This window comes from Nonomuraea sp. KM90 (assembly GCF_052246675.1).
GTDB lineage: Bacteria > Actinomycetota > Actinomycetes > Streptosporangiales > Streptosporangiaceae > Nonomuraea.
This window is the reverse complement of sequence record NZ_JBQQCB010000049.1, coordinates 1-54,685: the sequence shown is the minus strand read 5'-3', so window position 1 is coordinate 54,685 and position 54,685 is coordinate 1. Positions and strand designations below refer to the sequence as shown.

59 protein-coding genes and 3 pseudogenes are annotated in these 54,685 nt (G+C 69.6%); 14 read left to right on the top strand and 48 right to left on the bottom strand.

Features of this window, described 5'->3' with window-relative positions; translation table 11 throughout:
* Positions 1-388 precede the first annotated feature (388 nt).
* From nuoH to ACTWPW_RS35475, 4 genes are all read right to left on the bottom strand, one after another.
* The gene (gene nuoH, locus ACTWPW_RS35490; RefSeq protein ID WP_443171197.1) at positions 389-1,330 is read right to left on the bottom strand and encodes an NADH-quinone oxidoreductase subunit NuoH; all 942 of its coding nucleotides are present in this window, start codon (positions 1,328-1,330) and stop codon (positions 389-391) included.
* Positions 1,323-1,862, bottom strand: coding sequence for an NADH-quinone oxidoreductase subunit C (locus ACTWPW_RS35485; RefSeq protein WP_375114609.1), 540 nt, complete (start codon positions 1,860-1,862; stop codon positions 1,323-1,325). Before ACTWPW_RS35485 ends, nuoH begins: the two co-directional genes overlap by 8 nt.
* Complete coding sequence (locus tag ACTWPW_RS35480; RefSeq protein WP_443171196.1) at positions 1,859-2,401, bottom strand: NADH-quinone oxidoreductase subunit B; 543 nt, start codon at positions 2,399-2,401, stop codon at positions 1,859-1,861. The genes ACTWPW_RS35485 and ACTWPW_RS35480 overlap by 4 nt, the downstream gene beginning before the upstream one ends.
* Before the next feature lie 261 nt (positions 2,402-2,662).
* On the bottom strand, positions 2,663-3,034 hold the full coding sequence (locus tag ACTWPW_RS35475) for an NADH-quinone oxidoreductase subunit A (RefSeq protein ID WP_375114608.1): 372 nt from the start codon (positions 3,032-3,034) through the stop codon (positions 2,663-2,665).
* 121 nt (positions 3,035-3,155) lie between these two features.
* Between ACTWPW_RS35475 and ACTWPW_RS35470 the strand changes: the two genes are divergently transcribed.
* The 6 genes from ACTWPW_RS35470 to ACTWPW_RS35445 all read left to right on the top strand — a co-directional run bounded on the left by ACTWPW_RS35470 (position 3,156) and on the right by ACTWPW_RS35445 (position 9,706).
* Complete coding sequence (locus tag ACTWPW_RS35470) at positions 3,156-4,637, top strand: polysaccharide deacetylase family protein (RefSeq protein WP_443171195.1); 1,482 nt, start codon at positions 3,156-3,158, stop codon at positions 4,635-4,637.
* A 33-nt stretch (positions 4,638-4,670) separates the two neighbouring features.
* Positions 4,671-4,760, top strand: coding sequence for a putative leader peptide (locus ACTWPW_RS35465; RefSeq protein ID WP_311132193.1), 90 nt, complete (start codon positions 4,671-4,673; stop codon positions 4,758-4,760).
* Positions 4,761-4,884: 124 nt separating this feature from the next.
* The gene (locus ACTWPW_RS35460) at positions 4,885-6,729 is read left to right on the top strand and encodes a 2-oxoacid:acceptor oxidoreductase subunit alpha (RefSeq protein ID WP_375114606.1); all 1,845 of its coding nucleotides are present in this window, start codon (positions 4,885-4,887) and stop codon (positions 6,727-6,729) included.
* Positions 6,722-7,768 carry a 2-oxoacid:ferredoxin oxidoreductase subunit beta gene (locus tag ACTWPW_RS35455; RefSeq protein ID WP_443171194.1) on the top strand — a complete coding sequence of 349 codons (1,047 nt, stop codon included), beginning with the start codon at positions 6,722-6,724 and terminating at the stop codon, positions 7,766-7,768. Before ACTWPW_RS35460 ends, ACTWPW_RS35455 begins: the two co-directional genes overlap by 8 nt.
* A gap of 129 nt (positions 7,769-7,897) precedes the next feature.
* The gene (locus ACTWPW_RS35450; RefSeq protein WP_375114604.1) at positions 7,898-8,797 is read left to right on the top strand and encodes an NAD-dependent epimerase/dehydratase family protein; all 900 of its coding nucleotides are present in this window, start codon (positions 7,898-7,900) and stop codon (positions 8,795-8,797) included.
* A gap of 9 nt (positions 8,798-8,806) precedes the next feature.
* On the top strand, positions 8,807-9,706 hold the full coding sequence (locus ACTWPW_RS35445) for a glycosyltransferase family 2 protein (protein ID WP_443171193.1): 900 nt from the start codon (positions 8,807-8,809) through the stop codon (positions 9,704-9,706).
* A 3-nt stretch (positions 9,707-9,709) separates the two neighbouring features.
* Here ACTWPW_RS35445 and ACTWPW_RS35440 read toward each other — a convergent pair whose 3' ends face one another.
* Genes ACTWPW_RS35440 through ACTWPW_RS35430 form a run of 3 tightly spaced genes read right to left on the bottom strand, consistent with a single transcriptional unit; the run spans position 9,710 to position 13,942 of the window.
* Entirely contained in the window at positions 9,710-11,071 is a 1,362-nt protein-coding gene (locus ACTWPW_RS35440) for a hypothetical protein (RefSeq protein WP_443171192.1), read from the bottom strand.
* 9 nt (positions 11,072-11,080) lie between these two features.
* On the bottom strand, positions 11,081-13,162 hold the full coding sequence (locus tag ACTWPW_RS35435; RefSeq protein WP_443171191.1) for a glycosyltransferase: 2,082 nt from the start codon (positions 13,160-13,162) through the stop codon (positions 11,081-11,083).
* Positions 13,163-13,165: 3 nt separating this feature from the next.
* Positions 13,166-13,942, bottom strand: coding sequence for a WecB/TagA/CpsF family glycosyltransferase (locus tag ACTWPW_RS35430; RefSeq protein ID WP_443171190.1), 777 nt, complete (start codon positions 13,940-13,942; stop codon positions 13,166-13,168).
* Between the two features lie 169 nt (positions 13,943-14,111).
* Here ACTWPW_RS35430 and ACTWPW_RS35425 point away from each other — a divergent pair, with 169 nt between their 5' ends.
* Positions 14,112-14,663, top strand: coding sequence for a dTDP-4-dehydrorhamnose 3,5-epimerase family protein (locus tag ACTWPW_RS35425; RefSeq protein ID WP_443171189.1), 552 nt, complete (start codon positions 14,112-14,114; stop codon positions 14,661-14,663).
* Here the strand turns inward: ACTWPW_RS35425 and ACTWPW_RS35420 are convergent.
* Both ACTWPW_RS35420 and ACTWPW_RS35415 read right to left on the bottom strand, forming a co-directional pair.
* The gene (locus ACTWPW_RS35420; protein ID WP_375114598.1) at positions 14,599-15,981 is read right to left on the bottom strand and encodes an O-antigen ligase family protein; all 1,383 of its coding nucleotides are present in this window, start codon (positions 15,979-15,981) and stop codon (positions 14,599-14,601) included. The genes ACTWPW_RS35425 and ACTWPW_RS35420 overlap by 65 nt on opposite strands.
* A gap of 3 nt (positions 15,982-15,984) precedes the next feature.
* Positions 15,985-16,722, bottom strand: coding sequence for a hypothetical protein (locus tag ACTWPW_RS35415; RefSeq protein ID WP_443171188.1), 738 nt, complete (start codon positions 16,720-16,722; stop codon positions 15,985-15,987).
* Between the two features lie 146 nt (positions 16,723-16,868).
* Here ACTWPW_RS35415 and ACTWPW_RS35410 point away from each other — a divergent pair, with 146 nt between their 5' ends.
* The gene (locus ACTWPW_RS35410; protein WP_443171187.1) at positions 16,869-17,741 is read left to right on the top strand and encodes a DUF6492 family protein; all 873 of its coding nucleotides are present in this window, start codon (positions 16,869-16,871) and stop codon (positions 17,739-17,741) included.
* Here ACTWPW_RS35410 and ACTWPW_RS35405 read toward each other — a convergent pair.
* From ACTWPW_RS35405 to ACTWPW_RS35365, 9 genes are all read right to left on the bottom strand, one after another.
* Positions 17,720-18,739, bottom strand: a complete 1,020-nt coding sequence (locus ACTWPW_RS35405; RefSeq protein ID WP_443171186.1) for a hypothetical protein — start codon at positions 18,737-18,739, stop codon at positions 17,720-17,722. The genes ACTWPW_RS35410 and ACTWPW_RS35405 overlap by 22 nt on opposite strands.
* 64 nt (positions 18,740-18,803) lie before the next feature.
* Positions 18,804-19,679, bottom strand: a complete 876-nt coding sequence (locus ACTWPW_RS35400; protein WP_375114594.1) for a glycosyltransferase family 2 protein — start codon at positions 19,677-19,679, stop codon at positions 18,804-18,806.
* A complete protein-coding gene (locus ACTWPW_RS35395) occupies positions 19,666-21,120 on the bottom strand; it encodes an oligosaccharide flippase family protein (RefSeq protein ID WP_375114593.1) in 1,455 nt (484 codons plus the stop codon). The genes ACTWPW_RS35400 and ACTWPW_RS35395 overlap by 14 nt, the downstream gene beginning before the upstream one ends.
* Positions 21,121-21,130: 10 nt before the next feature.
* On the bottom strand, positions 21,131-22,090 hold the full coding sequence (locus tag ACTWPW_RS35390; RefSeq protein WP_443171185.1) for a hypothetical protein: 960 nt from the start codon (positions 22,088-22,090) through the stop codon (positions 21,131-21,133).
* Positions 22,084-23,361, bottom strand: a complete 1,278-nt coding sequence (locus tag ACTWPW_RS35385; protein ID WP_443171184.1) for a DUF4910 domain-containing protein — start codon at positions 23,359-23,361, stop codon at positions 22,084-22,086. Before ACTWPW_RS35385 ends, ACTWPW_RS35390 begins: the two co-directional genes overlap by 7 nt.
* Positions 23,358-24,377 (bottom strand): NAD-dependent epimerase/dehydratase family protein, encoded by a 1,020-nt coding sequence (locus ACTWPW_RS35380; protein WP_375114590.1) that lies wholly within the window; start codon positions 24,375-24,377, stop codon positions 23,358-23,360. Before ACTWPW_RS35380 ends, ACTWPW_RS35385 begins: the two co-directional genes overlap by 4 nt.
* A gap of 1 nt (position 24,378) precedes the next feature.
* Positions 24,379-25,050: a PIG-L deacetylase family protein gene (locus ACTWPW_RS35375; protein WP_375114589.1), complete on the bottom strand. Its 672-nt coding sequence runs from the start codon at positions 25,048-25,050 to the stop codon at positions 24,379-24,381.
* Complete coding sequence (locus ACTWPW_RS35370) at positions 25,029-25,805, bottom strand: glucose-1-phosphate cytidylyltransferase (protein ID WP_375114588.1); 777 nt, start codon at positions 25,803-25,805, stop codon at positions 25,029-25,031. Before ACTWPW_RS35370 ends, ACTWPW_RS35375 begins: the two co-directional genes overlap by 22 nt.
* On the bottom strand, positions 25,802-27,004 hold the full coding sequence (locus tag ACTWPW_RS35365) for a class I SAM-dependent methyltransferase (RefSeq protein WP_375114587.1): 1,203 nt from the start codon (positions 27,002-27,004) through the stop codon (positions 25,802-25,804). Before ACTWPW_RS35365 ends, ACTWPW_RS35370 begins: the two co-directional genes overlap by 4 nt.
* A gap of 59 nt (positions 27,005-27,063) precedes the next feature.
* Between ACTWPW_RS35365 and ACTWPW_RS35360 the strand changes: the two genes are divergently transcribed.
* Positions 27,064-27,642, top strand: a complete 579-nt coding sequence (locus tag ACTWPW_RS35360) for a dTDP-4-dehydrorhamnose 3,5-epimerase family protein (RefSeq protein WP_375114586.1) — start codon at positions 27,064-27,066, stop codon at positions 27,640-27,642.
* Here ACTWPW_RS35360 and rfbD read toward each other — a convergent pair.
* From rfbD to ACTWPW_RS35310, 10 genes are all read right to left on the bottom strand, one after another.
* Complete coding sequence (rfbD, locus tag ACTWPW_RS35355) at positions 27,624-28,475, bottom strand: dTDP-4-dehydrorhamnose reductase (protein ID WP_443171183.1); 852 nt, start codon at positions 28,473-28,475, stop codon at positions 27,624-27,626. The two genes, ACTWPW_RS35360 and rfbD, sit on opposite strands and share 19 nt — an antisense overlap.
* Before the next feature lie 28 nt (positions 28,476-28,503).
* Positions 28,504-29,430, bottom strand: coding sequence for a dTDP-glucose 4,6-dehydratase (gene rfbB / locus ACTWPW_RS35350; RefSeq protein WP_364130543.1), 927 nt, complete (start codon positions 29,428-29,430; stop codon positions 28,504-28,506).
* A complete protein-coding gene (locus tag ACTWPW_RS35345; RefSeq protein WP_375114583.1) occupies positions 29,427-30,494 on the bottom strand; it encodes a glucose-1-phosphate thymidylyltransferase in 1,068 nt (355 codons plus the stop codon). The genes rfbB and ACTWPW_RS35345 overlap by 4 nt, the downstream gene beginning before the upstream one ends.
* A 2-nt stretch (positions 30,495-30,496) precedes the next feature.
* A complete protein-coding gene (locus ACTWPW_RS35340) occupies positions 30,497-31,951 on the bottom strand; it encodes a sugar transferase (protein ID WP_375114582.1) in 1,455 nt (484 codons plus the stop codon).
* A 267-nt stretch (positions 31,952-32,218) separates the two neighbouring features.
* Entirely contained in the window at positions 32,219-32,569 is a 351-nt protein-coding gene (locus ACTWPW_RS35335) for a hypothetical protein (protein ID WP_148433120.1), read from the bottom strand.
* 92 nt (positions 32,570-32,661) lie between these two features.
* Positions 32,662-33,318 carry a GntR family transcriptional regulator gene (locus tag ACTWPW_RS35330; RefSeq protein WP_443171182.1) on the bottom strand — a complete coding sequence of 219 codons (657 nt, stop codon included), beginning with the start codon at positions 33,316-33,318 and terminating at the stop codon, positions 32,662-32,664.
* Positions 33,315-34,199: a DMT family transporter gene (locus tag ACTWPW_RS35325; RefSeq protein WP_443171181.1), complete on the bottom strand. Its 885-nt coding sequence runs from the start codon at positions 34,197-34,199 to the stop codon at positions 33,315-33,317. Before ACTWPW_RS35325 ends, ACTWPW_RS35330 begins: the two co-directional genes overlap by 4 nt.
* A gap of 46 nt (positions 34,200-34,245) precedes the next feature.
* Positions 34,246-34,629 (bottom strand): hypothetical protein, encoded by a 384-nt coding sequence (locus tag ACTWPW_RS35320; protein ID WP_364130557.1) that lies wholly within the window; start codon positions 34,627-34,629, stop codon positions 34,246-34,248.
* A 9-nt stretch (positions 34,630-34,638) separates the two neighbouring features.
* Entirely contained in the window at positions 34,639-35,160 is a 522-nt protein-coding gene (locus ACTWPW_RS35315) for a GNAT family N-acetyltransferase (RefSeq protein ID WP_364130560.1), read from the bottom strand.
* 20 nt (positions 35,161-35,180) lie between these two features.
* On the bottom strand, positions 35,181-35,552 hold the full coding sequence (locus ACTWPW_RS35310; protein WP_375114577.1) for an MmcQ/YjbR family DNA-binding protein: 372 nt from the start codon (positions 35,550-35,552) through the stop codon (positions 35,181-35,183).
* Positions 35,553-35,951: 399 nt separating this feature from the next.
* Between ACTWPW_RS35310 and ACTWPW_RS35305 the strand changes: the two genes are divergently transcribed.
* The gene (locus ACTWPW_RS35305) at positions 35,952-36,134 is read left to right on the top strand and encodes a hypothetical protein (RefSeq protein WP_443171180.1); all 183 of its coding nucleotides are present in this window, start codon (positions 35,952-35,954) and stop codon (positions 36,132-36,134) included.
* On the opposite strand, the gene ACTWPW_RS35300 is transcribed toward ACTWPW_RS35305, so the two are convergent.
* Positions 36,125-36,544, bottom strand: coding sequence for a VOC family protein (locus ACTWPW_RS35300; RefSeq protein ID WP_375114575.1), 420 nt, complete (start codon positions 36,542-36,544; stop codon positions 36,125-36,127). The genes ACTWPW_RS35305 and ACTWPW_RS35300 overlap by 10 nt on opposite strands.
* A 130-nt stretch (positions 36,545-36,674) precedes the next feature.
* Between ACTWPW_RS35300 and ACTWPW_RS35295 the strand changes: the two genes are divergently transcribed.
* On the top strand, positions 36,675-37,133 hold the full coding sequence (locus tag ACTWPW_RS35295) for a hypothetical protein (protein ID WP_443171179.1): 459 nt from the start codon (positions 36,675-36,677) through the stop codon (positions 37,131-37,133).
* A gap of 16 nt (positions 37,134-37,149) precedes the next feature.
* Here the strand turns inward: ACTWPW_RS35295 and ACTWPW_RS35290 are convergent, their stop codons facing one another.
* The 4 genes from ACTWPW_RS35290 to ACTWPW_RS35275 all read right to left on the bottom strand — a co-directional run bounded on the left by ACTWPW_RS35290 (position 37,150) and on the right by ACTWPW_RS35275 (position 38,871).
* Positions 37,150-37,539, bottom strand: coding sequence for a VOC family protein (locus ACTWPW_RS35290; RefSeq protein ID WP_375114573.1), 390 nt, complete (start codon positions 37,537-37,539; stop codon positions 37,150-37,152).
* Positions 37,536-37,757, bottom strand: a complete 222-nt coding sequence (locus ACTWPW_RS35285; RefSeq protein ID WP_375114572.1) for a DivIVA domain-containing protein — start codon at positions 37,755-37,757, stop codon at positions 37,536-37,538. Before ACTWPW_RS35285 ends, ACTWPW_RS35290 begins: the two co-directional genes overlap by 4 nt.
* Positions 37,758-37,814: 57 nt before the next feature.
* Positions 37,815-38,144 carry a hypothetical protein gene (locus tag ACTWPW_RS35280; protein ID WP_375114571.1) on the bottom strand — a complete coding sequence of 110 codons (330 nt, stop codon included), beginning with the start codon at positions 38,142-38,144 and terminating at the stop codon, positions 37,815-37,817.
* An 82-nt stretch (positions 38,145-38,226) separates the two neighbouring features.
* Complete coding sequence (locus ACTWPW_RS35275; RefSeq protein WP_375114570.1) at positions 38,227-38,871, bottom strand: hypothetical protein; 645 nt, start codon at positions 38,869-38,871, stop codon at positions 38,227-38,229.
* Between the two features lie 53 nt (positions 38,872-38,924).
* Here ACTWPW_RS35275 and ACTWPW_RS35270 point away from each other — a divergent pair, with 53 nt between their 5' ends.
* Positions 38,925-39,653 (top strand): MerR family transcriptional regulator, encoded by a 729-nt coding sequence (locus tag ACTWPW_RS35270; RefSeq protein ID WP_443171178.1) that lies wholly within the window; start codon positions 38,925-38,927, stop codon positions 39,651-39,653.
* 49 nt (positions 39,654-39,702) lie between these two features.
* Here ACTWPW_RS35270 and ACTWPW_RS35265 read toward each other — a convergent pair whose 3' ends face one another.
* From ACTWPW_RS35265 to ACTWPW_RS35250, 4 genes are all read right to left on the bottom strand, one after another.
* On the bottom strand, positions 39,703-40,578 hold the full coding sequence (locus tag ACTWPW_RS35265) for a GNAT family N-acetyltransferase (RefSeq protein ID WP_443171177.1): 876 nt from the start codon (positions 40,576-40,578) through the stop codon (positions 39,703-39,705).
* A gap of 144 nt (positions 40,579-40,722) precedes the next feature.
* Entirely contained in the window at positions 40,723-41,616 is an 894-nt protein-coding gene (locus tag ACTWPW_RS35260; protein ID WP_443171176.1) for an arginase family protein, read from the bottom strand.
* Between the two features lie 244 nt (positions 41,617-41,860).
* Positions 41,861-42,379, bottom strand: coding sequence for a type II toxin-antitoxin system RelE family toxin (locus ACTWPW_RS35255; protein ID WP_375114566.1), 519 nt, complete (start codon positions 42,377-42,379; stop codon positions 41,861-41,863).
* 3 nt (positions 42,380-42,382) lie between these two features.
* A complete protein-coding gene (locus tag ACTWPW_RS35250; RefSeq protein ID WP_185084420.1) occupies positions 42,383-42,691 on the bottom strand; it encodes a type II toxin-antitoxin system prevent-host-death family antitoxin in 309 nt (102 codons plus the stop codon).
* Positions 42,692-42,958: 267 nt separating this feature from the next.
* On the opposite strand from ACTWPW_RS35250, the pseudogene ACTWPW_RS35245 reads away from it, so the two are divergent.
* Positions 42,959-43,096: pseudogene (locus ACTWPW_RS35245) on the top strand (replication initiator); the annotation flags it as partial.
* Between the two features lie 146 nt (positions 43,097-43,242).
* Here the strand turns inward: ACTWPW_RS35245 and ACTWPW_RS35240 are convergent.
* The 3 genes and pseudogenes from ACTWPW_RS35240 to msrA form a co-directional block, all read right to left on the bottom strand.
* Complete coding sequence (locus ACTWPW_RS35240) at positions 43,243-44,148, bottom strand: WD40 repeat domain-containing protein (protein WP_443171175.1); 906 nt, start codon at positions 44,146-44,148, stop codon at positions 43,243-43,245.
* A gap of 527 nt (positions 44,149-44,675) precedes the next feature.
* A complete protein-coding gene (locus ACTWPW_RS35235; protein WP_443171174.1) occupies positions 44,676-45,086 on the bottom strand; it encodes a hypothetical protein in 411 nt (136 codons plus the stop codon).
* A gap of 71 nt (positions 45,087-45,157) precedes the next feature.
* A pseudogene (gene msrA, locus ACTWPW_RS35230) lies at positions 45,158-45,816 on the bottom strand (peptide-methionine (S)-S-oxide reductase MsrA).
* A 123-nt stretch (positions 45,817-45,939) separates the two neighbouring features.
* Here msrA and rarD point away from each other — a divergent pair.
* The gene (rarD, locus tag ACTWPW_RS35225) at positions 45,940-46,872 is read left to right on the top strand and encodes an EamA family transporter RarD (protein ID WP_443171173.1); all 933 of its coding nucleotides are present in this window, start codon (positions 45,940-45,942) and stop codon (positions 46,870-46,872) included.
* Here rarD and ACTWPW_RS35220 read toward each other — a convergent pair.
* The 8 genes and pseudogenes from ACTWPW_RS35220 to ACTWPW_RS35185 form a co-directional block, all read right to left on the bottom strand.
* Positions 46,840-47,829: a polyprenyl synthetase family protein gene (locus tag ACTWPW_RS35220; RefSeq protein ID WP_375114560.1), complete on the bottom strand. Its 990-nt coding sequence runs from the start codon at positions 47,827-47,829 to the stop codon at positions 46,840-46,842. The two genes, rarD and ACTWPW_RS35220, sit on opposite strands and share 33 nt — an antisense overlap.
* Before the next feature lie 11 nt (positions 47,830-47,840).
* Positions 47,841-49,433, bottom strand: a complete 1,593-nt coding sequence (gene nuoN / locus ACTWPW_RS35215) for an NADH-quinone oxidoreductase subunit NuoN (protein ID WP_375114559.1) — start codon at positions 49,431-49,433, stop codon at positions 47,841-47,843.
* Positions 49,430-50,989, bottom strand: a complete 1,560-nt coding sequence (locus tag ACTWPW_RS35210) for an NADH-quinone oxidoreductase subunit M (RefSeq protein WP_375114558.1) — start codon at positions 50,987-50,989, stop codon at positions 49,430-49,432. Before ACTWPW_RS35210 ends, nuoN begins: the two co-directional genes overlap by 4 nt.
* Positions 50,989-52,839, bottom strand: a complete 1,851-nt coding sequence (nuoL, locus tag ACTWPW_RS35205) for an NADH-quinone oxidoreductase subunit L (protein WP_375114866.1) — start codon at positions 52,837-52,839, stop codon at positions 50,989-50,991. The genes ACTWPW_RS35210 and nuoL overlap by 1 nt, the downstream gene beginning before the upstream one ends.
* Positions 52,840-52,912: 73 nt before the next feature.
* Complete coding sequence (gene nuoK, locus ACTWPW_RS35200; protein WP_020542667.1) at positions 52,913-53,209, bottom strand: NADH-quinone oxidoreductase subunit NuoK; 297 nt, start codon at positions 53,207-53,209, stop codon at positions 52,913-52,915.
* Positions 53,206-54,009: an NADH-quinone oxidoreductase subunit J gene (locus tag ACTWPW_RS35195; protein WP_364130615.1), complete on the bottom strand. Its 804-nt coding sequence runs from the start codon at positions 54,007-54,009 to the stop codon at positions 53,206-53,208. The genes nuoK and ACTWPW_RS35195 overlap by 4 nt, the downstream gene beginning before the upstream one ends.
* Positions 54,002-54,517 carry an NADH-quinone oxidoreductase subunit NuoI gene (gene nuoI, locus ACTWPW_RS35190; RefSeq protein WP_375114557.1) on the bottom strand — a complete coding sequence of 172 codons (516 nt, stop codon included), beginning with the start codon at positions 54,515-54,517 and terminating at the stop codon, positions 54,002-54,004. The genes ACTWPW_RS35195 and nuoI overlap by 8 nt, the downstream gene beginning before the upstream one ends.
* Positions 54,504-54,685, bottom strand: a pseudogene (locus ACTWPW_RS35185) (NADH-quinone oxidoreductase subunit NuoH); the annotation flags it as partial. The pseudogene ACTWPW_RS35185 and the gene nuoI, both read right to left, overlap by 14 nt.

Below are 54,685 nucleotides of genomic sequence, written 5' to 3'. Positions count from 1 at the left end.
GGCCTTCGCGACCAGACTTTTCCACAGGGCCTGGAATCCGCCGGGTCAAGGTGAAGAACGACCGGGACCGCCTGTGTGCACACGTACTTGTCGGACCGCAGTTCAGCCGGGTGGTCGCTCACCCACGGTCAGCCCGCGTTCCTCAAGGCCAACCGGTGGAGGCCCTCCAGGGTGCCCGTATCCACGCAGGGTGAGCCCACGTCGCCCACGGCGAGCGCCTGTCGAGCAAGTGAAAGCGTGTCCGTTCAGGATGGATGAGCCGGTGATCATCCGGGGCGAGTGGTGCCTAAGGGGACGTGCGTGTGTCCGTTCAGGGCGAGGTCGCGGCCCGTGGGCGGGGTGCGCATCCAGCGCAACGACCCCAAAGGGGAACGTCGGGTGGTTTCGGTCAGATGAGGACCCTGACCACGCCGGTGAGGGCCAGTTGGGCGAGGGCCAGGGGGACGAGGACTGCCCAGGCGAGTTTCTGGAGCTGGTCCTCACGGAGCCGGGGGAAGGTGACGCGCAGCCAGATCACGACGAACGCCAGCAGGAAGACCTTCAGCAGGGTCCACAGCCAGCCGGGCAGGAACGGGCCGTGCCAGCCGCCCAGGAACAGGACGGTGGTCAGGAAGGACAGGACGACGATCCCGACGTACTCGGAGAGCATGAAGAGCGCGAAGCGCATGCCGGTGTACTCGGTCATCGGGCCCATGATGATCTCGGACTCGGCGATCGGCATGTCGAACGGGGGGCGGCGGAGTTCGGCCAGGCCGGCCAGGAAGAACACGATGCCGCCGACGGCCTGCCACGGCAGCCACCACCACTGCCAGGCCTCGACGATGCCCGGGATCGAGAGCGTGCCGGCCGCCATGGCGACCGATGCGGCGGCCAGGACGAGGGGCAGTTCGTACGACATGAGCTGGGCCGCCGAGCGCATCCCGCCGAGGACCGAGTATTTGTTGGCCGAGGCCCAGCCCGCCATGATCGAGCCGAGGACGCCGATGCCCATGACGGCGAGCACGAAGAAGAGGCCGAGCTCGAGGTCGACGGCGACGAGGCCGCGGTCGATGGGGATGGCGATCAGCACGACCAGGTACGGGACGAGCGCCACACCAGGGGCGATCATGAAGATGCGGCGGTCGGCCGCGGCCGGGATGACGTCCTCCTTCTGGGCGAACTTCACCCCGTCGGCGATGAGCTGCGCCCAGCCGTGGAAGCCGCCCGCGTACATCGGGCCGAGGCGCGACTGCATGTGGGCCATGACCTTGTGCTCCGTCTGGCCCACGATCAGGGGCAGCACCAGGAACACGACGAGGATGACGACGAAGCTCAGCACCACTTCAAGCATCGGGTGGCCCCCAGTCGGCTGGAACTCCTGGCGGAAGCGTCTTGCGGCGGCTCGGGGCACCGTGTCCGGACTCGCCGGGCTCCTTGGCCCCGGGCCACGCCTTGGCCACGCGCGCCGCCAGGATGAAGTCCTTGCGCAGCGGGTGGCCTTCGAAGCCGTCGGGCAGGAGGAGCGGGACGAGGTAGGGGTGGCCGTCGAAGATCACGCCGAACATCTCGTACGTCTCGCGCTCGTGCCAGTTCGCCCCCCGGTAGACGCCCACGGCGGTGGGCAGGTGCGGGTTCTCGCGGGGCACGCGGGTGCGGAGGAGCAGGCGGCGACCGGCGACCGGGTTGTAGACGTGGGCCACGACGAGGAAGGCGTCCGGCGGGTCGTCGACGCCGGTCAGCCAGTCGAAGAAGGCGTGGCCGAGGTCGTCGCGGGCGTAGGTGAGCAGCTCGATCCAGTCGGCGGGCGCGACGTCGACGGTGGTGTCGCCGTACGACTCGGAGATCTGGGCGCGGTCGCCGAACCGCTCGGCGATCCCGCTCACGCCTCCTCCGGCTGCGACTGCGTGTGCGAGCGGGACCAGACGTAGCGGTCGCTGAGCTTCTCTCCCGCGATCTTCTCCTGGAGCTTCGTGATGCCGTACAGGAGAGCCTCCGGTCTGGGCGGGCAGCCGGGGACGTAGACGTCGACGGGAATGATCTGGTCCACGCCGTTGGTGACGCAGTAGGAGTCCCAGTAGGGGCCGCCGGTGTTGGAGCAGGCGCCGAACGAGATCACGTATTTGGGGTCGGGCATCTGCTCGTAGAGGCGCTTCACGGCCGGGGCCATCTTGTCGGTGACCGTCCCTGAGACGATCATGAGGTCGGCCTGCCTCGGGCCGTTCGCGAACGGGATCACGCCGAAGCGGATGAAGTCGTGGCGGCTCGTCGAGGTCGCGATGAACTCGATGGCGCAGCAGGCCAGCCCGAAGTTGAACACCCACAGCGAGTAGCGGCGACCCCAGTTGAGCACGAAGCGCATGGGTTTGGGGGCCAACCGCGAGATCGGGCCCACGGTGGGCATCGGGAGATCCGTTGCTGCCATATGGCCATTCTTGCGCGGATCACAGGTCACGCAAAGGAATCTTCCTGGGGAGGACGTGGCGTCGGTGGTATCTGGGGGGATCTGGGGGTTGCGTGGTGGTTCCGCGGCTCGGGCAATCCCCACGGGTGGGTCGGGGAGGCCGTCAACGTGCGCGCGCAGCGCCGTGCCGTCCACAGCGAGCTGTGAACGAGTGCCTCAAGGCCGGGTACGCCCTGGGTCGCGGACGAGCCGGTGCTGTGATCGGGCCAGCGGGTGACGATCTCAGGTCCAGCTCAGGACCCGCTTGCGCCAGGCGTAGACGATGCCCAGCGCGATGAAGCCGAGGAAGACGAACATCTCGACCAGAGTCGTCAGCCCGTAGCCGGGCGCGTCGAAGACGGTGGCCCAGGGGAACAGGAAGACGGCGTCCACGGCGAACACGACGTACAGGTACGTGAAGACGTAGTAGCGGACCTGCGACTGCGCCCAGCCGTCGCCGATGGGGTCGACCCCGCACTCGTACGTGGTCAGCTTCTCGGCCGTGGGCCTGTTGGGGCGGAGGAGACGGTTGGCGAACATGGCTCCGGCCACGATGGCGACACCGATGGCGAGCAGCGCGGCGACGAGCACGTAGGACCCGAAGTAGCCGTCCATGAGGGGATGGTAACCCAGGAACAGCGTCAACCCCCGGTAAGTACCCAGCCCGGTCAAAGCCTCTGGACCTATCGTCAAAAATCGGGGTAAATAGTAAGATCAACCCCATACCCTGACAAGCATGCGCAAATCGCGATTCTTCTCCGGAATCGCTCTGCTGGCCCTCTCGGCCTCCGGATGCGGCCTGGCCGCCGCCTCCAACGAGAGGGACGTCATGGTCCCGGCAGAGCCGACGATGATCGACTTCGTCGACCCGGCGACCATCGTCGGTCTGTCCACCAGGACGCTGACCGAAGGCGACTCCACCAGCAGCCGGTACGTGTACATCAACTATCCGGACCTGGCCACCGCCCCCGCGCTCAACGAGGCCCTGCAGGAACAGGCCGAGCGGCAGCTCCGCGACTTCCGCGCCTACACAACGGGTGACGAGCCCGTGTACCCCCGCCCCGAACTGAACGTGGACTGGCAACTCGCCGCCGCGTCGCCGCAGGCCATCGGGGTACGGCTGCGCACCGGCCAGTTCCTGGGCGACAATTGGGGCAACTCCACGCGTACCTACTGGTTCGACCCCCACAAGGGCAAGGCCGTCGACTCCACCGGGCTGCTGTCCGGCGAGGCGGCGCTCGAACGGCTCGCGACGCTGGTCAAGGAGCAGCTCAAGAAGCGCGGCTCCCAGGTCGAGCTGGACATCGTGCGAGCGGGCGGGGACGAGTTCGACTCGATGGCGTTCAACAGCGGCGGGGACCTCGTGGTCGAGTTCGACGACTGCCAGCTCGGGCCGTGCTCGCTCGGCCGGCTGGCCGTGGCGGTGCCGGCCGGGCAGGTGGCGCCGCTGCTGTCGGGGCTGGGGCGGCAGGCGCAGGAGAGCGTACGGGAGGCGGCCAAGGGCGCGATGTCCGGCGACCGGCCCCATTTCGCCCCCACGACCAGCCCCGACGCCGTCAGCAACCGGGCCGGCAGCGTGGACTGCGCGCGGGTCAAGTGCGTGGCGCTGACGTTCGACGACGGGCCGGGGCAGTACACCGGGGAGTTGCTCAACCGCCTGGCGAAGGAGCGGGCGCGGGCCACGTTCTTCACGGTCGGCAGCAACGCGGCCGCCCAGCCCGCGCTGCTGCGCCGGATGAGCATGGAAGGCCACCTGGTCGCGAATCACAGCTGGGCACATAGGGACCTGTCAAAACAGGCCAGCAGCAAAGCCGCCGACTCGCTGGAGAAGACCGGGAACGCGGTGGCGGCGGCCATCGGGCAGACGCCGACGGTGGCACGGCCGCCGTACGGCGCCGTGAACCAGCAGTTGCGCGACGTCGCGCGCCGGCTCGGGCTGTCCCTGGTCACGTGGGACGTGGACACGAGGGACCAACTCGGGGGCACGAAGGACGACATCGCGAACCGGGCCGTGCGTGAAGCGCATCCAGGTGCGATCATTCTCATGCATGACATTCATCGGGAAACCGTGGATGCGGTTCCGGACATCCTCAAAAGGTTGCGCGGGAAGGGTTACAGCTTCGTCACCGTTCCTGAGTTGTACGGCTCTGCGGGGATGCAGGCCGGACGCCTGTACAGGTCAGGGAACGAGCTGCCGGGTAAGCAGCCCCTGACGTAGCGCACGTGCTGGGGGGACGTATAGTTGGCGCTCGTGACCCGAACCGTCCTGTTCGCCCGCCTGCATGTAGACCTCTGCAGGCTCGCGTCCGGGCTGTGTCGTCGTTCTCCCACCTCACCCTGACTGACTCCGACCGCGTTTCCCGCTTTACGCGGCATGCAAACGCGTGACCTTTCGAGGATCTAGCATGGATACAGAGAACGCGCCTACTGCAACCGCGCATTGGCGCGTCGAGGAGGACTGAGCTGTGGCAAAGCAGGTCCAGCAACTCGACCGCGTGATCATCAGATTCGCTGGAGACTCCGGCGACGGCATGCAGCTCACCGGCGACCGCTTCACCGCGGGCACGGCGGAGTTCGGCAACGACCTGTCGACGCTGCCCAACTTCCCCGCCGAGATCCGCGCGCCCGCAGGGACCCTGCCCGGTGTGTCGAGCTTCCAGCTCCACTTCGCCGACCACGACATCCTCACGCCCGGCGACGCGCCGAACGTGCTCGTGGCCATGAACCCGGCCGCGCTCAAGGCCAATCTGGGCGACCTGCCCAGGGGCGCGGACATCATCGCGAACATCGACGAGTTCACCAAGCGCAACCTCCAGAAGGTCGGCTACACCGCCAACCCGCTGGAGGACGATTCGCTGAGCGAGTGGCGGGTGCACGCGGTGCCGCTGACCTCGCTCACCGTGAAGGCCCTCGAAGGTTTCGACCTGTCCAAGAAGGACGCCGAGCGGTCGAAGAACATGTTCGCCCTCGGCCTGCTCTCGTGGCTCTACCACCGGCCGACCGAGCAGACCGTCAAGTTCCTCGAGCAGAAGTTCGCCAAGAAGCCCGACCTCGCCAAGGCCAACATCGCGGCCTTCCAGGCAGGCTGGAACTTCGGCGAGACGACCGAGTCGTTCTCGGTCTCGTACGAGGTCAAGCCCGCGCAGCTGGCACCGGGCGTCTATCGCAACATCTCCGGCAACCAGGCGCTGGCCTACGGATTGATCGCCGCGGCCGTGCAGTCGAAGCTGCCGCTGTTCCTGGGGTCATATCCGATCACCCCGGCCAGCGACATCCTGCACGAGCTGTCGAAGCACAAGCGCTTCGGGATCCGCACCTTCCAGGCGGAGGACGAGATCGCGGGTGTCGGCGCGGCGCTGGGGGCCGCGTTCGGCGGCGCGCTCGGCGTGACCACGACGAGTGGCCCGGGTGTGGCGCTGAAGGCGGAGACCGTCGGCCTGGCGGTCACCACCGAGCTGCCTTTGATCATCGTGGACGTGCAGCGGGCCGGGCCGAGCACCGGCATGCCCACCAAGACCGAGCAGACCGACCTGCTGATGGCCATGTTCGGCCGCAACGGCGAGTCGCCGGTGCCGATCGTGGCGCCGATGTCGCCGAGCGACTGCTTCGATGCTGCGGTCGAGGCGGCCAGGATCGCCGTCAAATACCGCACCCCGGTCATGTTGCTCTCGGACGGCTACCTGGCCAACGGCTCCGAGCCGTGGCGCCTGCCCGAGATTTCGGACTTGCCGGACATTTCGCAGGAATTCACGACTGAGCCCAACGGCGAGGACGGCGAGTTCCTGCCTTTCAAGCGTGACACCGAGACCCTCGCCCGCCCGTGGGCCATCCCCGGCACGCCCGGGCTGGAGCACCGCATCGGCGGCATCGAGAAGGCCGACGGCACCGGCAACATCTCCTACGACCCGAACAACCACGACTTGATGGTCCGCACGCGGGCCGCCAAGATCGCCGGCATCGACGTGCCCGACCTGGAGGTCGACGACCCCAGCGGTGACGCGAGGGTGCTCGTCCTCGGCTGGGGCTCGACGTACGGGCCGATCGCCGCGGCCGTACGGCGCATCAGGCGGGAGGGCGGCAAGGTCGCCCAGACCCACCTGCGCCACCTCAACCCGCTGCCCGCCAACACCGGCGAGATCCTCAAGCGCTACGACAAGGTCCTGCTGCCCGAGATCAACCTCGGCCAGCTCGCCCTGCTGCTGCGCGCGAGATACCTCGTCGACGTGATCAGCTACAACCGTGTGCGCGGGCTCCCGTTCAAGGCCGAGGAGCTGGCCGGAGTCATCCAGGACGTGATCGACAGTGACTGAGCTGGTGAACGGGAAGGGCTTGTCGCTCATCCCGAAGACCGACGTGAAGCAGAGCCTCAAGGACTTCAAGTCCGACCAGGAGGTGCGCTGGTGCCCGGGGTGCGGTGACTACGCGATCCTGGCCGCGGTGCAGAGCTTCCTGCCCGAGCTGGGGCTCAAGCGCGAGAACATCGTGTTCGTCTCCGGCATCGGCTGCTCCTCGCGGTTCCCGTACTACCTGAACACCTACGGGTTCCACTCCATCCACGGCCGGGCGCCGGCGATCGCCACCGGGCTGGCGGCCTCCCGCCCCGACCTCAGCGTCTGGGTGATCACCGGTGACGGCGACGCGCTGTCCATCGGCGGCAACCACCTGATCCACGCGCTGCGCCGCAACGTCAACCTGAACATCCTGCTGTTCAACAACAGGATCTACGGCCTGACGAAGGGCCAGTACTCCCCCACCTCCGAGGTCGGCAAGATCACCAAGTCGACCCCGATGGGCTCGCTGGACAAGCCGTTCAACCCGATCTCGCTGGCCATCGGCGCCGAGGCGTCGTTCGTGGCCAGGACCATCGACTCCGACCGCAAGCACCTGCAGTCGGTGCTGCGCCAGGCGACCGAGCACCGCGGCACGTCGCTGGTGGAGATCTACCAGAACTGCAACATCTTCAACGACAACGCCTTCGAACAGCTCAAGGACCCCGAGGTCCGCGACGACATCACGCTGCGGCTGGAGCACGGGCAGCCGATCGTGAGCGCCTCGAAGGCCGTCGTACGCGCGCCGAGCGGCGGCATCCAGGTCGTGGCCCGCGACGGCGTGAGCGAGGACCAGATCCTCGTGCACGACGCCCACAACCCCGACCCGTCGGTGGCCTTCGCGCTCAGCAGGCTCGACGAGCCGGCGTTCGAGCACGTGCCGATCGGCATCTTCCGCCAGGTCGACCGCCCGGCCTACGACGTGCTCATGGCCGAGCAGCTGGAGGAGGCCGTGGCCCAGAAGGGTCCCGGCGACCTGGAGGAGCTGCTGCTGGGTGGCGACACCTGGCGCATCGGCTGACTCACCCGCGCACCTGACGCCGCCGCCCGTTCGGGCGGCGGCGTTCGTGTTTCCGCACTTGCTGCATTCGTCCGTGTAACAGGCCATGGCCGGAAGGGGATGCACCAGTGACCACGGGGGGGAGTGCTCATGGCATGGAAGGGCAGGCGGGCCCTGGTGACGGGGGCCTCGGGCTTCATCGGCGGGCATCTCGTCACGCGCCTGGCCGCGCTGGAGGCCGACGTCCACGCGGTGAGCCGCAGGCCGGCGGCGGACGGCGCGGTGCGGTGGCACCAGGTCGATCTGCGTGACCAGGAGGCGACGGCCGAGCTGCTCGGCGCGGTGGCCCCCGACGTCGTCTTCCACCTGGCCAGCGAGGTCAACGGCGCCAGGGACCCGCAGGTGGTCCCGGTCACGCTCGCCGGCAACCTGCAGAGCACGGTCAACCTGCTGACCGCCGCCGTGCGGCACGGATGCCGCATGGTGCTGGCGGGCTCGATCGAGGAGCCCCGGCCGGGCAACGGGCAGGCCGCCGCGCCGTCGCCGTACGCGATGGCCAAGAGCGCGGCGTCGGGCTACGCCGACCTCTACCACCGGCTGTGGGGACTGCCGTGCACGGTCCTGCGGCCCTCCATGGTGTACGGGCCGGCGCAGCGGGACACGGCGAAGCTGGTGCCGTACGTGACGCTGGCACTGCTGCGCGGCGAGGAGCCGCGCCTGACCAGCGGCGCCAAGGTGGCCGACTGGGTCTACGTGGACGACGTGGTGACGGCCTTCGTCGCCGCCGCCGAGGACGACCGGGCCATCGGGCGGTCCATCGACGTGGGCACCGGGGTGAAGACCTCGGTGCGCGAGCTGGTCGAGCACCTCTACGCGATCGCGGGCGGCGGCGCGCGGCCGGGCTTCGGCGCGGTCGCCGACCGGCCGCTGGACATCACGCAGGTGGCCGACCTCGGACCGGCGCTGGAGCTGATCGGCTGGCGGCCCACCGTCGAGCTGGCGGACGGGCTGCGGCGCACGGTCGCCTGGTACGCCCAGCAGGCGTCATAGCGGGCACCGATGCGCATCGCCGCGGTGATCGTCACCTACAACAGCGCCGACGTGCTGGCCGGCTGCCTCGCCTCGCTCCCCGCGGCGGCCGAGGGAGTGGAGCTGGCCGCGGTCGTGGTGGCCGACAACGCCTCGGCCGACGCCGGGCCGGCCATCGCCCGGCAGGCCGGGGCACTGCCCGTGATCCCGGTCGACCTGGGCAGGAACGCCGGCTACGCCGCGGGCGTCAACGCCGGCCTGGACGCGCTCGATCTTGACGCGCTCGACGCCGTCTACGTGCTCAACCCGGACTGCCGGCTGCGCCCGGGCTCGATCGCGCCGCTGTCCGAGGCGCTGCGCGTGCCCGGGCGCGGCATCTCGGTGCCCAAGCTGGTCAACCCCGACGGCTCGCTCCAGCCGTCGTTGCGGCGGATGCCCACGCTGGGCCGGGCGCTGGCGGAGGCGCTGCTGGGCGGCACGCTGGCGGGGCGGCTGGGGCGGATCGGGGAGGTGGTCACCGACCCGCGCGCGTACGAACGACCGGCCTCGTACGCCTGGGCCACGGGGGCGGCGATGCTGATCTCGGTGCCCGCGCTGCGCGCGGTCGGCCGGTGGGACGAGTCGTTCTTCCTCTACAGCGAGGAGACCGAATACTGCCTGCGCGCCGCCGACCTGGGCTGGACGACCTGGTACGAGCCCCGCGCGGTGATCGAGCACATCGGCGGCGCCGGCGGCACGGACCCCGCCCTGGCCGCCCTGCTCGCGGTCAACCGGGTCAGGCTGTTCAGGCGGCGCCGGGGCAGGCCGGCGGGCGCCGCCTACCACGCGATCCAGCTGCTCGGCCAGGCCGTGCGCGCGCTGGCGGGGCGGGCCATCGCCCGGGCCTGCCTGGCCGCGCTGCTGCGCCCCGGGCGGGTGCACGTGCCGTGAGGCTCAGAGCGGGATCTTGTAGATGTGGTAGGAGTGCTCGGCCGCGAAGGAGTCGCTGAAGCGTCCGGACCCGTCGATGGGGACCGTGCGCCCTTCGAAGAGGACCTCGGCCTGGCTCGCCTCGACCCCGGCGGGCAGGGTGAGCCGGCGGGTGCCCGGTTCGGCGTCGCGGTCCGGCATGGCGAAGACGTAGAGGGCGTCCCCGTGCCGCTTCAGCATGGTGTCCAGTCCCTTGCCGAACTCGTACTGGTAGGACTGGGTGTTGAGCACGGGGGCGAGCTGGGCGATCCGCTTGTTCAGCTCGACGACCGTCGGCCTGATCCGGTCGCCGCAGCGCTCGCGCAGCACGTGCTGCGACTGGCAGGGCCCGCCGAAGTTGTGGTTGAAGTAGAGGATCCCGCGGGCCTCGTGGATGAGCGAGCTCATCACGGCGCCGGCCAGCTCGTCCGGCTCGATCGTGCGCTTGTCGTCGACGCCCGGCCAGCCCACCTCCACGACCGCGTAGACGGGCTGCAACTGCTTGTCGAGGGCGTCCAGCCGACGGAGCTTCTCGATGATCATGCCGTAGTTGGCCGCCCGCCGGCACTTGTCGAGGGGCACGTTGATGTAGTTCTTGGCGTCCTGGCAGATGCCCTCGCTGGTGTACCAGTAGACGTCGGCCGAGGTGACGTCGGTGTAGTCGTTGACGAACCGGCCGGCCTGCTGGTCGTTCTCCCAGATGATGACGCCCTTGCCGAAGTTGGCGTAGTGCAGGCGGCCGTCCTTGGGCAGCCGCTTCTTCTGCTCGGTCAGCACGGTGTAGCCGCAGCTCTGGTCCTCGGGGACGCACAGCGGCCCCTCGCCGGGGTGGTTCCCGGTCCATTTCGCGTCACCGGGGCCGGCCCACATGTCGGCCTCGTCGTCGATCACCCAGCCGACCGTCTCGTCCCCGTGGCCGTCCAGCGGCTTGTCCGTGAACGCCCACATGCCGCCCTCGCGGACCCGCTGCGCGCTGCTGGTGCTCGTCAGGCCCATGTACGTGTTCAGGCCCAGCGCCTTGTCGCCCGCGGCGTCCCCGGGCTCGACGACCGACTCCAGCCAGACGCCGACGGGGAAGAACGCGGGGTCGGTCCAGCCCGCGGTCGCCATCCCGCCGAACTTGCCGTAGTAGGCGGGCCCGCCCTCCCACGGCACCGTGGGCAGGGCCTCCAGCGACGCGCCACGGGACGGCGTCGCGGGCTGCTCCGTCGTGCCGCCGGGCGGCCTGGTCGGCTCGTCACCCGGCAGGACCTGACGCCACCCGCCGGGATAGAAGTAGAGCAAGGCCAGCACCAGGACGAGGGTCCCGACGCCGAACACGGATAACAGGGACAGCTTTCGCCCCATCGAATCTCCTCAGCCTCTGCTTGGCGGCGCTTCGGCCATGGCCATGAGCTCGGCGGCGCGGGATGACCACGACGCGCCGAGCACGGACTCGCGCAGCGCTTGGGGTTCGCGTGGCCCGCCGTCGTCCAGGATCGAACGGATGGCCGCGATGAATTCGGCGGGGTCGGTGACGGCCCTGACCCGATCAGTATAGTTCGCGAGCTCCGCGAAGTCCGTGCTCACCACGGGGAGGCCGAGCGCCAGATACTCCTTGAGCTTGATCGGGTTCGCGTGCCGGATCCACGCGTTGTCCAGCCACGGCATGATCGCCACGTCGAACCCCGACCCGTACGCCGGGATGTCCTCGTAGGGCCGGAAGCCCAGCCAGTGGACGTTCGGATATTTGGTGAGCCGCTCCATCGGTGCAGTGGCGTCGCCGATGAGCACCAGGGACACGTCGGGCAGGTCCGCCGCGATCCGCTCCAGCAGGTCGAAGTCCACCACGAAGTCGTCGAGCGCGCCGAAGAAGCCCACGCGCGGCCCCGGGACGTCCGCCAGGTCGGCGGGCAGCCGGTCCCTCCTGGTGAAGTGCTCCAGGTCGACGCCGTGGTCGAGGAAGTGGGCCCGGTCTCCGGTGAGGTGGCGCTCCTCGGCCATCAGCGCCCCGCTGACGTAGAGCACGTGGTCGGCGCGGCGCAGCAGGGCCTCCTCCAGCTCCTGGATCGTCCCGGTGTCCGACTCGGGGAACGCGGAGTGCCGGTCCGACCGGTTGAACAGCAGCGCCCGCCTGCGCATCGGCCGGACCACGTCCCAGGCGGTGGGGATGGTCACCATGATCACGGGTTCGGTCAGCCCGATCGCCCGGCACACGACGCGTACCTGGGCGCGTACGAGCACGGCGTTGACCCGCCGTAACAGGGGCGAGCCGTAGAAGGGCAGCGGCAGCGGGGACATGACGTAGAAGTCGGGCATCGGCCTGCGGACGAACTTGGCCACGCTGCGCAGCTTGCGACCGATCCGGCGCAGCGGCTGGGTCGTCCTGCCCGGCGTCGGCATGCGCATGCCGATGCTGTTGACCACCAGCACCTTCCGCCGCCCGGCCACCGAGCGCATGAGCTGGAAGTCGGAGTGGGCCCGGTTGTGGTACCACCAGTCCTGGGCGGAGAAGCAGACGTAGCCGGGCGGCGCCGGCGTGGTCGGCGTGGCGGGCGTGGTCGGCGTGGCCGGCCACCGCGGCAGGGTGAGCAGGGCACGCAGCGCCAGCCGGTGCCGGTGGCCGCGTACGCGACCCTTGGCCAGCGCCCGCAGCCCCTCGTTGAGCAGCACCGCCGCGCGCATGGCCAGCCCTGGGACCCTCCCGTGCCGCTCACGGTGCAGCCGGACCCGGTTGGCCGCCGACAGCGCCCACAACGTGCCCGACGTCTGCTGCGCGCCGCCGAGGTGCACCACCCGCGCCCGGGGCTGGTAGCGGACGGCGAAGCCGCGATCCCCGGCCCGGAGCATGTACTCGGTCTCCTCCGAGTACAGGAAGTACCGCTCGTCCATGGGGCCGAGCGCGTCCAGGCAGTCACAGGAGATCAGCCACGCGGCTCCCGTGGCCCAGTCGGCCGTGCCCTCGCGGGCGTAGCGCGAGCGATCCACCACCAGCTCCCCCAAGGGGGCGAACCGGCCCGCCCGCGGGCCGCCGAGCAGGGCCTCGCCGACGGCTCTGAGCACGGTGGGCCGCCGGCGCAGCGAGAGGTCCAGGCTGCCGTCCTCGCCGGTGAGCTCGGGCACGGCGATGCCGGTCCCCGGTACGGCCAGCGTCTCCCGCAGCCGGGCGACGGCGTCGAGGTCGAGCCGGATGTCCGGGTTGAGCACCAGCACGTCGCAGCCCGCCGCCGCCGCGATGCCGGCGTTCACCCCGGCCGCGAAGCCGCTGTTACGTTCCAACTGGACGATCTCGGCGGCCGGGTCGACCTGGCGTACCAGCTTGACCGTGTCGTCGGCCGAGGCGTTGTCGACCACGATGACCCGGGCCGGACCCTGGTCACGCAGGGCCAGCCGGACCGACTTCAGGCAGTCGGCGACCACCTCGGCGCTGTGATACGTGACGATCACTACCGCTAGCATCGTTCACCTTTCCCGCAGGCGGATGCGCAGGCTCTGGACCAGCAGGCGCAGGGCGAAGGGCATGTCGTGGACCAGGTAGCGGCGGGCCAGGCGGCGCGGTTCGAGCGCGAGCCTGTGCAGCCACTCGCCGCCGGTGCGCTGCAGGAGCGCCGGGGCACGGTTGAACTGGCCGGCGGCCATCGGGATGCCCGCTCCGCACCCCAGGTGCCAGGCGGCCGGCAGCCGCGCGCGCAGCGTCGCGATCATCCGTTCCTGCTTGGGGAAACCGAGGCCGACGAGCACGAGGTCGGGCGCGGTGGCACTCACGCGCTCGGCGACCTCCCGCAGGTGCTGCGGGTCGGCGTCGAACCCGTACGGAGGCGAGTACGCGCCCGCCACCCGCAGGCCCGGATACCGCTCCGCCAGCACGCGCCCCGCCTCCTCGGGCACGCCCTCGTCGCCGCCGAGCAGGAACACGGAGCGGCCCTCCGCCGCGGCCCGCTCCGACAGGGTGAACACGAGGGAGGCGCCGGTCACCCGCTCCCGGATGGCCGCGCCCGCCAGCCGGCCGGCCCACACCACGGGCATCCCGTCGGCCACCACCACCTGGGCCTGGGCGACCAGCGCGGCGAGCTCGGGATCGCGGGTGGCCGCGCGGACGATGTCGACGTTGGCTGTCACGATCCAACCGCCCTGACCGGCCCGCCAGCCGGCCGCCACTGTCTCGGCCAGCTCCGTCTCCGTGATCACCATCACGTCGATCGCGCCGACCCGTACCCGGGCCGAAGCAGCCGAGGGCACGGCATGATCCGCGGAAATACGATCGCCCCCAGCTTCCGATCGCTCGAATGCCCCTGTTCCAACGGGTAATCGGGCGATATAGGAGGCTTGTTACGTCCGCTGGGGTTAACAGTGAAAGACGCTGAGAAAACGCCCTATTTGATGGCTCGGCATGGAATATATAGGGGGCATGAGAGTAGAGCATGGCGCGCTCGACGGGGTGCTGCTGTTCGTGCCGTCCCCCCATCGCGACGACCGCGGGCTGTTCACGCGCACCTTCGACACCGCCGTCGCCAGGGAGGCGGGCCTGACGCCCGAGTCCTTCATCCAGGACAGCCAGTCCCGCTCGCGCCGCGGTGTCGTCCGCGGCCTGCACGGCCGCTCGGGGCGGGGTGAGGCCAAGCTCGTCAGGTGCGCCCGCGGCGCCATGTACGACGTCCTGGTGGACGCCAGGCCCGGCTCTCCCACGTTCGGCAAGACGATGGCGGTGACGCTCGACGACGAGAGCTTCGTCACCCTCTACGTCCCGCCGGGGCTGCTGCACGGCTTCCAGTCGCTCACCGACCCCGTCGACACCTGCTACCGCATCGACCGCGCGCACGATCCCGCCGAGGACCTGTCGGTGCGCTACGACGATCCCGATCTGGGGGTCGACTGGCCGCTGCCCGCCGCCGGGGTCAGCGCGCGGGATCTGGCGGCGGGCTCGTGGGCGGAGCTGTGCCGCCGGCTGGGTTCGGGCTGACCTGCTCGGCCCGCGCGGCCCGCAACAGCGCTCCGGCCGCGCCGACCAGGAGGAACGACAGCCCGGTCGCCGTCGCGAACGCGATCAGGTCGAAGGTGAACGACCCGACGAGGGGCACGACCAGGCAGGCGGCGATGGTGAGCCCGAGGTCGCGGACACCGGGGTCGGCGCTCAGGTATCTGGCCTTGAGCGCCGAGTAGAAGGCGACCACGAAGAGCCCGGCGAAGGTCAGGGTGCCGAACAGCCCGGTCTCCACCATGGACAGGATGTACTGGTTGTCGAAGATCTGGTGCTTGGGGGCGTACCAGGTGCCCATGCCGCGGCCGAGCCAGAAGTGCCGGCCGATCTCCTGGGAGGCGACCGCGTAGTCGTGCGTCCTGTACTGGATGCTCGGGTCGTAGCCCAGGTTGGTGAACAACCCCAGAATGGCGTTGATCAGGCCGGGCGCGGCCAACCTGATGACCACGAGGAAGCCGGCGGCCACGATCAGCGCCTGCACGCGGCGCCGCGCCGGCCAGCCGGCGAACAGCACCGCGCCGACCACCGCCAGGCTCAGCATGGCCGAGCGCGACACCGAGAACATGAGCCCGCACCCGATCAGCAGCGTGCACACCCACCAGCGCAGCGCGGGCTGCCCCCGCAGGCGCGCCTTCGTGGCCAGGTGCACGCCCAGCGGCAGGATCATGGCGCAGGTGACGCCGAACTCGATGGGGTGGCCGGCGGTGGCGGCCACCCGGCGCAGCTCCGCGCGTTCGAGGACGAAGGTGTCCTCGCTGGTGTAGCGGAGGATCGGCAGTTCCAGGTACGTCGTCAGGTCGATGGAGAACAGGAACTGGAAGGCCCCGATCAGCGACATGACCGTGCCGGCGACCACGACGGTCTTGAGCAGGAAGTCCAGGCGGCGGAACCCGCGGACCCCGTCGCAGACCGTGAGCCCGATGCCGACCGAGGCGATGATCAGCACGAAGGCGTGGTCGGCCATGTTCAGCTCGTCGGACTCCAGGAATCCCGCGGTGGTGAAGCCGTAGGTGGCCACCATGGCGGTGAAGTAGGCGAACAGCGCCGTGCGTACGGGCGTGCGTCCCTTGGCCACCCCCAGCGTGAGCGTGAGCTGTGCGCACAACCACAGCAGCGCCGCCCCCAGGCTCACGATGTTGGCGGGGGTGAGGGAGAGCGGGAGCAGCCTGAGCACCAGCCGGGCGGGCACGATCATCAGCACCACGGCGAACACCGCCGCGACGGTCGCGCCGTCGGCGCGTCCCGGCGCGGGGGCGTCGGCGAGCGCGGGCAGGCTCCTGCCGGGCAGCTTGAGCGCCACCGGTCACGTCCCCCGCTCGGCCGTGGCCAGTTCCCCGGCCTGCGGCTCGGCGGTGTCCCCCGGCCGTCCGCGCCGGGGTCTGCGGGCCCGGTAGGCGCGCAGCGGGCCCGCCAGGTTGTCGGCGGCGAAGGCGGCGCACAGCGCGCCGATCGCCCCCAGGCCGAGCGCGGCCGCCGACGAGCGCAGCTTCCTGCCGTACTGCGGGGTCGGCGTGGTCGGCGGCACGGCCGCCCTGATCGTGATGAACGTCTCCGCGGGCGCGTGCACCTGCTTCTGGCGCAGCTCCAGCTCCTTCGCCACCCGGTCCATGACCTTCAGCGCGATGGCGGTGGCCGCCTCCGGCCGGGTGCTCTCGCCCTTGACGAACACCAGCGGGCCCGTGGCCAGCGACTCCAGGTTGTTGGTGCCGTTGGTGACCGCGTACGCGGGATCGCCGTCGACCTTGACGCCCATCTCGGCCACCATGTCGGGGGTGCTCATGACGCTGATCAGCATCGAGGAGGCCACGCTCAGCCCGTGTTCGAAGTTCAGCAGCGGGTTCACCCGGGGAATCGGCGCGTCCGGGTCGCCCGGCGTGACGCCGCCGCTGGTGGGCGCGGTCAGGACGAGCACCGCCTCGGTGCTGTAGGTGATGGGGATCGTGGAGTAGGCGAAGAACGCCGCGCCCATGGCCAGCAGAAAGGCCGGCACCGCGACGTACCATCGCCGGATCAGGACGAGGATGGTCCCCCAGAAATCCACGCGCCCTCCACGTTCTTCCCGCCTCATACATGTCGTGCGGAGCGGGGTGGAGCGTTACATAAATCCCTGTAACACCACCCAAACCATCACGATAAGGAGGTCAGAAGGCGCATCGCGCTGCGCGGGGGAAACTGGAGACCGTCTTCATGAGTTCTTTGGCCGTCGTTACGCCCACGTACGGACCCGACGCCGAACTCTTCGCTCACCTGCACCGATCCGTCCTGGAGTTCACCTCCGACGACACCGTGCACCACGTGGTGATCTCGCCGTCCGACCGGGCGCTGTTCGCCGGCTACGCCGGGCCGCGGTGCCGGATCTGGACGTATCCGGAGATCCTGCCCCGCCGCGTCCTCCGGCTGCCCGGCGTCGGGCTGTGGGTCAACGCGGCCCGGCCGTGGCCGCCGCTGCGCGGCTGGATCATGCAGCAGGTGGCCAAGATGGCCGTCGCCGCGCGGCTGGAGTCGAAGGTGGTGCTGGTGGCCGACTCCGACGTGGTCCTGGTCCGCCCGGCCACCCCCGACCTGTTCCTACGGGACGGCCAGGTCTGCCTGTACCGGGTCGGCGACGGGGTGCACGAGGGCATGCCCGACCACGTCACCTGGCACCGGGTCGCCCGCGAACTGCTCGGCCTGCCGGCCTCACCCGCGCTGCCGAAGCCCGACTACGTCAGCTCGCTGGCGTGCTGGGACCCGGCCGTCGTCAGGGCGATGCAGCAGCGGATCGCCTCGGCCACCGGCCGGCCCTGGATCGACGCCTTCGCCGCGCACCTGCAGGTCTCGGAGTTCATCTGCTACGGCGTGTACGCGGACGAGCTGCTGGAGACCCCGGCCCCGGTCAACAACACGCTCTGCCACTTCATGTGGGACACCAACCCGCTGGACCAGGCCGGCGCCCTCGCCTTCGCCGACCGCCTGCCGCCCGAGGCGGTCGGCATGATGATCTCCGCCAAGTCGCACACGCCAATGGAGGCCAGGACTGCCGCCATCCGCCGCTGCGCTCAGGTGGCCGGGTCCGGCTGATCGTCGTCCGGCTTGATGGCCGGGAAGGTCTGGGTGTCCGCGTCGCCCAGCTCCGGGCTGTCCGGCGGGAACTCCGCCAGCGTCCCCAGCGGCGCCTTGACACCGTTGCCCACGACCGCTTCGGCCACGCGCGCGGGCTCCTCGACGGCCTTGCCCGCCTCGCCCTTGCGCACCGGCCCGTGGCCGAACTTGACCAGCGTCCCCTGCATGGGATCCGCGTCGAGGTCGGGCGCGCTGACGGCCACCGGCTCGGGCGTCGATTCAGGCTCCGGCGTCGCTTCGAGCACGGGGTCGAGCACGGGGTCGAGCACGGGCGCGGGCTGCCCGTCCGGCTCGCCGGTGGCCTCGCGGATCGCTCGCAGCCGCTGGTACCCGTAGGCCACGCCGAACCCGCCGACCACGCCGAGCAGCCCGCCGCCCGCCGTCGCCATCAGCCGGTCCTGGATGACGAGTTTGGGCACGGAGGCGGGCATCACGTCGAGGATGCCGATGTGCGTGCTGATCGGCGCGCCCAGAGCGGTCTGCCAGGTGGCCAGCTCCACCCGCACCCGGCGCTGCGCCTTGATCATGACCTCCTGGACCGTACCGGGGGAGGTGCTCTCCACCTCCAGGTAGATGAACGGCCCGTTGGTGCTGATGCTCAGCAGGTCCGGATTGGTCCGGCCGTCGTTGATGGTCAGGGTGGTGGGCCCGCCCTCGGGGGCGCCGATCTCGGCGGCCACGTCCTCGGTGTTCGTGGACAGGATGAGGATGCCGGCCGTGGTCCGCAGCGCGTCGCTGAACTGCAGCAGCGGATTGGTCAGCCCCGGCTTGCGCAACGGCTCGGTCTCCAGCGTCCCGCCGGTGGCGGGGATGGTGAGGACCATGGAGGCCGTGGACACGTAGCGGCTGGGCAGCAGGAAGTACGCGGCCAGGGCCAGCCCGATCGTGGCCAGTGCGATGGGGATCCCGACGGCTCTCTTCCTGGCCAGACCGAAAATAGTCTTCCAGAAGCCCACTATTATTTGCCCCCGTCAGCGTTGTACCGGTACAAACAGGAAATCGCGCTGTTCACTGGACGTGTTACACCAGCCGTGCCATTGCCAGCAATTTCCGGCTCCGGTGCGCGACCGTACGGCGCTGGCGGCGCGCGTACATGCGCACCACGGCGGACCGCGCCCGGCGGCGCCGCTCCGGCGTGAGCTCCGCCTCCGCCACCCATCGCAACAGCTCGCGCAGCTGGAGCGTGTTGGCCAGGCGGGCCTGCCAGGGCGGCACGTCGAGCCGGCGGGCGACGCCCGCGATCCGCTCGACCCGCGTGTTGCGGTACGCCAGCACCTCGGGCACGTGCGCCCACGGGCCGGCCAGCGCGAGCTTGGCGGCGAAGACCTCGTCCTCGCGCAGCATGTTCCGCCGCGGGATCTCGGTCGCCGGGCCACGCCGCAGCAGCCCGTAGAGCGGGTCCATCAGCAGCGGGCTCTCGTTGAGCAGCCGGAGCAGCTCGGAGAGGCGCTCCACGGGGTCGTCCGAGCCCAGGCCCGTGCCCTCGTACGGGCTGGTCCTGGTCACCCCGTCGGGCCCGGTGTAGCCGACCTGGGTGGTGACCAGGATGATCCGCTCGTCGGCCGCGAAGGCCGCCATGGCCCGCGAGAGGCAGGCCGGGTCCAGCCGGTCGTCGTCGCCGATCCAGCGCACGAAAGCGCCCTTGGAGATCCGCGCGGCGTGCATGAAGTTGTTCAGCAGGCCGACGTTGTGCGGGTGCCGGTGGTAGACGATCCGGCGGTCGCCGGCGGCCAGGTCCCTGCACAGCTCCTCGGTGCCGTCGGTGGAGGCGTTGTCCGAGATGACCAGCTCCAGGTGCCCGTAGTCCTGGGCGAGCACCGATTCGACCACGCCTTCCAGCCGTTCGGCGCCGTTGCGTACCGGCAGTGCGATCGAGACCAGTTCAGAGCCGGGCATGGGCCCTCCCTTGGTTCAGCAGTCGTCGGAGTGTCGCCGGCGGCGTGGCGAGCAGCGCGAAGACGAGCAGCCCTGAACCGCCGACGACGAGGAGTTCGAGCAGCGGGTCGCCCTCGAACGTCCCGGTGAACAGCACCATGAGCAGGCCGGCCCCCAGCGTCGCCAGCGCGGGGCGGACCAGCCCGGGAAGGATCGGCTTGACGCGTACGCCCTGTCGGTGCAGCAGCAGGACGCTCAGCGGCAGCGCGACGAGGACGGCCACGACGGCGTGGCCGATGGCCGCGCCCCTGATGCCGCCGTAGTGCGCGCCGGCCAGCAGCGCGGGCAGCAGCGCGATGGCCCAGCCGAGGTTGAGCCAGACCGTGCTCTTGGTCGCGCCGACCGAGATGAGGATGTCCGTGGCCAGGAACGACGTGATCATGCGCACGACCATGACGACGGCCAGGAAGCGCAGCACCCCCGCCGCCGGGTCCCAGCGGGGCTCGTAGAGGAACGCGACGAGCGGATGCGCGAGCGTGGCCATGACCAGCGCCACGGGCAGCACGAAGGACAGCAGCAGCGGGACGGATCGCCGCACGCCCTCCGACAGCGAGTCGCCCTCCTCGGCCAGGCGGGAGAAGCTGGGCAGGGAGACGTAGCGCAACGCCGTGCCGATCAGCCCGGGCACCCAGCTGGAGACGTTGAAGGCGAGCAGGTAGTAGCCGAGCTGCACCTCGCCGAGCACGGCGCCCACGACGACGAAGCTGGAGTTCATCAGCACGGCCTCCAGGCCGAACCCGGCCGCCGACGGCAGGCCGAAGCGCAGCAGCCGGCCGGCCACGGCCCGGTCGAAGCCGTACACGAAGGGCATCCTGGCCAGGGCGAGAACGATGACACCCGTGACCACGGACGCGGCCAGCTGGCCCCAGGCGAAGCTGTAGGCGCCCGCGCCGCCCACGGCCAGCGTGATGGCCAGGGCGGCGTTGACGGCGAAGCCGGCCAGGTTGGCGATGGCCAGCTTGTCCTGCGCGAACTCGCGCATCAGCGCGGCGCTGCGCACCGCGGTCACGGCCTCGACCAGGATGACCGCGGTGAGCAGCCGCACGACGCCGGTCGCCTCCTCGCTGCCGGCCAGCGCGGAGAAGTACGGAGCCCCCGCCCAGAACAGCCCGTAGAGCCCGGAGGCGAAGAAGAACGCGAGCACCGTGGCGGTGGGCGCGATCTCGTCGAGCCGCCCCCGCCACTGGATGACGGCGGCCATGATGCCCGCGTCCTTGACGACCATGACGAACTGCGTGGCCGCCAGGGCGACCGCGTATATACCGAAGTCCCCGGGCGCGAGGAGGCGCGCGAGCACCAGGCTCATGACGAAGGAGGCCGCCTTGGTCACCGTGTTCCCGAGGAGGCTCCATCGCAGTCCACGACCCGCCTTGCGGCCGATGGATTCGACGTTCTCGTTCATTCCCGCCTTTTCATACCGCTCGTTCCAGCCAGATCTCCCGCCAGAACGGCACGAACTCGCGGGGGCAGTTGAGGCTGTGCACCCCCTCGCAGACGACTTCCTCGAGCACGATGCACGGGTTCTTCATGTGCAGCATCGCGCCGGTCTTCTCGTCGATGCACCGCTCGACCCTGGCCTGCACGCGCGCCGTCCGCCCGCAGTAGCGGGCCATCTCCTGCTCGAAGCCCATGCCGCGGTTGAGCAGGTCGGCGTTGAGCGTCTTGAGGATCTCCTCCTTGGGCTTGACCCTGACCAGCTCTCCCGGGCGCAGGTCGAGGGTCTGCGCGGGCGTGGGGCCGGTGACCCGGCCCTTGAGGAAGCCCCACGGCAGCCCGCCCCTGAGCCACAGCCGCCGCGGCAGCACGCGCCTGGCCAGGTGCTGCAGCCGGTTGAACAGCCCGATGGCCAGGCTCTGCAGGGTCCTGAGCGGGCCCACGTTGCCCGAGCGCACGTCGGTGACGTACTGCGTGACGTTCTTGAGCGGCAGGCACGTCGGCGCGGCCCGCAGCAGCTCGGTGGCCTGGCAGGCGAAACGTTCCGCTCCGCCGTCGCCGGTCGGCTTGCGCGTGTTGACCTCGAGCAGCGGCAGCAGCCGCGGCTCCTGGACCGGCGGCGCGGGCTCGCCCGCCACCCGCCTGATCCAGGCCTCCTTCCAGTACAGGGAGCAGGCGGTCTGGCAGCCACCGTGCGCGGACCCGTCGCAACGGGCCCCCGTCAGGTGAACGGCGCGCTCCATCTTGCGCAGCCCGGTGCGGGCCTGGGTGTCGCACAGCTTGTGCGCCACTTTGTGCACGGTGAGCCGCCGGCCGCAGTAGGCCAGCATCTCGGGCATGAACGGCAGCCCGTCGAGCTCGCCACGCTCGTCCAGCGTGGCGAGGATCTCGGCCTCGCTTCGTACTTCCACCAGGTCTCCGACCCTGAAGTTCAGCACGCCATCTCCTTGACCAGTCCGGCCGCCAGCAGCGCCTGAGCCGCGTCCTCCAGCGCGGCGAACGGCATGTCGGAGCGCTGGGCGATGTCGAGCAGGCTGTGCTCCCCGTCGGACAGGTTCAACACCCATAACATCGCCATCTGCGCCTGTTTCGTGTCACTCCGCCCTCCGAGCGAGCCGTACAGGCCACGTCGGCCCAGTTGCGGTTCGCCGTAAGGGCTGAGGTTGAGCAAGGTGCGATCTCCCTCCAGCACCCGGGTGACCTGCCAGAGCGTCTCCAGCGTGTCGGCCAGGGCGGTGGGGGTGACGAAATTCGGGTTGTCTCCCGACGTGTGATATTCCGGATATCCGGCGTACGGCGTCCTGGTGAGGCTGCCGAACGGCAGGTTGAAGCCCGGCGAGCAGAACTGCCGCTCGTCGTAGCCGTACGGTGAGAACGGCAGCACGTCGTGCGGCCGGTCCTTGAGCACGTGCGTCACGGCCCGGTCGATGCCGGCGTCGCCGCGCCTGCTGCGCTTGTACGTGAGCGACCCCGGATCACCCGCGCAGGCCAGCGTGAGCCCGTGCGCGATCCGGTGCACGCGCTCCCTGTTCAGCGCCAGCCAGGTGATCGCGCCGATCGTGCCCGGCATGAACAGGAAGCGATAGGTGAACCGGGGCCGCCCCCGCTGCCCGGCCAGCCGCCGGGCCAGGCCCGTCGCCACCGCGATGCCGGCCAGGTTGTCGTTGGCCAGCGACGGATGGCAGGTGTGGCAGGAGATGACCACCTCCTCCTCGGTCCTGCCGGGGACGACGTGCTCGGCGATGGTCAGCGAGCCGTCCTGGAGCGTCGAGTCGATCAGCACCTCGTACGGCCCCTCGTCCAGCGCTTCGAGCGTGCTCTGGCGCAGGCAGAAGCCCCAGGTCTCGGCGTAGTAACCGGTCCGGTAAGGGATCAGATCGGGCTGCTCGGGCAGCGTGTGCAGGCGCGGGCGCAGCTCGGCCAGCGAGTACGTCCCCGACACCGGCACGCTGTAGCCCACCACGTGCAGGTTCGACTCGCGGAAGTCGACGACCCGGCGCCCCGTGGCGTCCTTGACGTAGGCGTCGCGGATGTTCCACTCCTTGGGCACCGTCCAGTCGAGCACCTCCGTCCCGGTCGGCACCTCGGTGATCTCCAGCGGGACGTGCTCGCCGACGATCTCCAGCGTGGCCCGCACGCCGTCGCCGGTGATGCTCCTGCACAGCGGGTACAGGCGCTCGACCAGGGCGTGCAGCTCGGCCCCCGTCATGGTCGCAGCTCTTCGCCGATCGTCCCGTCGAGCCTGCGGTCCGACAGCCTGGCCAGGCGCGTGAAGCGGCGGTCGAAGTCGTGCCTGGTCAGCCCGTGCTCACGGTAGGCCTCGGCCAGCTCGGCCGCGCCCGCCTTGACCGTCCAGCGGGCCTCGTAGCCGGGCAGCGCCGCCCGTACCCGCGCGAAGTCCACCCGGTAGGAGCGGGGGTCGTTGCCGGCCTCACCGGTGATCACCAGCCGGGAGCCCGGCACGGCCTCGGCCACCTCCGCGGCGATCTCGGCCACGGTCACGTTGTTGCCCTCGGTGCCGATGTTGAAGGCCCGCGCGTGCACGGCCTCGCGCGGCGCGTCCAGCGCGCGCAGGAACGCCTCGGCGATGTCGCGGGCGTGCACCAGCGGCCGCCACGGCGTCCCGTCCGACAGCACCCGCACCTCCCCGGTCAGCACGGCGTGCCCCACCAGGTTGTTCAGCACGATGTCCGCCCGGAGCCGGGGCGAGAAGCCGAAGGCCGTGGCGTTGCGCATGAAGACCGGGGTGAAGTCGGCGTCGGCCAGCCCCACCAGGTCCTCCTCGACGCGCACCTTCGACTCGGCGTACGGGGTGACCGGCTTGAGCGGCGCGTCCTCGTTCACCAGGTCGTCGCCGCCCGAGGCGCCGTAGACCGAGCAAGTGGAGGCGTACAGGAACCTGCGCACCCCGGCCTCCTTGGCCAGGCGGGCCAGCCGTACCGAGGCGTGGTGGTTGATGTCGTAGGTCAGCTCCGGCGCGAGCGAGCCGAGCGGGTCGTTGGAGAGCGCGGCCAGGTGAGCCACCGCGTCGATGCCGGTCAGCAGGTCCGGCGGCACGTCCCGCAGGTCCACGGCGTGGCCGGGCGGGTCGGCCGGAGGGGGGCCGAGCACGCAGTCGGCGAACAGGCCCGAGTCGAGGCCGATCACCTCGTGTCCGGCCGCCGCCAGCACGGGGGCCATCACGCTGCCCAGGTAGCCCTGGTGCCCGGTCAATAGGATCCGCACGTCAGTCTCCAGCAAGATCGATGGTCAGCTTGGTCACGTGGAAGGCCTCGGCGTAGCGGGCCCCGCACTCGATGCCGCGGATGCGGGCGAGCCCGAGGAACGCCTCCCTGTCGTACCAGGGGCGGTGTCTCTGTGAGGGGTAGTGCTCCTGCAGCAGCCGCACCTTGGCCTCGGCCACCTCGTCGGCGAGCGGGTGGTGGACCGAGGGGCGGCCGAGGTCGCCGTCCCACTTGACGATCTCGTAGCCGAGCACGAGATGGTCGCGGTAGACCGTGGGCACGAGCTCGGCCAGGCCGCGGTGGTCCTGGTGGGCATCGCCGCGCCAGGGCGCGACGATCAGGTCGGGGGCGGGCTGGGCGGCCCGCAGGTCCTCCAGGGCGTTCTTGGCCTCGTCCCAGTGCGCGGGCAGGCGGCCGTCCGGGATCTTGAGCACGGTGAGCCGGAGGTCGGCGCCGGGGCAGAACGCGGCGAGCGCGGCCCGCTCCTCGCGCTCGCGCTCGGTGCCGCCGCCGGACAGCACGAGCGCGTCCACGCGAAGCCCGGGGCGCGCGGCGCAGAGCGTGAGCAGGCTCCCGCCCGCCCCGATCGCGAGGTCGTCGCAGTGCGCGCCCAGGGCCACGACCGCGTCCGTACGCGCGGGCCGCAGGCCGATCACGTTTCCCACAACGCCCACGGCCGCTCGCCGCGGGCCCACGAGCGGTCCAGCTCCAGGCGCTGGTTCACGGTGTCGCTCGGCCGCCAGTAGCCCCGGTGCGGGTACGCCATCAGCCGCCCGCGCTTGGCCAGCTCGGCGCAGCCGTCCGCGACCAGGTCGCCCTGCTCCGGGATGTGCTCGAAGACCTCCTGGCGCAGCACGAAGAAGCCGCCGTTGACCCAGAGCGGCATCTCGCTGACCGGGGTGATGCCGCCCACCAGGCCGCCCTCGCTGACGTCGATGACGTGGAAGGTGTTCGTGGGCGGGACCACCATCATCGAGGCGCCGGCGTCGGAGGCGGTGAAGCGGTCGATGATGTCGGGCAGCGGGGCGTCGGTGAGCACGTCGGCGTAGTTGGCCAGGAACATCTCGTCGCCGTCCAGGTGCGGGCGCACCCGGCGCAGCCGTTCGCCGATCGACGAGTCGAGCCCGGTGTCGATCAGCGAGACCGACCAATCCGAAATATCCGTGGATAACAGCTCGGCCCGGCCGTTACGCAGGACGAAGTCGTTCGACGCCGTCTCCTTGTACGTCAGGAAGAAGTCCTTGATGTGCTGCGCGCCGTAGCCCAGGCACAGGATGAACTCCTTGTGCCCGAAGTGCGCGTAGTAGCGCATCACATGCCAGACCAGCGGGCGCGGGCCGACGAACTGCATCGGCTTCGGCATGTCGCCGCCGGGCAGGTCGCTGCGCATCCGGGTGCCGCGACCGCCGCAGAAGAGGACGACCTTCACACGACCTCCAGCGTGGGGATGGGGAAGACCAGCCGGCCGCCCCAGTCGCGGATGTAGGAGAGCTGGTCGACCAGCTCGTCACGCAGGTTCCAGGGCAGGACGAGGACGTAGTCCGGCCGGTCGGCGGCGATGCGCTCGGGCGGGAAGATCGGGATCCGGGCGCCCGGGGTGAACCTCCCGTGCTTGTACGGGTTGCGGTCCACGGTGTACGGCAGCAGGTCCGGCCGGACCCCGCAGTGGTTGAGCAGCGTGTTGCCCTTGCCCGGCGCCCCGTACCCGACCACCGTGCTGCCGTCCTCGGCGGCGGCGACGAGGAAGCTCAGCAGGTCGCGCCGGACCTTGGCCACCCGCTCCGTGAAGTCGATGTAGCCGGAGATGTCGTGCAGCCCCGCCGCCTTCTCCATCGCCAGCACGTCGGCCACCCGCTGCGAGGGCGTGCCCGACGGCCGGGCCCACAGCCGGATCGAGCCGCCATGCGTGGTCAGCAGCTCCACGTCCACCAGCGTCAGGCCGCCACTGGCCAGCGCGCGCTGCGCGGAGGCGACCGTGTAGTACTGGAAGTGCTCGTGGTAGATCGTGTCGTACTGGTTGAGCTGCATCAGCGTGAGCAGGTGCTGCACCTCGATCGAGACCGAGCCGTCGTCGGCGACCAGCGTGCGCAGCCCCTCGGTGAAGCCGATCACGTCGGGGATGTGCGCGTAGACGTTGTTGGCGACCACGTGGTCCGCGGTGCCGTGCTCCCGCACCACGGCCCGGGCGCTCTCCGGCGTGAGGAACGCCGTCACCGTCGGCACCCCGCGCTCCCTGGCGGCCTGGCCCACGTTGACCGACGGCTCGATGCCCAGGCAGCGCGCCCCCCGGTCCAGCACGTGCCGCAGCAGGTAGCCGTCGTTGCTGGCCACCTCCACCACGAACGAGTCCGGCCGCAGGTCGAGCCCCGCCACGAAGGAGCGCGCGTGCTCCACCCAGGAGGCGGAGTAGGAGGAGAAGTAGGCGTAGTCGGTGAAGGTCTCCTCGGGGGTGATCAGCGGCGGGATCTGCGCCAGCCAGCACGACGTGCACACGCGCAGGTGCAGCGGATAGGTCAGCTCGGGCTCGTCGAGCTGCTCCGCCGTGAGGAACCGCTCGCAGGGCGGCGTCGCCCCCAGGTCGACCACGCCCGTGAGGTCGGTCGAGCCGCATAACCGGCAAGTCTTCATCCACATGCTCCAAGAAGTTGATGTTCCGCTCGGCCCGGTGGTCTCGTTACTGTCGGATCATGGATCCCCTCGGCATCGACGGCGCCTGGCGCCACACGCCGCTCGTCCACGCCGACCCCCGTGGCTCGTTCTTCGAGGCCTACCGCGCGGCCGACCTGCCGCGACGGTTCGAGCTGGCCCAGGTCAACTGCTCCGTGTCCGCCCGCGGCGTGCTGCGTGGCGTGCACTTCGCCGACGTGCCGCCGGGGCAGGCGAAATACGTGATGTGCCTGTCGGGCAGCGTCATGGACGTCGTCGTGGACATCCGCGTGGGATCCCCCACCTTCGGCCGGTGGGAGGCCCTGACGCTGGACGACGAGACGCGGAGCGCCGTGCTGATCGCCGAGGGGCTGGGCCACGCGTTCATGGCGCTCAGCGAACAGGCGACGGTGGCGTACCTGTGCTCGGAGCCGTACGCGCCGGGCCGCGAGCACGGCATCCACCCGCTCGACCCGGCCCTGTCGATCGGCTGGCCGGCCGGCGTGGCGCCCGTGCTGTCGGAGAAGGACGCCAAGGCGCCCTCCCTCGACGAGGCGCTCGCGACCGGGCTGCTGCCCGACTACCAGGTGTGCCGGGAGTTCTACGCCACGCTGCACTGACGGCTCCTCGACAGGACGGGCCAGGCCGCGTGCAGCGCCGCGCGCCAGTGCCGGATCGGCTCCCACCGGGTGTGCGCCAGCACGCTGTTCGCCGGGCGGGCGGCGGGGCGCGGGAAGGACGAGGTCGGCACCGGACACACCCGTCCGGGATCCTCGCCCAGCAGCGTGAAGATCTCCTTGGCGAACCCGCACCAGGTCGTCTCGCCCTCGCTCGTGCCGTGATAGACGCCCGGCGGCAGGTCCGACTGCGCGAGCCGGACGAGGTAGTCGGCCAGATCGGCGCTCCACGTGGGCTGACCGCGCTGGTCGTCGACCACGTTCAGGGTCCGCCGCTCCCCGGCCAGCCTGATCATGGTCCGCGCGAAGTTGGCGCCGTGCGCCCCGTACAGCCAGGCGCTGCGCACCACGTAGTGCCCGTGCTCCAGCGCCGCCCGCTCGCCCGCCAGCTTGGTCCTGCCGTAGGCGTTCACCGGCCCCGTCGGCGCGTCCTCCGGGTAGGGCAGGAGGCCGGTCCCCGCGAAGACGTAGTCGGTGGAGACGTGCAGGAGCCGGGCCCCGACCCGGTCGCACGCCTCGGCCAGCCAGCGCACCGCGCTCCCGTTGACCGCCAGCGCCTCGGCCTCGTGCGTCTCGGCGTCGTCCACCGCGGTCCAGGCGGCACAGTTGATCACGGCTCGGGGCCGGTAGGCGGAGACGAAGTCGTGCACCGCCCGCCTGTCGCGCACGTCCAGCTCGCCCCGGCCGAGCGCGAGCACCGGCTCGCCGGTCAGCGCGGTCCGGTCGAGGACGTCGGCGGCCAGCATGCCACCCGCCCCCGTGATGAGCCACCTCATGCCGCCTCCTGGCATAAACGGGTGATCACTACCGGGCCCACCAGTCGCGGTGCTCGGCGTACCAGCGGACGGTGTCCTTGAGCCCCTGCTCGAACGGGACCTCCGGCCGGTAGCCGAGGGCCCGCAGCTTGGCGTCGTCCAGGGAGTACCTGCGGTCGTGGCCCTTGCGGTCGGCGACGTACTCGACCATGTCCCAGTCCTGGCCGCAGGCTTCGAGCAGGCGCGTGGTGAGCTCCTTGTTGGTCAGCTCCGCGGTGCCCGCGATGTGGTAGACCTCGCCCGGGCCGCCCTTCTCGGCGACCAGGCGGATGCCCGCGCAGTGGTCCTCGACGTGGATCCAGTCCCGTACGTTGCCGCCGTCCCCGTACAGCGGCACCTTCCTGCCCTGCAGCAGGTTCGTGATGAACAGCGGGATGACCTTCTCGGGATACTGCCTGGGGCCGTAGTTGTTGCCGCAGCGGGTGATCGAGACGTTCAGGCCGTACGTGATCGCGTACGCGCGGGCGATCAGGTCGCCGCTCGCCTTCGACGCCGCGTACGGCGAGCGGGGCCGCACCGGCGCGGCCTCGTCCCAGGAGCCGATGTCGATCGAGCCGTAGACCTCGTCGGTCGACACCTGCACCACCTTCGGCACCTCGGCCTCCAGGCACGCCTGGAGCAGCGTCTGGGTGCCGAGCGCGTTGGTGCGCATGAACTCGGCGGCGCCCTCGATCGAGCGGTCCACGTGGGACTCGGCGGCGAAGTTCACCACCAGGTCGTGCCCGGGGACCAGGTCGGCCAGCAGGTCGGCGTCGCAGATGTCCCCGTGCACGAACTCGTGCCGCACCCCGTCGAGGTTGGCGCGGTTCCCGGCGTACGTGAGCTTGTCGAGGACCGTCACGTACCCGTCATGGAGGTTCCGGACGAAGTGGGAGCCGATGAATCCCGCACCACCCGTCACCAGAATTCTTGTCATGAACTGATCTGTACCTTGCTGTGATCGCCCAGCACCAGACGGTGGGCTCTGGGCGTGTTGGGCGCGGGGGTGACCTCGACGTCGTGGCCGATCAGCGACGACTCGATGCGGCCGACCCCGGCGATGGAGGCCCGGGGCAGCACGATCGAGTACTCGATCTCGCTGCCGATGATGGCGCAGGCGGCGCCGATCGAGGTGTACGGGCCGACGTAGCTGTCCTGGATCCGGGCGCCCGCGCCGATGATCGCCGGGCCGACGACCCGGGACCGCTCGACCACCGCGCCCGGCTCGATCGCGACGCGGCCGATGAGCTCGCTGGCCGCGTCCACGTGCCCCTGGATCCGCCGCTCCACCGACTCCAGGACCAGCCGGTTGACCTCCAGCATGTCGGTGACGTTGCCGGTGTCCTTCCAGTAGCCCGAGATCACCGAGGACTCGACGCGCATCCCGGCCTCGATCAGCCACTGGATGGCGTCGGTGATCTCCAGCTCGCCCCGCCACGACGGCTTGAGCTCCGCCACCGCCGCGTGCACGGCCGGGCTGAACAGGTAGACGCCGACCAGCGCCAGGTCGCTCTTGGGCCGGGCCGGCTTCTCCTCCAGGCCGATCACGCGGCCCGCGGCGTCGAGCTCGGCGACCCCGAACTGGCGCGGGTCGCCGACCTGGGTCAGCATGATCTGGGCGGCGGGCCGCTCCCTGGCGAACCTGTGCACCAGGTCGTTGATGCCGCCGACGATGAAGTTGTCGCCCAGGTACATGACGAAGTCGTCGTCGCCCAGGTAGTCGCGGGCGATCAGCACGCCGTGGGCCAGCCCGAGCGGCGCCTCCTGCCGCAGGTACGTCACCTGCAGCCCGAATGCCGAGCCGTCGCCCACCGCCTCCTCGATCTCCGCGTGCGTGTCCCCCACGACCAGGCCCAGCTCCTGGATCCCGGCGGCCGCGATGGCCTCCAGCCCGTAGAACAGGACCGGTTTGTTCGCGACCGGGACCAGTTGCTTGGCCGAGGTATGGGTGATGGGTCGTAGCCGTGTGCCCGACCCCCCGGCGAGCACGAGTGCTTTCACCGTTAGTACGCCCCTTCTCCACGGGTGACGACGGACCAGGTCTTCCACAGGATCTGCAGGTCGAGGATGAGCGACCAGTTCTCCACGTACCGCAGGTCGAGGCGTACGGACTCCTCCCAGGTCAGGTCGGAGCGACCGCTGACCTGCCACAACCCGGTCATGCCCGGCTTGACCACCAGGCGGCGGCGGACGTCGGCGCCGTACTTGCCCACCTCTTCCGGCAGCGGCGGGCGGGGGCCGACGAGGGACATCTCTCCGCGGAGGACATTGAGCAGTTGAGGCAGCTCGTCGAGGGAGTATTTCCGCAGGAAAGCGCCTACCCGAGTGATCCTTGGATCGTTCCTAATCTTGAAGAGCACCCCGTCGAACTCGTTCGCGTCGAGTAACGCGCTCTTGAGTCGTTCCGCATCAACCACCATCGTACGAAATTTCACGACACGGAACTCTTTGCCGCTTTTGCCGATCCGCACCTGGTGGAACAGGGCGGCACCCGGGCTCGTCATGCGGATCACCACCGCGATCGCCAGCAGCGGCAGGGCCAGCACCACGAGCGCGGCCCCCGCCACCAGGCGGTCGAAGACCGTCTTCACGAACTGCCGCATGCCGTCGAACTCGGGATGCTCCACGTGCAGGAGCGGCATCCCCGCGACCGGCCTGATGCTGATGCGCGGCCCGGCCACGTCGAGAAGGGCGGGGGCCACGAAGAGATCGGTGCGCGCGGTCTCCAGGCTCCAGGCCAGCCGGCGCAGCGCCGCCCCGTCCAGCTCCGGGCAGGCCAGCACCGCCACGGCGTCCGCCTGCTGCCGCTCGACCGCGCTCGCCACGTCGGCGAAGGAGCCCAGGACCGGAATGCCGTCCACGTCGACGTCGAGCGCGTTGTCCGGAAGGCAGGCTCCCACCACCCGCATTCCGTGATACGGCTGCCGCCTGAACTGCACCACCAGGTCGAGGATCGACTCCCGGTGCCCGACCGCTATGACCTGGCGCATGTAGTCGCCCACCGCTCTCCTTCGGTGGAGTCGTTTGCGCATCCGGTAGCGGTAATAGAGCGTGATCAGCAGGGCCAGCGGCAGCATCGCCATCACGAAGCTGCGCGCGATCACCGCCTGCGTGGCGTAGGCCATGATGGCGACGGTGGCCATCAGGCCGATGCCGCCGTTGAAGACGGCCTTGAACTCCTCCGTTCCCTCGCCGTTGGCGCGCTGGCGATACGCCCCGCTCATCAGGAGCGCGACCGGCCAGGCGATGACGAGACCGAACCCCAGCAGGTATTCGGCCAGTGGAATGTACGCGCCGGCGATCAGCCGGATGCCCAGCACGCATACGCATGCGAGCAGCACGCAGATCGTGTCCCCGCATAACAGGAGCCGTAAATACGCCCGCGTCCAGATGCTGGACGCGCGGCGTGGTACGGCCTCGAGGAGCACGACAGCGGACTCCCCAGTCCCCACCCTCATAGCACCACCCTGACAACTCTGTGCACCGCGATAACTTGACGTTCCTTGAACCACATGGGTTGACAAGTCCCACGCACAACAAGGGCGGCGGCCCCCACTAAAGAGTAAAGATCGAGTCCGGCGCGGGGAATAACGTCAAACGTCCACAATCGGACGATTGCCGGGCTGCCGGAGGGGTTGACGGAACGGTCCACAAGTGGCAGCAGTTCCGTAGGGAAATGGAAGTTTTACGGCGACATTTCAGCAGGTTGCCGTTGCGTGAAGCGGCTAGTCGTACTCGAGGTCCGGCAGCGCCGACGGCGGATCCGGGCTGCGCCAGACGACCACCACCCCGTCGTGCGCGGAGTCGGCGGCCAGGGTCAGCCGGTCGAGGTCGAAATCGGGCAGGTAGCGCAGGCGCGCGAGGAACGTGGCGTCCGTGGCCGAGCGCGGTACGACACAACCTTCGCCGTCGCGATCGAGCAGGATGTAGAGGACGTCTTCCCCGGATTCGGTGACGACACGGACCTCCACCACGTCCTCCCAGGCGAGGGCTTCGACGCTACCGTCCGCATAGTGACGAGTGACGCCCTCTTCCGTGACATACACGTAGGAGTCCGGCATCGGATTGCCGTGCATGGCCGCGATTCTTGCGAGTTCCGGGGCAGTCCCGCAAGGGTTCGCGCTCAATGGTGCTCATGCGCACCCCAATCACCTCAATCACCCCGCCGTCACCCTCCGGCGGGCCGGCTCAATGACCCCGCCCCCTCACCGCCCCAGGAGTGGCTGAGATGTGCCGCCACGGCCGCCCGCGCCGCCTCCTGCGGCCCGTCCGCGATGGCGTCGAGCAGCTCGCGATGCTCGCTGATCAGCACGTCGCGGTCCTTGTACACCTCGCGCAGCCGCACCAGCCCGAGCCTGGTCTCGGCGGACAGCGCGCCGTAGAGCCGCTCCAGCCGCGGGCTGCCGACCGCCTCGATCAGCGCCTGGTGCAGCGCCATGTGCTCGGCCACGGTCTCCGACCAGGGCGCGTCGTGGGGCAGGGCGGCCATCCGGTGCAACGCGGCCTCGGCCCCCGGCACCGTCCGCCCCGCCACGGCCCGCGCCATGAGGTCCTCCAGGGGGCGGCGGACGTACATGAGGTCTTCGAGGTCCGAAAGCGTCACTTCCGGGACATAGGCACTGCGGTTGCGTTCGCGCCTGAGCACTCCCTCGTTGACCAGGCTCGCCAGCGCCTCGCGCACGGTCGGCCTGGCGACGCCGTACGCCGCGGCGATCTCCTGCTCGGGCAGCGCGGTGCCGGGTGGGATCTCGCCGGACAACACCCTGCTGCGCAGGGCGTCGGCGAGCGCGCCGACGGTGGAGACGGGTCTGAGCGGCAAAGTCACGGCTGCGACTCTAGCTCCCTTTCCGGGCTTCTTTCCGGCCTCTTGTCTGGTACGGCCACCGCCACGAGGCTGAGGCCCAGCAGCACCAGCCCGGCCACCGAGACCGGGGCCAGCCGCTCGCCCAGCACCACCAGGCCGAGCAGTGCGGCGACGGCCGGCTCGGCCAGGGCCAGCGTGGCGGCCGTGGCCACGGGGGTGGTGCGCAGGCCCCGGCCGTACAGGAAGTAGGACAGAGCCGTGGTCCCGAGCCCCAGGTAGAGCACGGCGAGCAGCGCGCGCGGCTCCGCCATCCAGCCGGCCCCGCTCACCACCAGCACGGGCAGCATGATCAGCGCCGCCCCGCCGAACATCACGCCCATCACCGCGTTGGACTCGCCGCCCTGGCCGATCGCCCGGGCCGCCATGACGGCGTAGAAGGCATAGAGCAGCCCGCCCACCAGCGCGAACAGGATCCCCGAGACGACCTGCGCACCGGCCTCGGCGCCACCGCCCGCGATCAGCGCCGCGCAGCCGCAGATGGCCGCGGTGGTGGCCAGGGTCCAGCGCCCGCTGGGGCGGCGGCCGTGCAGCACCCAGGAGAGCAGCCCCGTGAAGACCGGCCCGCTGCCGATCGCGACGACGGTGCCGATGGCCACGCCGGTGCGGCCGACTGCGGCGAAGAAGCACAGCTGGTACGCGGCCACCGCGACCGCTCCCAGCAGCAGCCCCGGCCGGACGACCCGGCGAAGGCCGGCCCCGGCCAGGAGCGCGAGAGCGGCACCCCCGATCACCAGCCGCGCGGCCGCCAGGGCCACGGAGTCGGCGGAGACCAGCAACCCGGCCGTCCCGGCGGTGCCCCAGAGCACGGAAGCGCCCACGACGGCAAGGGTTCCATTCCTCATGGCCCCATTATGCCGTAATTGTCAGACAATCAGACACCCAATTTGCCTAGCTGTCTGACAATTCCTCCAGCAACTGCTCGATCACCCGTGCCGCCGGAGCCGCCACCTCCCCCGCGTAGTCGTCGAACACGGCCAGCCCGTCGTGGATCCCCGGCACGCTCTTGCGCGGCAGGTCGAGCAGGGTCTCGGCCTCGGCCGTGATGCCGCCCTCCACGTGGAAGGCGTTGCCGGAGGCGACGATGGAGACCTCGAACCGCACCTCACGGCCGTCGGGCAGCATGAAGAGGGCGCCGACGCGGGCTCCCGCGGGCGGGAAGAAATAGGAGAAGCGCTCACTTCTCACGAAGGGATGACGTAATTCGGCGAGAATCTCCGACGCCCGACCCAGGGCCGCCAGCAGCCCGGCCGCGGCCAGACTCTCGCTGTCCACCCGCAAAGGTTAGTTCAGCGCGCCCCACCCTGACCACTCATCGGTGGCCAGCCGCGCATGCCGCTCGACGTCGTATCGGACGCCCTCGTAACAGAGCTTGCCCCGCTCGATGCCCTCCGGCAGGAACCCGGCCTTGGTAGCGACCCTGCACGAAGCCGGATTGTTCGTACGATGCCCCAGCTCAAGCCGATAGAGCCCGCGCTCGTCAAAGGCCCACCTCGCGAGCAACTCGGTGGCCGCGACCGCGATCCCCTTGCCCCTGGCCTCGGGGACCACCCAGTAGGACACCCACCCGTTGCCGTGATCATCGATCCGGGCCACCGCGACATTCCCGACGACCTGCTCCCCGCCCGGCCCGTCGACCGTCACCGCGAAGGCGTGCCCCACCCCCGACCACGACGCGATCCACCCGCAGGCGTCCTTGAGCGTGACAACAGGCCAGGGCGCCTGCCGGCGCAGGTCAGGCGCCTGGAAGGCGCGGAGCACGGCGGGCGCGTCGCCCTCGCGCCACTCCCGGAGCCGGACGTTCACAGGGATCACGTTGCCCGAGATTACCCGGATTGCACCCTCTGGCCGATCGGGTGGGAGGCTTCGAAGTCGGCCACCATCTGCCGCGGCGCGGTCAGACACCAGGCCTCGGCCACCAGCTCGAACAGCTCCTCGGCGTCGATCTTGTCGAGATGCACCACCACCCAGCCGAACCGCCCCGCCGTGAACTGCACCTCGAACACCTCCGGCCGCTCGGCCACGAGCGCGATCTGCTCCTCGATCGTGGCCTTGAGCCCGACGGTCTCGGTCGCCTCCCACAGGTAGCCGAACCCCTTGTCGCGCACCTTGAGCGCGATCCACTCGCCGCCATGGCCCATCCGGACCTCAGGCAGCTCGTCCAGCAACTCGAGGAACTCGTCGACACTCACACCCATGCCGCCTGTGTACCAGACCGGACCGACACTTCCCGAGCCGCCTTCGACCCTCGGCAGGGCCCGTAAGCGGACCTGGTGTCGCACGGGTTCCGGCCGGCGTGAGGCCGGACGGAGCAGGCCCGTCGCCGACCGACACTCGACCGACGCGAACCAACTCTGATCGAGCTGATCGACGCTGATCGAGCTGATCGACGCTGAGAAGCTCGACCTGGGCCGCGCGCTGCACGCCGAGGAGCGCGCGGAGGGCAGCGTCGCGGCGCTCGCCCAGCTCCTGGCGGACAGCCAGTCCGACCGGAAGCTGGCCCCGGCGGTGGTGGCCGGGCTCAACCTGTGGATCGCGGAGGTGGAGCAGGCCGCTCGGGAGAGTGCTGGCGAGCTCGCCCCCGGCCGAGTCCGTGGATGGGGCCGGCCAAGGCGACGGCGGCGGCGTTCGTGGGGCTGGAGCTGAACGAGGGCGCGTCCAACGCCTGGACGGCACCGTCGGTGTCCGCGCTGGAGGAGCTGACCGTGCTGGCTCACCCGCGGCATCGGACGTACCCGGGCGACCCGCACGTAACGCCGGCCGGGCTCACTCACTCGTAATATCGGACCTCGATCACGTTCCCATCGGGATCGGCGAAGAAGAACGTCTCCGGCGCGATGCCCTGCGCCCCGAAGGAGTTCGCCCCGGTGCCGGTGATCTCCACCCCGTTCTGCTTCAACCTGACCTGCAACGCGTCGAAGTCCTCCCTGCTGACCGCCAGGCAGAAATGGTTGATCGGATGCCCGGCGCTCCCCCGCACCCCGGTGCCCTCGTCCACACCCCGCATCGCCTCGAAGGACATCAGGTCGAGAATGCACTCGGGCGATATCCGTACGCTGGGAAAAGGCGCCTTCCCGTCACGGAACTCCGCGGCCCGGACCCCGGGCAGACCGATCACCTGTTCGTAGAAACGCAGGGAGACGAGCTGATCGGAGACCCAGCAAACGATATGGTCAAGGCGTGCATGCATGAAAACACCTCCGTTTTCCCTTCCAATATCTGACGCCCGAATCCCCCTGTCCACCGGCGACCTCGGATCGCCCGCTGTCGGAAATAGCCGGTTCACAGCGAGTTCGTGCCAAGTTCAGCACAATAGTGATGTGACGAACACGACCGCGGCGCCGGCGACGGATCGAATGCCGATAGCCGTGAAGACAGCCCAATATGTCATGACGTTCGAGGTGGCGTTCGGCCTTGCGGGCACGGCACTCATGCTCGTCGTCTTCGCCCCCTCCTTCGAGTGGCCCCTTCTTCTGCCACTCGCCTATGTCACCGCCCTCCTGTCGGCCATCGGCTGGCAACTGAGCCGCTGGCGACGGCGGAGAAGGATGCTGCGCTGGGAGATCGCCGCCGTACAGGTGGTGTCGATGGCGTCCAATCTGACGGACGCCGCCGTCTACTCCGAGCTCACCTGGTCCAAGCTGATCAACCCGTTTCCCCTGATCATCATCATCGCCATGCTCCTGCCCTCGGCGGGCCGCTGGTTCTGCGAGCCCCGCGGAAAATGGCCGCTCAGCTCGCCGGCGACCGCGCCCCGCACCCCGGACAGCGCCGGATGACGCACCTGCGCACCGGTCACCCGGCACGCCGCCCCTCCACACAGAACCGGTTGCCCTCCGTGTCGGCGAGCACCACATAAGGCCACTCCTCGGGCCGCGGATCGTCCGGATAATGCGCCCAGTCCACGCGCCGTGCCCCCAGGGCCACCAGCCTCTCGACCTCCTCGTCGAGGTCACGATCACCAGCGTGGAGATCGAGATGAACGCGCGGGAACTCCTCCGCCGGGCTCTCGCTCACATCCAGCGCGATCGCGACCCCGGCCACACCCGGCGGCGGCTCCAGCACGATCCAGTCGTCACCCTCGAACCGCGGCGCCCTGCGCACGTAACCGAGCGCCCGCCCCCAGAACCCGGCGGCCCGTACGTCATCCCCCACACCCAGGGAGATCTGCCCGATGACCGTCATCGACCGTCCAGGCGCCGCACCCACTCATCCAGGGCCGCGTGGACCTCGCGGGGGTCGTACCCCCTGAGCACGAGCTCCAGCCCGCCTTCGGTGAGCTCCTTGCGCAGCTCCGCCCCCGACAGCTCCCCGGAGCCACCGAGCGCCCGCTGGACGCGTTCGGCCAGCTCATCGACCTGGTCCCGGCGGTAACCACGGAACCGTACCCTGAAACGCGCCACGCGCAGATCATCACAGCCCCGCCGATCATTGTCGAGGGCCCCTATCGACGGCGGAACTCAGTAGCTGTCGCTCCACCGATACCAGTGACCCCGCACATGCTCGAAGGACGAAGCCACCGCATCGGAGTCGTCCGTGTCGACCGGCACGCCGTTCGGGCTCCAGACATAGCCGTAGGGATCCACCCCACCGGTGCTGTTGCCCGCCTGGAAATACACCCGGTCGCCGTCCCGATGGACCTCCTCGAACTCGAACGCCCCGATCTCCCGCGGCAGTTCCCCGTCACCCGCCGCCCGCGCCACCTCCTCCATGCTCGCCACCGACCGCGCGAACCGGTCCTTCTCGGAAAGCCCGCAACCCGACAACGAAACCACCGCCACGAGCACCACGACGGCATCCCGTGACCACGGCATCCCACCACCCACCGATCTCGGGCCGAGTCCCCGGTGAACCCGGCCGCCGCTCCGTACGTCACCCACGCCGCAGAAACCGCCGGCCCAGCAAGCCGTACCACAAGATGACCGGCAACTGCAGCGCGTACCCGAGCTGTTCCAGGGCCACCGGCACCCCCTCCGCCCCGGCCGTCCACGGCAGCACGACCGCGGCCAGACCGAAGAGAGCCGCGCAAAAGCCGGCCCGGCGAAGCCCGGCAGGCATCGGCACGCCGGCCGCCGCGGCGACGGTGGCCGCGGCCCACAGCAGCCCGGCCAGGTTGACCATCCACTTGGCGGTCAGAAGCACCGCCCCGGCGACTGCGGGAACGGGGCTCAGCTGGGTCAGCGCCAGATTCCCGGCGTCATGGAGCAGCCCGGCCACCCCGGCCGCCGCCAGCAGCCCGCCGGCGAGCACCACCAGGTACGGCCTGGGCGCCCCGCCCGCACCGGCGCCCATCACCAGCCCCGCCGCGGTCAGCCCCAGCCAGCCCAGCACGTCGAAGGCCAGCTCGGCCAGATGCAGCCCGGCCTGCTCGCGCACCGCGGCCAGCGCGGCGGCGGGGTCGGCCGGATTCAGGGTAAGCCCCGATGGCACCACGAGGGCCGCACCGGAGATCATGGCAACCAGCGAGCACAGCAGCAGTACACCGGCAAGCCGGCGCCCAGCGTTGGAGTCAGTCATGGCGGCGAACGTAGGACTCTGCCGCAGGGACAAGGTCAATACGAGAGGTCGAAATGTGGCGGATCGGGCAACTGGCACGCATGGTCGGCATCACCGAACGCACGCTGCGCCACTACGACAAGATCGGCCTCCTCATGCCCGCCGCCACGGACCAGGCCACGGGCTACCGCTGGTACGGCGTGACCGAACTGTCCCGGCTGGAACGCATCCGCGCCCTACGCCGCCTCGGCCTCCCGCTCCGCCAGATCGTCGACCTGCTGGACGCACCCGAGGCCCAACTGCGCCAGGCCCTGACCGAGACCCTGGCGGACATCCGTCGCGACATCACCGCGCTGGCCGCCACCGCGGCTCACGCCGAAGACCACCTCGCCACCCCGATGACGATCCTGCCGCAGCAGACCAGGGTAGGCCCACGCCACCTCCACGTACGCCATCTGCGCCTCGACCAGCCGTCCGCCCTGGCCGCCGTCTGCCCACCACCGCCCGCGACCCTCCTGACCTGGCTACGCGGCCACCCCACGGGCACCTTCACCGCGGCGGTGACCACCGACCGCGACGGAAAGCACCTCACCCTGCCCACCCGCACCGTCGTACGCGCCGTGGTCCCGCCCACGACCACCCTGGTCCAAGCCGGACACGACCTGTTCGGCTGGCTGGACCGCCACCACCTGGACGTAGCCGGCCCCACCGTGGAAGACCACCTCGTGGACGCCGACGGCATCCAGGCCACCGTCCTCGAACTCCCCGTACGCCCACGCCCGGTTGCCGCCGCACCCGGATGACCGCCGGCGCACCGGCCCGACGGTCGATCCCGGACGGAGGAGCCGGTTCTCAGGGGTTCAGGTCGTTGGAGAGGTTGATCCGGATCTCCGTGTTGCGGTATCCGGCGCGCCGGAACGCGGCCGCCATGGGTGCGTTGCCCACGTCGGTGGTGGCGGTGATGCGCGACGCTCCGCCGGCCGCGTGGATGCGGGTGATCTCGGCGAGCACCTCGTCCACGTACCCACGCCCCCGGAACTCCGGGACCACCCCGAGATACCCCACGTTCACGCTGTACGGCGTCGCCGAGGGGATCGCCATGCCGGCCACCTCGCCCTCGCCCGTGTAGGCGAGCCGCCACCACTCCAGTCTGCCCGGCGCGCCGAGATAGAAGTCCATCTCTCCACGCGCCGTCGCGTCCACGCCCTTGGCCGCCAGGCTCGCCCGGGTGTGAGCGTCCAGGCTGCCCTCGGCGATCCGCGCGAACACCGCCAGGAACTCCTCGTCCGACGCCTCGGCGAACCGCAGCACGCCCGTCGCCGCGGGCACCCCGTCGGCCGGCACCCACTCGAACTGCAGCCGCTCCACCTCCCGGGTGAGCCCCGCCGCGTGCGCCGCCGCCCGCCGCCATCCGACGGCCGCCGAGGTGGCCGGATCGTCGCGCCAGCCGCCGGCCGCCTTGATCGCGTACTGCACCGGCTGCGGGAACCCCGCCAGCCCGGCCCTGATCAGCTCGGCGGCGACGGTGGCCCGCTCACCCACCGCGGGATCCACGTCGAGGCAGTCGAGCGCGACCGGGTACGCGCTGTCCCGCGGCCCCCACCACAGCGCCCGCCCCACGACCCGGTCACCGACCTCGGCAATCCACGTCCACTCCGGCCGGTACATGTTCTCGGCCAGCTCGGCGAGGTAACGGTCGGCGGGGATCCAGCCGACAGGCTCGGACACGATCCAAGCAGTCACCCGTTCGAGTTCGGCGGGGACGATCGCACGGCAGGAAATCACTCGAAGAGGCTAGTGCACCTTTAGCCCACCACAACCCAAATGTCCGCGCACCCCTCGCACAAGCCACGAACACCACCGACGACGCGGCTACGACGCGGCGCGCCCCTGCACAAACGCGTCGATCAAACACCCGGTGAGATCACGCCCCGCCTCGCCACCCGGATCGAGCCCAGGATTGTAGATCGTCACGTCGACACACACCACCCGGTCATCGGCCAGCAACGCCCCCACCAGCACACCGAACTCCCGTCGATCCAACCCACCGGGCAGGCGGTAGTCGACCGCCGGCATGAGCGCGTCATCGAGGACGTCGGCATCGATGTGCAGCAGAAACCCTTCGACCCCCGCCTCGTCCAGATGAGCGAGCGCCCGCCGCGCGACCCCCTCCACCCCGCTCTCACGCACCTCCTCAAGCGAAACGACCAGGGCATCGGTCGCGGACAGCGCCGCACCGGTGTCCCGCCACTCGTCAGAGTCCCGGCGCCCGATCAGCACCGCCGCCCGAGGATCGACCAGCGGCCGCGCACCGTCCAGGTTCGCGATCACCTCCGCACCGTTGCCGAACGCGAGATACACCTCAGAGTCCGACGCCTGCCCCGTCGGCGAGTCGCCAGGCGGATAGAAGTCGGTGTGCGCATCCAGAAACACCAACCCGTAGGCCCCTCGCCGCCGCAACGCCAGCAAACTACCGAAGATCACGCTGTCGTCCCCACCAAGCACCACAGGCAACCGGCCGCCCTCGATCACGTCCGCCACCACGAGGGCCTGCCGCCGCGCCACCTCACCCATCGCCTCGGCATTGAGCAGCCGACTCGGATGAACCCGCTCCCCCGAGTACGCCGGCGCCTCCACCACCGCCCCGACCCTCGCCCCGATCCCCTCCGCCAACCCTTCCCCCAACAGCACCTCACCCAGCCGCTCAACCCCAGGCACCAACCCCAGATTGGTCCGCACGTGAACGATCTCGGGACGACGCACCATCGGCTTCCCCTCTCCTCAGGCCGACGATCTCACCCCATACATGCCCGTCAACCCCGGACACACCAGCCCACGCGTGTCATACGGGGCAGCCACGTCGCCCGCGAGCTACACCCGCCCCCTGAGGACATCGTCCGCATCCCCGGCCAGGCACGCGACCCTTGCCACCGATACCGCAGTAGCCCGTTGAGTACTCCAAAAGACATTTCTGGTGATAGCGCTTCGCTTCGGGCAATAGATGCACGACCTAATGTGGCTTGGACCGGTACTCAGCCCACATGTCGACTGCCTCTTGAAGGTCAAGAGCGGCAACGTCCTCACGCGCCATCCCCACTGTGTAGATCAACCGGTCCGCGAGCCAATCTGGAACCGATTCCCTAGGAGGTGCTTTCTCCACCCGAATATGATCGGCCAGCGTGCCCAGGCGTTCGATCACCTGGCCGAGCTGGATGATCTCAGGACGGCCTGCACCCGCCTCACGGACCCTCGCCGTCGCCTCCGCGTACACTTCCGCGTCAGCACGTTCACCGACAGCCCACACCTCGCAGATCTCCACCGACTTGTCCTCAGTTATGCGGTAGACGACACGCCAGGTGTTGCGACCGACCACCAGCTTCCGGAAACCGGTCAGTTCCCCGCCAAGCGGGTAACCAGCTTCAGGGTTGTCCAGCAGGAGAAGGATCTTCTTGAGCACCTTGGGTACCGCGTCTGGGCCAATGCGCCGGAGGTCGTCGACTGCCGGCGCCGTGAAGACGACGTCGGACACGATTCACTCATCGTCTGGGATGGCGGACAGCGACTCGCGAGTATGCCCGAAAGCGGCAAGCACCTCATCGAGTGAGACCCGCTCCCCCGTGTCCGTGACCGAACGGGCGAGCACCAGCGCCAGATCACGCAGATCAGCCGCCGCCTCCTCCAGCTCATTGAGCCGACGAATACTCACCACGGCCGCCACTGGCTGATGCCGACGGGTGACCACCAGATCGGCCCCCTGCTCCGCATCAGCCACCAGGCGGGCAACGCCTCGCTGGGCCGCCTCCGTGACGCTCAGCTCAGTAGCATCGTGCAGAACAGTCATGCATCAACTGTACATCTTTCTGTATAGAACCGCAGCGCCTACGGCAGAGCATCGGCTCACGCGTCGCCCGACGCCAGACCGACCGGACAGGTGACGCCGGTGCCGCCGATCCCGCAGTAGCCGTTCGAGTTCTTCACAAATCGTTCGTCACCTTACCGCCCCATCCTTCGGAGCCGTCCACGCGCACCGCGAGCAGTCAGGCCGGACGCTCCCATGCCGTCCACCCCGGGATCGTCCCGTCTGTGAACACGGCCGGCCGAGGGCTGCGGCTTGCATCACGAGAGCGATGACGTGCAGGTCGGACAGCCCTTGTGGGTGGACTGCTACGACTACATCGGGGCCGCCCGGTGGAACGCTCACGCGGGCGCGCTCTGGCGGGAGTTCACCAGGACCATAGCTTTCTGATCTTGTTCACGACCGCTGTCCGCGTAAGGGTGCAGAGCTCGAGTCCGGCCTTCTGGCCGTTGGCGATCGTGAAGGCGGAGGCACGCTTTCTCGAGACCGGAGGGAACACCTGGCGTGCCGGACGGATGTGACCTGACCTGCCTGTCTCACCCGTTGGAAGGCTCCGTCGCGGGCCCCAGCCCCCAGACCCGCACGGTGCCGTCGTCGCTGCCAGCGGAAAGCGCGATCGTTTCGCCGTGCAGTTGACCGACCGCGACCGAACGTACATCGGCGGTGTGGCCGATGAGCGGGTCGCCCAGCTGCTTGCCCGCTGCCACGTCCCACACCCGTAGCGTGCCGTCCTTGCTTCCCGACACCGCGATCGTCTTGCCGTCGAGCTGCCCGGTCGCTACCGAGAAGACGTAGTCGGTGTGGCCGGTGAGCTCGTTCCCGAGCTGTTTGCCGGTGGTCAAGTCCCATACCCGCACGGTGCGGTCATTGCCGCCGGAGACCGCGATCATCCGGCCGCCGAGTTGCCCGAGCGCCGCCGCGTAGACGGCCCTTCGGTGGCCGACGAGCATGGTGGCCGGCAGCCGTCCCGCCCCCAGGTGCCACACCCCCACCCGGCCGGCCTGATCTCCGGCGACCGCGATCGGCTTGCCGTTCACCTGCCCCAGGGCGATCGATGACCCCACGCCGACGAAGTCGCCGATGTCCTCGCCGGAGGCCAGATCCCACATCCGTATGGGGTCGCCGCCGCCACCGCCGGCGACGAACTGCCGGCCGTTCATCGACCCGACCGCCAGGGCATCGATGAAGGCGTCGCTGCGGCCGTCGTCGAAGGCCGTACCGAGTCTCTTACCTGCGGACAGATCCCACAGCTGCGCCTGGTCACCGTGCGCGACGATGGCGACCGTACGGCCGTTGGACTCCGTCACGGCCACGGCCCCAGCCCATCTGGGGTCGCCGACGATCGGCTCGCCTATGAGCCGGAACGAAGGAGCCGCATCCGGCACAGAGGCAGCCACGAACAACCCCGCCGCGACCGTCACGATCACCGCCACCGCCGCCATGACCCAGCGTCGTGGGCCTCTAGGGTGACTCCCTGCCGCTGCGTGCGGTCTCGGTGGCGGCGCCACGTCGCCGGGAGACAAGGAACGGTGATCAGTCACCAGACCTCCAGCGGATACTCGGCCTGGCGGCGAGACGGGTAACAAACCCTAGATCACCATTAGTGCGGGCGAAAGAGCAGGCCAGGAACAACGCAAGATCTGCGCCTGCTCCCTCCGGCCACAAGTTGGCTCTGGCAACGGACATGCTTCATCCTTTTGCGGGATGCGCGTACTTGATCTTGTATTAGTGAACCGTACGCCGACAGCCGGAAACCCCCGTTATCCGGGTGGCAAGCGGACCCGGAGCGCAAGGCCGCCAGGCCCGAGCACCGAAAGCCGCACGGCAGTCGATCGCCCCAGCCGGTTCGGAGAGTACCGAAGTGAGCGATCGTCACGGCGTTAATTAACTGGTGACCTCTGGCGCCCGGCGGACCGCAGCGGTCCGCCCTTGACCCTGTAGAGAAAGTTGTCGCCGTGGCTACAATCGGCTACCAGCCCGGGGGTAGAACGTTCGGCCTTCGAGTCCACCACCATCGGGTCTCGTTCCCCTCTGCGAGGGGCCGCCAGTACCGTGCAAGCTCAGCGCCGCCGTCCTCGTGCGTCACGGCGCGGTAGCGGTCGTCGAGGCGATCCAAAGTGCTGGTGAGCTTCGTGCGGGCCATCCCTTGCAGAGCCTCGCAGTACTCCTCCAGACCATCCCGAATGGTGAGCTCATTGAGGTACTCGTAGACCGGGTAAAAGACCTGGCCAGGCCACCCTTCCATGTCATGGATCAAGTCCTCCCACCACCTGAGTGAGGAAAGAACGCCATAGATCGGTTCCTCGAACTGCGCCGCACGTTCGGGCACCATGCCCTCCTTCTCCAGGGCGAGGCGCTGAAGATCGAGGACAGTGATCATCTGGCGTTCGTCGGGAGTGAGACTTCCGGCCAGAGCCTCCGTCTCACTCCCAGGCGGCGTACCGCGAATCATCACTCGCTGGTTGTCAGACCAACGGGGCAGGCCACGCCCGTCCCGCCGATGCCGCAGTAGCCGTTCGGCTCCTTGAAAAGGTACTGCTGGTGATAATCCTCCGCGAAGTAGAACGGACCCGCCGGAGCCACCTCAGTCGTGATGTCCCCGTACCCCGCCACCTTCAGCACCCGCTGGTACGCCTCCCGCGAAGCCTCCGCCGACTTCTGCTGCTCCGGTGAGTGGTAGTAGATCGCCGACCGGTACTGGGTCCCGACGTCGTTGCCCTGGCGCATCCCCTGCGTGGGGTCGTGGGCCTCCCAGAAGACCTTCAGGAGCTCCTCGTACGAGACCTTCGCCGGGTCGAACACCACGCGTACGGCCTCGGCGTGCCCCGTGAGACCGGAACAGACCTCCTCGTACGTCGGGTTGGCCGTGTAGCCCCCTGGTATCCGACGGCCGTCGTGACCACCCCGGGCGTCTGCCAGAACTTGCGCTCGGCGCCCCAGAAGCAGCCCAGGCCGAAGTCGGCGACCTCCAGGCCCTCCGGGTACGGCGGCGCCGGCGGGGCGTCCAGGACCGCGTGACGGGCCGGCACGGGGATGGGGTCCGGGCGGCCCGGCAGGGCGTCCTCGGGCCGAACCATCGATGTCTTGTTACCGCCGAACAGCCAGCCCATAGCTGCCACCTCCATAGGTCGTTCGCCAGCCTATACAGGCCCCAACACTTAAGAATGTCTACACATTTCCGTGCAGAGACTGAAATTTGTGTTTAAAGGTGGTAATGCCCGAAAATCGGTTACATGCCTGACCTTCGGCGTGGTGTGTTCTACGGGATCGCCGCCTACACCATGTGGGGGCTCTTCCCCCTCTACTGGCCCCTCCTCAAGCCCTCCGGCGCCATCGAGATCCTCGCCCACCGCATGGTGTGGTCGCTGGTGATGGTCCTGGCCGTCCTCGCCGTCCGCAAGCACTGGTCCTGGATCAAGCAGATCGTCCGGCAGCCGGCCAAGGTGGCGCTGCTGGCCCTCGCCGCCGTCGTCGTGACGGTCAACTGGGGCACCTACATCTACGCCGTCAACGCGGGCCACGTCGTGGAGACCGCCCTCGGCTACTTCATCAACCCCCTCGTCAACGTGCTGTTCGGCGTCGTGCTGCTGCGCGAGAAGCTGCGGCCGCTGCAGTGGGCGGCCGTCGGGTTCGGGGCGCTGGCGGTGCTCGTGCTGACGCTCGACTACGGCCGCCTGCCCTGGGTGGCGCTCGTCCTGGCGGTCAGCTTCGGCGTGTACGGGCTGATCAAGAAGCAGGTCAACGTGGCCGCGACCGACAGCCTGGCCGTCGAGACGCTGGTCCTGCTGATTCCCGCCCTCGGTTACCTGGCCTTCCTGCAGAGCACCGGGGACGCCACGTTCGGGCAGGTGAGCGTGGCGCACGCGGCGCTGCTGGTCGGAGCGGGCCTCATCACGGCCGTGCCGCTGATCTGCTTCGGGGCCGCGGCCATCCGGGTGCCGCTGAGCACGATCGGGCTGTTGCAGTACATCGCGCCGATCCTGCAGTTCGCCTGCGGGGTGCTGATCGCCAAGGAGGTCATGCCGTCCAGCCGGTGGATCGGGTTCTCGATCGTCTGGCTGGCCCTGGCGATCTTCACGTACGACAGCCTCCGGGCAGCGCGGGCGGCCCGGAGCCGTCGTCGTCGTGAGGCGTCAGCCGGAGCGCTGGACCACGTAGTCACATAGCGCCAGGAACGCGTCCTTGGCCGGGATGTCGGGCAGGCCCGAGATGTCGTCGCGGGCCCGGTCCACCCAGGCGTCCAGCTCCGCCCGCGCCCGGGCCATGCCGGAGTGGGCGCGCAGCAGGGTGAGCGCCTCCTCGACGTCCTCCTCGGCCACCGGGCCCGACAGCAGGGCCGTCAGGCGCGGGGAGTCGCCGACCGCGAGCGCGTACAGGACCGGGAGGGTCTTGATGCCCTCCCGGAGGTCCGTGCCGGGCGTCTTGCCCGACTGCGCGCCCGTCGAGGCGACGTCCAGGAGGTCGTCCCCGAGCTGCCAGGCCACCCCGATCGCCTCGCACGCCCGGCTGAGGCGCTCCTCCACGTCCGCCGGGGCGCCCGAGAGGAGCGCGCCGAAGCGGCCGGAGGCGGCGATGAGCGAACCCGTCTTGTCCGACAGGACGCTGAGGTAGTGGGCGATCGGGTCCTCGTCGTCGCGCGGGCCGATGGTCTCGCGGATCTGGCCCTGTACGAGGCGGGAGAACGTCTGGGCCTGGATGCGGATCAGCTCGGGACCAAGGTCGGCGAGGATGTCCGAGGCCTGGGCGAACAGGTAGTCGCCGGTGAGGATCGCCACGGTGTTGTCCCACCGGGCGTTGGCGGACGGCGAGCCCCGGCGCACCGGGGCCTCGTCCATGACGTCGTCGTGGTAGAGCGAGCCCAGGTGGGTCAGCTCGATGACCACGGCGCCGGGCACCACGCCCGGCGCCGACGGGTCGCCGAACTGCGCGGCCAGCAGCACCATCAAGGTACGGAACCGCTTGCCGCCGGCCTCGATGAGGTGCTTGGACGCCTCCGTGACGAAGGCGTCCTCGCTCTCCACCGACGAGCGCAGGAGCTTCTCGACCGCGGCCAGTCCGTTGGCCACGTCCTGCGCCAACCGCTCGTCCTCAATGGGAAGGTCAACCACGGGAGGCGCAGACATACGAGATCCCCTTATCTAATGAACAGGCTGCTAGCAGCGTCGTTGGCAACACCGAGTACGGACTCCGGATAGAGCCCCACTCCTACGGTAACCAGCAGCGAAACTGCGATGACGGCCACGGTGCCCATACTGGGTGCCGCGATCGCCGGGCCGTCGGCCGCCGGCTCGCTGAAGAACATCAGCACGATCACGCGGGCGTAGAAGAACGCCGCGACCGCGGAGGCGACGACGCCCACGACGACCAGGCCGGCCATCCAGCCGCCCATCGAGTCGCCGGGCTGGGTGCCGCTGTTCAGGGCGGCGGCGAAGACGGCGTACTTGCCGAAGAAGCCGCTCGTCAGCGGGATGCCGGCGAAGGCGAGCAGGAAGAAGGCGAACACCCCGGACAGCACCGGCGCGCGCTTGCCGAGCCCGGCCCAGCGCGACAGGTGCCCCGCCTCGCCGCCCGGGTCGCGCACCAGCGTCAGCACCGCGAACGCGCCGACCGTGGTGATGCCGTAGACCGCCAGGTAGAACAGGATCGCCTTGAGCGAGTCGGCGTTCTGCTGCGCGCTGCCGAACGTGGCCATCACACCGACCAGCAGGAAGCCGGCGTGCGCGATGGACGAGTACGCGAGCATCCGCTTGATCTCGGTCTGCGTGATCGCCAGGATCGAGCCGACGACCATCGTGAGCGCGGCGACGCCCCAGATGACCGGCCGCCACTCCCAGTCCAGGTTGCCCAGGCCGACCCAGAACACCCGCAGCACGGCCCCGATGGCGGCCACCAGCGTGCCGGAGGCCATGAGGGCGGTGATGGGGGTCGGGGCGCCCTGGTAGACGTCAGGCTTCCAGGCCTGGAACGGAGCCGCGCCGATCTTGAACAGCAGGCCCACGCCGAGCATCGCGAACCCGATCAGCAGCAGCGGATCGAGCGTGTTGCCCGCGGCCATGGCCTGGTTGATGCCCGGCAGCGAGACGGTGCCCGCGAAGCCATAGATCATCGCGGTGCCGTACAGGAAGAACGCCGAGGAGAAGGCGCCTAGCAGGAAGTACTTCATGGACGCCTCCTGCGACAGCAGGCGGCGCCGGCGGGCGAGCCCGCACAGCAGGTACAGCGGCAGCGACATGACCTCGAGGGCCACGAACATCATCAGCAGGTCGTGCGAGGCCGGGAACAGCAGCATGCCGCCGACCGCGAACAGGACCAGCGGGTAGACCTCGGTGTGCCCGGTGCCGTTGTCGTGGGCCTCGGCCTCCTCCTCGTCGGCGCTGCCCGGCACGGCCGCGGCGGAGGCCACGAAGTGGCCCTCGTCGTTGATCAGCAGCACGCAGACGAACGACAGGATGAGGATGACGCCCCAGATGAACAGCGAGGGCCCGTCCACGGCGATCGCGCCCATGGCGGAGGCCGTGGTGGACACCTGGCCGCGCAGCGTCTGCACGAGGACCAGCGCGAACGCGCCGGCCAGGCTCAGCAGGGTGAGCGGCACGTGGATCGACTTGCGCAGGTAGCGCGGCGCGAACGCCTCGACGAGCACGCCGATGCAGGCCGCGCCGAAGATGATCAGCAGCGGCGCCAGCGTGCCGTACTCGATCGTCGGCGCTTCGATGGCGGGGTTCACTGACCTGTCCCCTTCTCAGCGATGGTGGAGGTGGGTACCTTCACGTTCGTCAGCGTCTGTTGCACCGACGGGTTGATCACGTCCAGCAGCGGCTTGGGGAAGAAGCCGAACCCGATGATCAGGGCGACCAGCGGAGCCAGCACCCACACCTCGCGGGCGTTCAGGTCCTTGAAGGCCTTGACCGGCTCGGCCGTCGGCCCGTTCATGATCCGCTGGACCATCCACAGGATGTAGACGGCCGCCAGGATCACGGCCACCGCGGAGATGATCGCCGCCACCGTCAGCGCGCCCGAGCCGTGGGCGGTGCTGGAGTACGTGCCGATCATGACCATGAACTCGCTGACGAAGGACGACAGGCCCGGCAGCGACAGACCGGCCAGACCGGCGACCAGGAAGAAGCCCGCGAGCACGGGCGCGACCTTCTGCACGCCTCCGTAGTCGCCGATGAACGGCGAGCCGCGCCTGGCGATGAGGAACCCGGCGGCCAGGAACAGCGCGCCGGTGGCGAAGCCGTGGTTGACCATGTAGAGGGCCGCGCCGGACTGCGCGATGTCCGACATGGCGAACACGCCCAGCACGATGAAGCCGAAGTGCGAGATCGACGTGTACGCGATGAGCCGCTTCATGTCGGTCTGCCCGATGGCCACGATGGCGCCGTAGATGATGCTGATGACCGCCAGCACGACGATCGGCATCGTGAACGCCTTGGCGGCGTCGGGGAACAGCTCCAGGCAGAAGCGCAGCATGCCGAACGTGCCGACCTTGTCCAGCACGCCCACCAGCAGCACCGCGGCGCCGGCCGGGGCCTGGGCGGCCGCGTCGGGCAGCCAGGTGTGCACCGGCCAGAGCGGCGCCTTGATGGCGAAGGCGATGAAGAAGCCGCCGAACAGCCACTTCTGCATGTTCGGGTCCTGGATGGCCCCGATCAGCTCGGGGAACATGAAGGTCTGCTTGTTCGCGACCACGTAGAGGCCGATGACCGCGACCAGCATGAGCAGGCCGCCGAACAGCGAGTAGAGCAGGAACTTGACGGCCGCGTAGGACCGCTGGGCACCGCCGTACGAGCCGATCATGAAGTACATCGGGATCAGCATGGCTTCGAAGAAGACGTAGAAGAGGAAGATGTCGGTCGCCGCGAAGACGCCGATCATCATCGTCTCGAGCACGAGCAGCAGCGAGAAGTACGTCTTCACCGACCGCTTGGGCGTGATCAGCGTGCCGTCGGCGGTCTTGACGCCGTCGGCGTCGTGCCAGGAGGCCAGCACCACGATCGGCACCAGCACCACCGACAGCGCGATGAGCACGAGCGCCACGCCGTCCACGCCGACCCCGAACTTCACGCCGAAGCTCGGGATCCAGTTGTACTCGGCCGTGAACTGGAAGCGGTCGCCGTTCGGCTTGAACCCGGCGGCCATGACGCCCGTCAGGACCAGCGTCAGCAGCGAGACCAGCAGCGTGACCTGCTTGGCCAGCTTGTCACTGCCCTTGGGAAGCAGGGCCACCACGATGGCGCCCACCACGGGCACCGCCATGAGTATCGGAAGCCAGGGTGACATCAGATGTTCCCAACGAGGAGCAGGGCGCCGGTCAGCAGGGCGGCGCCGATCAGGATGGACAGCGCGTACGTTCTGGCGAAGCCCGTCTGGAGCCTGCGCAGGCGCCCGGAGCTGCCGCCGATGCCCGCCGCCAGCCCGTTGACGATCCCGTCGACGCCGCGGTTGTCGAAGAACACCGCGAGGCGGGTCAGCCACTGGCCGGGGCGCATGAAGAGCGACTCGTTGAGCGCGTCACCGTACAGGTCGCGCCGGGCGAACGTGGTGAGGAAGGAGCCGCGCGGCTGCACCGCCGGCACCTCGACCCGGCCGTACTTCATCCAGGCGAAGACCACGCCGACCGCGACGAGCGCGAGCGTGGCCAGACCCGGCGTGGTGAACGGGTCGAAGTGCGGCCTCTGCTCGGGCGTGCCGCCCACGGCCGGCATCAGGAAGTCGTACAGCGTCCCGTTCAGGACCAGGTAGGCGCCCAGGCCCAGCGAGCCGAGCGACAGGATCATCAGCGGCACGGTCATGACCAGCGGCGACTCGTGCGGGTGGGCGTCCTCGGCCCAGCGCTTCTCGCCGAAGAAGGTCATGAAGACCATCCGCGACATGTAGAAGCCGGTGATGCCCGCGCCCAGCACGGCCAGCCAGCCGAGGATCGGCTGGTGGTGCACCGCGGTCTCGATGATGCCGTCCTTGGTGAAGTAGCCGGACAGCAGCGGGAACCCGATGATCGCCAGGTAGCCGATGAAGAACGTGACGAAGGTGATCGGCATGAACTTGCGCAGGCCGCCGTACTTCCGCATGTCGACCTCGTCGTTCATGCCGTGCATGACGGAGCCGGCGCCGAGGAACATGTTGGCCTTGAAGAAGCCGTGCGTGATCAGGTGGCCGATCGCGAAGGCGTAGCCCACCGGGCCGAGGCCCGCGCCGAGCATCATGTAGCCGATCTGCGACATCGTCGAGCCGGCCAGGCCCTTCTTGATGTCGTCCTTCGCGCAACCGATGATCGCACCGGCGAGCAGCGTGGCCGCGCCGACGATGGCCACGGCGAGCGCGGCGCCCGAGCCCTCGGGGAAGAAGAACGCCCCCGAGCGGACCACCAGGTAGACCCCGGCGGTGACCATGGTCGCGGCGTGGATCAGGGCCGAGACCGGGGTCGGGCCCTCCATGGCGTCGAGCAGCCAGGACTGCAGCGGGAGCTGCGCCGACTTACCGCAGGCGCCGAGGAGCAGCAGCAGGCCGATGGCGAGCATGATGCCCTGCGACGGGGCGGGGCCGGTGTACTCGGCGATGCCCTTGAACGACAGCGTGCCGAACGCGGGCAGGATCAGGAACATGCCGACCAGCAGGCCGAAGTCACCCACGCGGTTGACGACGAACGCCTTCTTCGCCGCGACCGCCGCCGTCGGCTTGAACTGCCAGAACCCGATCAGCAGGTACGACGCCAGACCGACGCCCTCCCAGCCGATGAACAGGCCCACGTAGTTGTCGGCCAGCACCAGCAGGAGCATCGCGGCCACGAACAGGTTCAGGTAGGCGAAGAACCTGCGCCGGTGCTCGTCGTGCGACATGTAGCCGATCGAGTAGATGTGGATCAGCGAGCCCACACCGGTGATCAACAGCGCGAAGCTGATCGAGAGGGGGTCGATGAGCAACCCCATGTCGACCAGCTTGGGAATGAACTCGTACAGATGGACGGCCCGGCGGCGCTCCTCCGTCCCGAACCCGATGAGCTCGAAGAACGCCAGCACCGCCACGACGAACGAGGCGAGGGACATGGCCACGCCCAGCAGATGGCCCCAGCGGTTGGTGATCCGGCCGAACACCAGCAGGACGAACGCTCCCAGAAGCGGGAAGGCGATCATCAGCCAGGCGTTGCCGATCACTCCGCCGGTGTGCTGGACGATCTCAGCGATTTGAGATTCCACCAGTCACCTCTTAGTACTTCAGCAGGTTGGCGTCGTCGACGGACGCTGACCTGCGGGTTCGGAAAATCGTCACGATGATGGCCAGGCCCACCACGACCTCGGCCGCGGCCACCACCATCACGAAGAACGCGATGATCTGGCCCTCCAGGTTGCCCACCTGCCGGGAGAACGTGACGAAGGCGAGGTTGCAGGCGTTGAGCATGAGCTCCACGCACATGAACACCACGATCGCGTTCCGCCTGATCAGCACGCCCATGGCACCGATGGCGAACAGCAGGCCGGACAGGACGAGGTAGTGCGTCGTCACTTTGTCACCTCATTGGTCTCGGCGTCCTGCTCGGCCTCGGTCGGCGCCTCGTCGTGCTCGGCCGTGTGCTTGATGGCCTCGGCGAGCCTGGGGTCCGCCGGCAGGTGGTCGTGCTCGACGTCGTAGCGCGCGATGTAGCGGTTGACCGAGGTCTCCGCCACCGACCCGTCGGGCAGCAGCGCCGGCATGTCGATGGCGTTGTTCCTGGCGTAGGTGCCAGGACCGGGCAGCGGCGAGGGGTGGTCGCCGAGGAACCGGGCGCGGGCCAGGTCCTTCTGCGTGACCTTCTCGGTGAGCTTCTCGCGGTGTGCCAGCACCATCGCGGCCAGCGCGGCGGTGATCAGCAGTGCTGAGGTGATCTCGAACGCGAACACGTACTTGGTGAAGAGCTGCAGCGCGATCGAGCGGATGTAGCCGCCCTGCTGCGTGGCCGCCGCCAGCCCGGCCTGGGGCGCGAACACCGCGTTGCCCACGGCCGCGACGATCAGCGCCAGGAAGCCGAGGCCCGCGATGATCGCCCAGAAGCGCTGGCCCTTCAGCGTCTCGACGAAGGAGTCGGACGAGTCCACGCCCACGAGCATGAGCACGAACAGGAACAGCATCATGATCGCGCCGGTGTAGACGATGATCTGCACCGCGGCCAGGAAGGGCGCGTCCTGCACGGCGTACAGGACGGCCAGGCAGAGCATCACGGTGCCGAGCATCAGCGCGGAGTACACGGCCTTGCGGTTGAAGACCATGCCGAGTGCCGCACCGACGGAGACGACGGCGAGCACCCAGAAAGTGATGGTCTCACCCATTGGTCCGCCCCAGCCGGTAGTAGTCCTCTTCGGTCTCACCGAGCCGCATGGGGTGCGGCGGCTGTTCCATGCCCTGGGTCAGGGGCGCGAGCAGCATCTCCTTGGTGTAGATGAGGCTCTCGCGGTTGGTGTCGGCGAGCTCGTACTCGTTGGTCATGGTGAGCGCGCGGGTCGGGCAGGCCTCGATGCACAGGCCGCACAGGATGCACCGCAGATAGTTGATCTGGTACGTGCGCCCGTAACGCTCGCCCGGCGAGAAGCGCTCCTCGTCGGTGTTGTCCGCGCCCTCCACGTAGATCGCGTCGGCCGGGCACGCCCAGGCGCACAGCTCGCACCCGACGCACTTCTCCAGCCCGTCAGGCCAGCGGTTGAGCTGGTGACGCCCGTGGAAGCGAGGAGCCGTCGGCTTCTTCTCCTCCGGGTAGTTCGTCGTGACGGGCTTCTTGAACATCGTGTGGAAGGTGACCCCGAAGCCCTTGACGGGGTTCAGCCAATCAGTTAGTCCCACTGGGAATCTCCTTGTGCTGCACCCCGTGGTAGTGCGGCAGATCGAGCGGCGGCACAGGGAAGCCGCCGGCCGTCGGCTCGTTGGACAGTTCCTCGAACTCGGCCTCCACCTGAGCCTTCTTCGCTTCCTTGCGCCGTTGGTTGACGGTGTCGAAGCGCATCCAGATGG

What these genes read in the sequence shown, in the direction of transcription:
- nuoH (WP_443171197.1), bottom strand. Translation starts at nt 1,330, where the DNA reads ATGCTTGAAGTGGTGCTGAGCTTCGTCGTCATCCTCGTCGTGTTCCTG.
- ACTWPW_RS35480 (WP_443171196.1), bottom strand. Translation starts at nt 2,401, where the DNA reads ATGGCAGCAACGGATCTCCCGATGCCCACCGTGGGCCCGATCTCGCGG.
- ACTWPW_RS35475 (WP_375114608.1), bottom strand. Translation starts at nt 3,034, where the DNA reads ATGGACGGCTACTTCGGGTCCTACGTGCTCGTCGCCGCGCTGCTCGCC.
- ACTWPW_RS35470 (WP_443171195.1), top strand. Translation starts at nt 3,156, where the DNA reads ATGCGCAAATCGCGATTCTTCTCCGGAATCGCTCTGCTGGCCCTCTCG.
- ACTWPW_RS35450 (WP_375114604.1), top strand. Translation starts at nt 7,898, where the DNA reads ATGGCATGGAAGGGCAGGCGGGCCCTGGTGACGGGGGCCTCGGGCTTC.
- ACTWPW_RS35445 (WP_443171193.1), top strand. Translation starts at nt 8,807, where the DNA reads ATGCGCATCGCCGCGGTGATCGTCACCTACAACAGCGCCGACGTGCTG.
- ACTWPW_RS35440 (WP_443171192.1), bottom strand. Translation starts at nt 11,071, where the DNA reads ATGGGGCGAAAGCTGTCCCTGTTATCCGTGTTCGGCGTCGGGACCCTC.
- ACTWPW_RS35435 (WP_443171191.1), bottom strand. Translation starts at nt 13,162, where the DNA reads ATGCTAGCGGTAGTGATCGTCACGTATCACAGCGCCGAGGTGGTCGCC.
- ACTWPW_RS35425 (WP_443171189.1), top strand. Translation starts at nt 14,112, where the DNA reads ATGAGAGTAGAGCATGGCGCGCTCGACGGGGTGCTGCTGTTCGTGCCG.
- ACTWPW_RS35410 (WP_443171187.1), top strand. Translation starts at nt 16,869, where the DNA reads ATGAGTTCTTTGGCCGTCGTTACGCCCACGTACGGACCCGACGCCGAA.
- ACTWPW_RS35400 (WP_375114594.1), bottom strand. Translation starts at nt 19,679, where the DNA reads ATGCCCGGCTCTGAACTGGTCTCGATCGCACTGCCGGTACGCAACGGC.
- ACTWPW_RS35395 (WP_375114593.1), bottom strand. Translation starts at nt 21,120, where the DNA reads ATGAACGAGAACGTCGAATCCATCGGCCGCAAGGCGGGTCGTGGACTG.
- ACTWPW_RS35385 (WP_443171184.1), bottom strand. Translation starts at nt 23,361, where the DNA reads ATGACGGGGGCCGAGCTGCACGCCCTGGTCGAGCGCCTGTACCCGCTG.
- ACTWPW_RS35365 (WP_375114587.1), bottom strand. Translation starts at nt 27,004, where the DNA reads ATGAAGACTTGCCGGTTATGCGGCTCGACCGACCTCACGGGCGTGGTC.
- ACTWPW_RS35360 (WP_375114586.1), top strand. Translation starts at nt 27,064, where the DNA reads ATGGATCCCCTCGGCATCGACGGCGCCTGGCGCCACACGCCGCTCGTC.
- rfbD (WP_443171183.1), bottom strand. Translation starts at nt 28,475, where the DNA reads ATGAGGTGGCTCATCACGGGGGCGGGTGGCATGCTGGCCGCCGACGTC.
- rfbB (WP_364130543.1), bottom strand. Translation starts at nt 29,430, where the DNA reads ATGACAAGAATTCTGGTGACGGGTGGTGCGGGATTCATCGGCTCCCAC.
- ACTWPW_RS35340 (WP_375114582.1), bottom strand. Translation starts at nt 31,951, where the DNA reads ATGAGGGTGGGGACTGGGGAGTCCGCTGTCGTGCTCCTCGAGGCCGTA.
- ACTWPW_RS35335 (WP_148433120.1), bottom strand. Translation starts at nt 32,569, where the DNA reads ATGCACGGCAATCCGATGCCGGACTCCTACGTGTATGTCACGGAAGAG.
- ACTWPW_RS35325 (WP_443171181.1), bottom strand. Translation starts at nt 34,199, where the DNA reads ATGAGGAATGGAACCCTTGCCGTCGTGGGCGCTTCCGTGCTCTGGGGC.
- ACTWPW_RS35310 (WP_375114577.1), bottom strand. Translation starts at nt 35,552, where the DNA reads ATGGGTGTGAGTGTCGACGAGTTCCTCGAGTTGCTGGACGAGCTGCCT.
- ACTWPW_RS35305 (WP_443171180.1), top strand. Translation starts at nt 35,952, where the DNA reads ATGGGGCCGGCCAAGGCGACGGCGGCGGCGTTCGTGGGGCTGGAGCTG.
- ACTWPW_RS35300 (WP_375114575.1), bottom strand. Translation starts at nt 36,544, where the DNA reads ATGCATGCACGCCTTGACCATATCGTTTGCTGGGTCTCCGATCAGCTC.
- ACTWPW_RS35290 (WP_375114573.1), bottom strand. Translation starts at nt 37,539, where the DNA reads ATGACGGTCATCGGGCAGATCTCCCTGGGTGTGGGGGATGACGTACGG.
- ACTWPW_RS35275 (WP_375114570.1), bottom strand. Translation starts at nt 38,871, where the DNA reads ATGACTGACTCCAACGCTGGGCGCCGGCTTGCCGGTGTACTGCTGCTG.
- ACTWPW_RS35270 (WP_443171178.1), top strand. Translation starts at nt 38,925, where the DNA reads ATGTGGCGGATCGGGCAACTGGCACGCATGGTCGGCATCACCGAACGC.
- ACTWPW_RS35260 (WP_443171176.1), bottom strand. Translation starts at nt 41,616, where the DNA reads ATGGTGCGTCGTCCCGAGATCGTTCACGTGCGGACCAATCTGGGGTTG.
- ACTWPW_RS35250 (WP_185084420.1), bottom strand. Translation starts at nt 42,691, where the DNA reads ATGACTGTTCTGCACGATGCTACTGAGCTGAGCGTCACGGAGGCGGCC.
- ACTWPW_RS35240 (WP_443171175.1), bottom strand. Translation starts at nt 44,148, where the DNA reads ATGGCGGCGGTGGCGGTGATCGTGACGGTCGCGGCGGGGTTGTTCGTG.
- ACTWPW_RS35235 (WP_443171174.1), bottom strand. Translation starts at nt 45,086, where the DNA reads ATGATCACTGTCCTCGATCTTCAGCGCCTCGCCCTGGAGAAGGAGGGC.
- rarD (WP_443171173.1), top strand. Translation starts at nt 45,940, where the DNA reads ATGCCTGACCTTCGGCGTGGTGTGTTCTACGGGATCGCCGCCTACACC.
- ACTWPW_RS35220 (WP_375114560.1), bottom strand. Translation starts at nt 47,829, where the DNA reads ATGTCTGCGCCTCCCGTGGTTGACCTTCCCATTGAGGACGAGCGGTTG.
- ACTWPW_RS35210 (WP_375114558.1), bottom strand. Translation starts at nt 50,989, where the DNA reads ATGTCACCCTGGCTTCCGATACTCATGGCGGTGCCCGTGGTGGGCGCC.
- nuoL (WP_375114866.1), bottom strand. Translation starts at nt 52,839, where the DNA reads ATGATCGCCTTCCCGCTTCTGGGAGCGTTCGTCCTGCTGGTGTTCGGC.
- ACTWPW_RS35195 (WP_364130615.1), bottom strand. Translation starts at nt 54,009, where the DNA reads ATGGGTGAGACCATCACTTTCTGGGTGCTCGCCGTCGTCTCCGTCGGT.